The organism is Flavobacterium sp. GW823-FHT04A11, assembly GCF_058796535.1.
Genome location: NZ_CM179503.1, coordinates 2,191,516 through 2,249,186, shown reverse-complemented (window position 1 = coordinate 2,249,186; position 57,671 = coordinate 2,191,516). Strand labels below are relative to the sequence as shown.

Below are 57,671 nucleotides of genomic sequence, written 5' to 3'. Positions count from 1 at the left end.
ATTTTAACTTATAACCTTCTCTTTAAAAAGAGTAAAACCATCAAGTCACTACCACGGATTACTTCTCTAAACTTCAAACGTCAATTTTGAAGTGCTAATTACAAAACCTTAAGGTCTAAGTAAAAAATCGGAACGGTTTACGGGTATAAATCCTAAAAACTTATTTTTAATAAACAGCTTCAGTCTCAGCTTCAGTTGTTGAACTGAATTACTGAGACTGTAACTGAAAACTTTATTTATTCTTCTAAACGAATGTCAAGTCCAAGACCTTTCAATTCATGCATCAATACATTGAATGATTCAGGTAATCCTGGTTCTGGCATAGACTCACCCTTAACGATAGCCTCGTAAGTTTTAGCTCTACCAATAACGTCATCCGACTTAACTGTTAAGATTTCACGAAGAGTACTTGATGCTCCATAAGCTTCAAGTGCCCAAACCTCCATCTCTCCAAAACGCTGACCTCCAAATTGAGCTTTACCTCCAAGTGGTTGTTGAGTGATCAACGAGTATGGTCCAATAGAACGTGCGTGCATCTTATCATCAACCATGTGTCCTAATTTAAGCATGTAAATTACACCCACAGTTGCAGCTTGATGGAAACGTTCTCCAGTACCACCATCATAAAGATGTGTATGTCCAAAACGTGGTACTCCAGCTTCATCAGTTAATTCATTAATTTGATCCAAAGAAGCACCGTCAAAAATTGGAGTAGCAAATTTTCTACCCAAGTTCATACCAGCCCATCCAAGAACAGTTTCATAAATCTGTCCAATGTTCATACGTGAAGGTACCCCAAGTGGATTCAATACGATATCTACTGGTGTTCCGTCTTCAAGGAAAGGCATATCTTCATGACGAACGATTCTTGCAACAATACCTTTGTTACCGTGACGTCCTGCCATTTTATCCCCCACTTTCAGTTTACGTTTTTTAGCGATATAAATTTTCGCTAATTTCAAGATTCCAGATGGTAATTCATCCCCAACTGTAATAGTGAATTTTTCTCTTCTTAAAGATCCTTGTAAGTCGTTCAGCTTAATTTTATAGTTATGAATCAAATCATTTACCATTTTATTAGTAGCGTCATCAGCAACCCATTGACCTTTACTTAAGTGAGCAAAATCCTCTACTGCGTAAAGCATTTTTTGAGTATATTTTTTACCTTTTGGTAAAACTTCTTCACCCAAATCATTCATTACACCCTGAGATGTTTTTCCGTTTACGATCAGGAATAATTTTTCAACCAATCTGTCTTTTAATTCAACAAATTTAGTTTCAAACTCCATTTCTAAAGCGCCTAAAGCATCTTTATCCTGAGTACGTTTACGTTTATCTTTTACGGCTCTTGCAAATAATTTTTTGTCAAGAACTACGCCATGTAAAGATGGAGAAGCTTTTAATGAAGCATCTTTTACATCTCCTGCTTTATCCCCGAAGATTGCACGAAGCAATTTCTCTTCCGGAGTAGGATCTGATTCTCCTTTTGGTGTAATTTTTCCGATTAGAATGTCGCCAGGTTTAACCTCTGCTCCAATTCTGATCATACCGTTTTCATCTAAATCTTTAGTAGCTTCTTCAGAAACGTTAGGAATATCGTTTGTTAACTCTTCATTTCCTAACTTAGTATCTCTAACCTCTAATGAATAATCATCAACGTGGATAGAAGTAAAAATATCATCACGAACTACTTTCTCAGAAATTACAATCGCATCCTCAAAGTTATACCCTTTCCATGGCATGAACGCAACTTTTAAGTTTCTACCTAAAGCTAATTCACCATTTTGAGTAGCATATCCTTCTGATAATACTTGCCCAAGAACAACTCTGTCACCTTTTCTTACGATTGGTTTCAAGTTGATACTAGTTCCCTGATTGGTTTTTCTAAATTTAATTAAGTTGTATGTTTTTTCATCAGCATCAAAACTTACCATTCTTTCATCTTCAGTACGGTCGTATTTGATAGTAATGATGTTAGCATCAACATATTCTACAGTTCCATCCCCTTCAGCATTAATCAATACTCTGGAATCTGAAGCTACCTGACGCTCTAAACCTGTACCAACAATCGGCGCTTCCGGACGGATCAAAGGAACCGCCTGACGCATCATGTTTGATCCCATCAACGCACGGTTCGCATCATCATGTTCCAGGAAAGGAATTAATGAAGCCGAAATCGAAGCAATCTGGTTAGGCGCAACGTCTGTATAATGTACTGCTGATGGCTCAACAACCGGGAAGTCACCTTCCTCACGAGCAATTACATTGCTTGCTGTAATTTTACCAGAAGCATCCATTTCAATGTTTGCCTGAGCAATCATTTTTCCTTCTTCTTCTTCAGCACTTAAATAGATAGGAGTACTTTCTAAATCAACTACACCATCTGTAACTTTACGGTATGGAGTTTCGATGAAACCCATTCCGTTAACTTTTGCATAAACACCAAGAGATGAAATCAAACCAATGTTTGGTCCCTCTGGAGTTTCAATCGGACATAAACGACCATAGTGTGTATAGTGAACGTCACGAACCTCGAAACCAGCTCTCTCTCTCGAAAGTCCACCAGGTCCAAGTGCAGATAATCTTCTTTTGTGTGTAATCTCAGCTAATGGATTCGTTTGATCCATAAATTGAGATAATTGGTTAGTACCAAAGAAAGAGTTGATAACTGACGATAATGTTTTAGCATTAATCAAGTCAATTGGTGTAAACACCTCGTTATCTCTAACGTTCATTCTCTCACGAATAGTTCTAGCCATACGTGCTAAACCAACACCGAATTGTTGAGACAATTGTTCTCCAACTGTTCTAACACGACGGTTTGATAAGTGATCAATATCATCAATCTCTGCTTTAGAGTTGATCAATTCGATCAAATATTTTACAATGGTAATGATATCTTCTTTGGTAAGCACTTGCTTTTCCATAGGAATATCTAAACCAAGTTTTTTGTTCATTCTGTAACGACCAACTTCACCTAAGTTATAACGTTGATCAGAGAAGAACAATTTATCTATAATACCTCGAGCAGTTTCCTCATCAGGCGGTTCAGCGTTACGCAACTGACGGTAAATGTGCTCTACAGCTTCTTTTTCAGAGTTTGTTGGATCTTTTTGTAACGTGTTGTGGATAATAGCATAATCTGCTTGGTTATTATCCTCTTTATGTAACAAAATAGATTTAACGTTAGAATCGATGATTTCTTCAACATTATCTTTGTCGATAATAGTATCTCTATCAAGGATGATTTCGTTACGTTCGATAGAAACTACCTCTCCGGTATCTTCATCAACGAAATCCTCGTGCCAAGTGTTCAATACACGTGCAGCAAGTCTTCTTCCAATATATTTCTTAATACCTGTTTTAGAAACTTTAATTTCTTCAGCAAGATCAAAGATTTCAAGGATATCCTTGTCTCTTTCAAATCCAATTGCACGGAATAAAGTTGTAACCGGTAATTTTTTCTTTCTATCGATATAAGCATACATTACGCTGTTGATATCTGTAGAAAATTCTATCCAAGATCCTTTAAAAGGAATTACTCTCGCAGAATATAGTTTTGTTCCATTTGCGTGGAATGACTGTCCAAAGAAAACTCCAGGAGAACGGTGTAATTGAGATACTACTACACGCTCAGCACCATTGATTACAAAAGTACCGCTTGGAGTCATATAAGGGATTGTACCAAGATAAACATCTTGTACAATAGTTTCAAAATCTTCGTGTTCTGGATCAGTACAGTATAGTTTTAACCTGGCTTTTAAAGGCACACTATAAGTAAGACCTCTCTCTATACATTCTTGAATTGTATAACGTGGTGGATCAACAAAATAATCTAGGAACTCCAATACAAAGTTGTTTCTTGTATCTGTGATTGGAAAGTTTTCCATGAAGGTGTTGTATAACCCTTCGTTGCCTCTTTCGTCTGATTTAGTTTCTAATTGAAAAAAATCTTTAAAAGATTTAACCTGAACATCTAAGAAATCCGGATAGTCAGGAATATTTTTTGTAGAGGCAAAATTCAATCTTTCAGTCTGATTTGTTATCATCAATGGACAAAATTTTGATTAAAAAAAAGTAATTTTTTGTGTAAAAACACACCGTTTAATCTATACTTTCTTATTATAATCAATACATCTTTAAAAATGACCCGGAAAAGTAGGTTCAATTTTTTTTCTTCGTATTGATCAAAAACTTTTTCGTATTTTAAACTATTTGATAATAAAACTTGATATATTTTATTATACGAAAAATGGTTTAGGCCATTGAGCGTTAACTCAAGACCTAAACCTAGTTCTTAAAACTGAGTAAACTTATTTAAGTTCAACTACAGCTCCAGCTTCTTCTAATGATTTTTTAAGACCTTCAGCCTCTTCTTTAGAAACACCTTCTTTAACGTTACTTGGAGCACCGTCAACTACATCTTTAGCTTCTTTCAAACCTAAACCTGTAAGTTCTTTTACTAATTTCACAACTGCTAATTTAGAAGCACCAGCTTCTTTCAATACAACTGTAAATTCAGTTTGTGCTTCTTCAGCAGCACCTTCTCCACCACCAGCAGCAACTACTACAGCTGCAGCAGCAGGCTCGATACCATACTCGTCTTTTAATATTGTTGCTAATTCGTTAACTTCTTTAACTGTTAAGTTAACTAATTGTTCTGCGAATTGTTTCAAATCTGCCATTTTTTCTATCGTTTAAAATGATTTGTAAAATTATATTTTATTTATTGTGCGCTATTTAAGCTGTAAGGAAATTAAATCCCTTACAATAATTATTATGCTTCAGCCTCTTCTTCGCTACCTGCGAATTTGTTTTGTAAAGCAGAAATAATTCTTTGTGCTGGTGATTGCAATAATCCAATAAGTTCTCCAAGAAGTTCTTCTTTAGATTTAATAGTAGCTAATGCTTCTAATTGATTATCTCCAATATATACTTCAGAATTGATGTATGCTCCTTTTAAAACTGGTTTATCAGATTTCTTACGGAAATCTTTAATAATTTTTCCAGGTGCATTAGCTACATCAGAAATAAATATAGCACTGTTACCAGTTAATACTGTAGGTAAATCACCATAATCATTAGCAGAAGCTTCCATTGCTTTTGCAAGCAAAGTGTTCTTTACAACTTCTAATTTGATACCAGCTTTAAAACAAGCTCTACGTAAGTTTGAAGTTGTCTCTGCGTTTAATCCAGAAATATCAGATACATAAATGATATTTGTACCAGCTAACTGCGCAGTTAAATTTTCAATCGCGATTGATTTTTCTTCTCTAGTCATACTAAAAATTTTTAACTACCAATTATACTGCTTTTGGATCCAATGCAATTGCAGGACTCATAGTGCTTGTAAGGTGAATACCTTTAATGTAGGTACCTTTAGCAGCAGTTGGCTTAAGTTTTATTAATGTTTGAATAATTTCGTGTGCGTTGTCAACAATTTGCTCAGCTCCAAAAGAAACTTTACCAATTCCTGCGTGAACGATTCCAGTTTTATCAACTTTAAAGTCAATTTTACCAGCTTTAACCTCTTGAACAGCTTTTGCAACATCCATAGTTACAGTACCTGTTTTAGGGTTTGGCATTAAACCTCTAGGTCCTAAAATACGACCTAATGGACCTAATTTACCCATAACAGCCGGCATAGTGATGATAACATCAACATCTGTCCAACCATCTTTAATTTTTTGTAAATAATCGTCAAGACCTACATAATCAGCTCCAGCTTCTTTAGCTTCCGCTTCTTTATCTGGAGTAACCAATGCTAATACTTTAACGTCTTTACCTGTTCCGTGAGGTAATGTAACTACACCTCTAACCATTTGATTCGCTTTTCTTGGATCTACACCCAAACGAACTGCGATATCAACAGACTCATCAAATTTTGCAGAAGCAACTACTTTTAATAATGCCGCAGCATCTTTAAGAGAATATAGTTTGTTCTTTTCAATTTTTGAAGCAGCCTCTTTTTGCTTTTTTGTTAATTTTGCCATGTCTTTTTCTTAATTAAAAAGGAGCATCTCCTGATACGGTTATACCCATAGATCTAGCTGTTCCAGCAACCATACTCATTGCTTTTTCTACTGTAAAAGCATTTAAGTCTGGCATTTTGTCTTCAGCAATTGCTCTAATTTGTTCCCAAGTAACGCTAGCTACTTTTTTACGGTTAGGCTCACCTGAACCAGATTTTAGCTTTGCAGCTTCCATTAACTGAACCGCTGCTGGAGGAGTCTTAACAACAAAATCAAATGATTTGTCTTTATACACAGTGATTTGCACTGGGCATATTTTGCCAGGTTTATCTTGAGTTCTAGCATTAAATTGCTTACAAAACTCCATGATGTTTACCCCAGCAGCTCCTAAAGCAGGTCCAACCGGTGGCGACGGATTCGCAGCACCTCCCTTAACTTGTAGTTTAACTACCTTACTAATTTCTTTAGCCATTTTTAAAAAATTTAACACTGCAATCAATGGAAGCGATTACAATGGTTATTATATATGTAACAAAAAATTATACTTTTTCAACTTGCATAAAGCTCAATTCTAATGGAGTTTTTCTTCCGAAAATTTTAACCATTACTTCAAGTTTACGCTTTTCTTCATTGATTTTTTCAACTGTACCGTTAAATCCGTTAAACGGACCATCGATCACCTTAACAGTTTCACCTAAGTTGAAAGGAATAGCACGAGTATCTGTATTAACAGCTAATTCATCTACTTTACCTAACATTCTATTTACTTCAGAAAGCCTCAAAGGAACAGGTTCGCCACCTTTGATCTCGCCTAAAAATCCAATAACACTAGTAATAGACTTGATAATATGAGGTATCTCACCAACTAAATTGGCTTCGATCATAACATATCCAGGAAAATAAACCTTATCCTTAGACATTTTCTTTCCTTCTTTTACAGTAACTACTTTTTCTGTAGGCACTAAAACTTGGGAAACATAATCACCCATACCTAATCTGGCAATCTCAGTTTCGATGTAAGCTTTGACTTTATTTTCTTGTCCGCTTACAGCTCTAACTACATACCATTTTTTTACATTATTATCTGCCATCACAAAAAAATTATCCTTTTAACCAGTTAAAAAATCCAGCTAAAGCTTTTGCAAAAAATTCGTCTACTCCCCATGTTGCCAAAGCGAATAAAACCGAAAATACAGCCACAACAATTGTCAATTTTTGAACCTCAGCCCAAGCAGGCCAAGTAACATTTGACTTTAACTCTTCGAAAGCCTCTGATAAATAATTAGTAACTTTTGTCATTTGATATATTTTATATTGCACGGGCGGAGGGATTCGAACCCCCATCAACGGTTTTGGAGACCGCTATTCTACCCTTGAACTACGCCCGTAATTAAAAGCCAGTGATTTCGGTTAAGAAAATCAACTGGCTTTTTATAGTTTTTATAGGATTATCCTACGATTTCAGTCACCTGACCTGCTCCTACTGTTCTACCACCTTCACGGATAGCGAAACGTAAACCTACACTCATAGCGATTGGGCTTAATAAAGAAACATTAATTGTCAAGTTATCTCCTGGCATTACCATCTCTACTCCTTCTGGTAAAGTAATAACTCCTGTTACGTCAGTTGTACGTACGTAGAACTGTGGACGGTAGTTATTATGGAATGGAGTATGACGTCCACCTTCTTCTTTTTTCAAGATATAAACCTCAGCTTTGAAAGTAGCGTGTGGCTTTACTGATCCTGGCTTAATGATAACCATTCCTCTTTTGATAGATTCTTTATCAATACCTCTTAACAATAAACCTACGTTATCTCCAGCTTCACCTCTATCAAGGATTTTACGGAACATCTCAACTCCTGTAATAGTAGAAGTTAATTTATCAGCTCCCATACCAATGATTTCAACTGGATCTCCTGTATTAGCAATACCTGTTTCGATACGACCTGTAGCAACAGTTCCACGACCAGTAATTGTAAATACGTCTTCAACCGGCATCAAGAATGGTTTAGCAACGTCACGCACTGGCTCTTCGATCCAAGCATCAACAGCTTCCATTAATTCAATGATTTTTGGTACCCAAGCAGGATCATTATTCAATCCTCCTAAAGCAGAACCTTGAACTACAGGACCATTATCTCCATCATATTCGTAGAAAGATAATAAATCTCTAATTTCCATTTCAACAAGCTCTAACAATTCAGCATCATCAACCATATCCACTTTGTTCATGAAAACAACGATTCTTGGAATACCAACCTGACGACCTAAAAGGATGTGCTCACGAGTTTGTGGCATTGGACCATCTGTAGCAGCAACTACTAAGATAGCTCCGTCCATTTGAGCAGCTCCAGTAACCATGTTCTTTACGTAATCCGCGTGACCTGGACAGTCAACGTGAGCGTAGTGACGGTTAGCTGTTTCATACTCTACGTGTGATGTATTAATAGTAATACCTCTTTCTTTCTCCTCTGGAGCGTTATCGATTTGATCAAACGATTTTGCTTGACAGTAACCAGCATCAGACAATACTTTTGTAATTGCTGCAGTTAATGTAGTTTTTCCGTGATCCACGTGTCCAATTGTACCTATGTTTAAGTGCGGTTTGGAACGATTAAAATTCTCCTTTGCCATTTTACTTAATTTTTAATCTTAGTTATATATTAATTTCAATTTCCTACTTACTTGAGCCAATGTCGGGAATTGAACCCGAGACCTCTTCCTTACCAAGGAAGCACTCTACCCCTGAGCTACACCGGCAGAGAGTTCTGATTTTAGATTCTTGAATCCAGATTTCAGATTTTAATTCTAAAATCTTTAATCCAAAATCTAAACTTCTTTTTTTTGTGGGGAGAGCAGGATTCGAACCTGCGAAGTTCACACAGCAGATTTACAGTCTGCCCTCGTTGGCCGCTTGAGTATCTCCCCTTTTTTTTTATCAATAATTGTATGAACAATTTCAAATCGCATTTGAAATATTTAGAGCCGGCGGAGGGACTCGAACCCACGACCTGCTGATTACAAATCAGCTGCTCTAGCCAACTGAGCTACGCTGGCAATATCAATAAAAAAGTCCGCTATTTCTAACGGACTGCAAATGTAGCTATTTTATCTTTGTATCAAAACATTTTTTGAAAAAATTTTTCAATTATATGTGTGCTCTGATTTTTTCTTTCCTTTTTACCAGTAAACGCTCTAATGACTCTGCCGAAAGTTCAACTGCTTCTTCGAATGTTTTGCATTGTTTTTTAACCAAAAATTCATCCCCAGGAACATTAATCTTAATCTCTACCGCTTTATTCTCTTTGTCACTTGTTCTTTCAACTTTTAAAAAAACGTCGGCCGAGACAACTCGATCATAATATTTTTCTAATTTATCCATTCTCTCCTGAATAAAATCAACTAACTTTCTGTCAACAGTAAAGTTAACGGCATGAACATCTACCTTCATAATACTAATTTTAGGGTTAAACATTTAAGAATTACTATTTATTTCTCGGATGCGCATTAGTATATACCTTTTTAAGCTCTGCTAAACTATTATGAGTATAAACTTGCGTTGACGCTAAACTCGAATGTCCTAATAATTCCTTAACTGAATTTAAATCTGCCCCATTATTTAAAAGATGAGTAGCAAACGTATGACGAAGCACATGCGGACTTTTTTTCACCTTTTCAGAGACTTTACTAAAGTAAGAATTTATTAATCGATACACAAAAGATTCGCTCAATTTTAACCCTTTTTTTGAAATAAAAAAATAATCATCATCAACCATCTCATCAACCAAAGTTCGCTCCTTTATATATAACCTTAACTGATCAACAATAACAGGCAAAAGCGGAATAATACGTTCTTTATTTCTTTTTCCTAAAACCTTAATCACATTTGAAGACAGATCTACATTTCGCAACATTAAATGTATCAACTCTGCCCTTCGCATTCCGGTAGTATAAAACATTTCAACAATAAGTTTATCTCTTATTTCTTCAAATCCAACAGGATTATCTACTTCCTGAATTAAATCCGTAAGTTCTTTTTCAGAAAAAGGAATTTGAATAATCTTTGAAGTTTTTAATGCTTTATGTTTCAGCATTGGATTTACATCTATTTGTTTTGTTTTTAAAAGAAATTTATAAAACGCTTTCAAAGAAGCCATTTTTCGATTAACAGAAACATTTGAAATATCTGCATCCACAAGAGAAACAATCCAGCTTCTAATCTGACTATAATTTACGTTTTCGATATTTTCTTGTTCAAAATGAGTTTTATTGAACGTTTCAAAAAACAAAATATCGTTCAAATAAGCATTCACCGTATGCGCCGAATATTTTTTTTCGAGCTGAAGATAATCACGGAATGCATCTTTATTTGACTTCATAAAACAACATCTTATTAATTACAAAACAAACAATATCTATATATAGGTATTAGTTATTTCAAAATTAAGCATAAAAAAACCGTTAGCATCAAAAATTTGACAACTAACGGTAATTATTTTGAAAAGTCTAATACTAACTTTCTAAACTGTCTCTCAAGTTTTGAATGTAAGCCGCTTTTTGAATTTGAGCTCTTTTAATAACTGATGGCTTAATAAAAGCAGTACGTGCTCTTAGTTGACGAACAGTTCCTGTTTTATCAAATTTTCTTTTATAGCGCTTTAATGCTCTATCGATATTTTCTCCGTCTTTAATTGGTATAATTAACATAATATAGACACCTCCTCTCGTTAAGGTTGCAAAAGTAATTATTAATTCTGAATTATGAATTATAAATTATAAATTATTTTAAAAGAAAAAAGAACATAGAAAAAAGAGAATAGATTCTCTGAAACCGATTGTAAAAAAAGAGAGAATTAAGGACATTCTTTATTCTTTATTCTTTATTCTTTATTCTTTATTCTTTATTCTTTATTCTTTATTCTTTATTCTTTATTCTTTATTCTTTATTCTTTCAACAAATTTCTGGAGATTACTAATTTTTGAATTTCAGTAGTTCCTTCACCGATAGTACACAATTTTGAATCTCTGTAAAATTTCTCAACCGGAAAATCTTTTGTATAACCATACCCTCCATGAATCTGAACTGCTTCGTTTGCAATTTTCACGCATGCTTCAGAGGCATACATTTTTGCCATTGCTCCTAGTGTGGTAACTGGTTTATGCTGTTGTTTTAAGAAAGCTGCTTTATGCAACAACAATTCCGAAGCTTCAATTTCGGTTGCCATATCAGCTAATTTGAATGAAATTCCCTGAAAACTACTAATTGGCTGTCCAAACTGATGTCTTTCTTTCGAATATTTTAGTGCAGCTTCATATGCGCCTTTTGATATTCCAAGTGATAATGCACCAATTGAGATCCTGCCTCCATCCAAAATTTTCATTGCCTGAACAAATCCTTGTCCCACTTCACCTAATCTATTTGCATCAGGTATACGACAACCATCAAAAACCAATTCAGCAGTTTCACTGGCACGCATTCCTAATTTATTTTCTTTTTTTCCGGATGTAAACCCAGGCATTCCTTTTTCAAAAACAAAAGCGGTCATTCCTTTTGAATCTCCTTTTTCTCCAGTACGAACAATTACAACAGCAATATCTCCTGAAATTGCATGCGTAATAAAGTTCTTTGCTCCGTTTACAATCCAGAAATCACCATCTTTAACAGCAGTTGTATTCATTCCTCCTGCATCAGATCCTGTATTGTGTTCTGTCAAGCCCCAGGCACCAATATATTCGGCAGTTGCTAATTTCGGCAGCCATTTTTTCTTTTGTTCTTCATTTCCGAAAGTCAGAATATGATTGGTACATAAAGAATTATGAGCAGCAACAGAAAGTCCGATTGAGGGATCTACTTTAGAAATTTCTTCCACTACAGTAATATATTCGTGGTAACCTAATCCCGAACCACCATATTCTTCCGGCACTAAAACACCCATAAAACCCATTTCACCTAATTTTTTAAACAGATCAACAGGAAAAATTTGTGCTTCGTCCCAATCCATTATATAAGGTCTTATATTTTTTTCAGCAAAATCTTTAATCGACTGTGCAATCATTGACTGCATTTCATTATAATCAAAATTCATTTGTTATTCAGTTTTTAGAACTCCAAATATAAACTAATTATTTTTGCTTTATCAACAGGAAAATCTTTAATTTTTGCTAAATCTTCAATATTTTTAAAATTTCCGTTCATACTGCGATAAGTAATTATGTGTTTTGCCAAAGCATATCTGAAATATGGAAACTGTGCCAGCTCTTTTAAAGATGCATCATTTATTGCAATTTTTTTAAAATTTGGAACATCATAAATTTTAAAGTGTGTATTTAATTCGAAAAGCACTTCTGGAGAAAGTCCCCAAACATCCTTCATTTGTTCCATTGTAACAAAACCACCTAAAATTTCTTTTTGCTTTAGTATTCGAAGAGATAAAGCTTCACCAATACCAAATATCTTCATTAAGTCTTCCTGACTTGCTGCATTAATATCTAATAAAGTCGCTTTTTCTTTTTTAGGATATTCTTTGTGAACATATTCTACTCGGTCTGTTTTAAAAGATTTTTTATTCTGAGTCCAATCAGGAAATTTAAAAAGCGGTGAAATAACATTTAATAATGAATCTGAAATTTTAGTTACTTCCTGAAATTCTTTGGCTGAATTGACGTATTTGTTTTCTTTTCGAAAATCTAATAATCGATCAATTTCCTGAATAGACATTCCGAGTTTATATCCTTTATAATCTGAAATGAAATTTGGATTAAAAGTATAAACCTTAGGTACACTATTATATTTTGCTGTTTTAAGAGAATCTAATTGTGATTGTAAAGAAAGCCATTGCTGTTCCTGTGGAAAAGATTTTTCCGGAATTGAAAAATCAACAAAAAAATATGCCGCTTGTAATCCAATAATAATTACAAATAATAAAACTATACCTTTTCTTTGTTGGCTTGTAAACTTAAAATAATGTGAAGCGGCTCTAAAATTAATCATTTGATAACTTTTCAATTTTTAAAACTCTAAAATTAATTTAAAAAACCAATTAATTGTAAGAAAAATAATAAATTTTTATAATTTACAAAAATATGTATAATGTATTTTTTATCAAATTAAGTTGACAAAATAGAGTTGTTAGAACTGAATTTAGGATGATCTCATATTAATTTTAAACATTTTATAACTTAAACTTATATAATTGTTTTTATTTTTTATAAAAAACGATACATTTGGAGCTTAATAACAATAAACCACTATTATAGTATGTCAATTTGGAGAGTTAAACCAATATCTGCTTTTGAAGCCGATATGAAAAAAAGTGATTTAAAAAGAGTTCTTACGAGATGGGGTCTAACTTCGTTGGGGATTGGTGCAATTATAGGTGGAGGAATCTTCACTTTGACAGGTATCGCTGCTCACGATTTTGCTGGTCCTGCTTTAGCTTTATCATTCGTTATTGCGGGTATAGGCTGTTTATTTGCATCTTTGTGTTATGCTGAATTTGCTTCGGTATTACCGGTAGAAGGATCTGCTTATGCGTATGCATACGGAACTATAGGTGAAATTTTTGCCTGGTTCATTGGATGGAACCTTATCCTGGAATATATGATGGGCGCCACCACGGTCGCTGTCGCCTGGAGTGGTTATTTTGTAAAGCTTGTTCATTTATTCGGAATCGAAATTCCAATTTGGCTTTGCAATGATTTAGCTACGGCTACTGAAAAAATTAGAGAACACAATATTGCTTTTCCTAATGACTTAATTGACATTCCAACATTTGCTTTCAATCTACCTGCATTCTTGATTACATGGGTTGTAACTGCAATTCTTGTGAAAGGTATTAAAGAAGCGGCAAGTACAAATAATATTATTGTAATTGTAAAAATTGCTGTAGTTCTTTTTGTAATTATTTGCGGTGCTTTTTATATCAATGTTGATAACTGGCATCCATTTATTCCTGCTGAAGTTCCTGCAGTAGATCATCTTGGAAATTTAACCGGAAAAATGAATTTTGGTTTTGGAGGTGTTTTAACAGCTGCAACAATTGTATTCTTCGCTTATATTGGTTTTGATGCTGTATCAACTCAGGCTGGTGAAGCAATTAATCCTAAAAAAGATGTACCGTTTGCTATTATTGCTTCATTAATAATTTGTACAATTCTTTACATTTTAGTTTCATTAGTATTAACTGGAATGGTTCATTACGATCAATTAGACAAAGCAGCTCCGGTAGCTTCTGCATTTAGTGAAAACGGATTGACATGGGCTGTATTTATTATAACCATTGCTGCTACGGCTGGTTTAACTTCTGTAATGCTGGTTATGATGTTAGGTCAGACTCGTATATTCTTAGGAATGTCAAGAGATGGTTTATTACCTCCATTTTTCAGTAAATTACACCATAACTTCAAAACTCCATATAAAAGTACTTTCTTAGTTGGTACTATTATCTCTATCGTTGCAGCACTTACTCCAATCGAGAAAGTGAGTGAAATGTGTAGTATGGGAACATTATTGGCTTTTGGAATGGTGTGTGTTGCGGTAATGATTTTACGTTACAAAAAACCTGAATTAGAAAGACATTACAGAACTCCTGCAGTTTATTTAGTTGGAACTCTTGGAGTTTGTTTTAACCTATTCTTAATGACTCAGGTTAGACACGAAACATGGATTGCATTTTTGATCTGGGGAACTTTAGGTATCGTTGTATATTTTGCTTACAGTAAAAAGAGAGCAAAACTAAATGGCCCACAAGAAATAGAAGAATAAAAAAATAGAAAAAGAAAAGCCCCTTATTTTAAAATAAGGGGCTTTTCTTTATATCAAATTTTTAATTTACAAGTCAAAAACGGATGTTCGTTTGGCACGAATCAAATCTTTCAGGCGAATCCAAAAGGCCAAAGTCAGATAAATACCAAAACCTAAACCTGCAGTTACAAACGAAATGTAAATAAAAAACAATCGCACACTTGTAACACGCATTCCCAGTTTATCTGCTAATCGTGAAGAAACATGAAACCCGTATTTTTCAAAGAAAAATTTAAGCCTTAAAATTGCTGACATATTTTTAATTTAGATTTATCCTTCGAATTCACTCAGAATTAGAATGCAAAAATACAAAATTATCCTATTGCAACATTTTCTAATTATCTTAATTATTCTTCAGTAATTCCATTCCTATTGCGCATCTTAAACAGGCATTTTGATTGCAGTATTCGTTTTTAAGCTGAAGCAACGTTTGTGTATCGAAAGCACTTTTAGACGAAACGCCAAAAGATTCGAACTTGTCAATAATTGAATTCTTTTCTGGCAAAACTCCATTTAATAATGCAATTAAATCTTCTTCAATTGATTCTCCCATAATATTCGCATAAGCAAACTGAATGGAGATTATTGTATTTATAATCAGTAAATCAATAAAAGATTTGGATAATGGTTTTGATTTCTTCGGACTTTCTTTATCAAACTGATAATGATTATGCCAGTATAAACTCGCTGAAACATTCAACAATTCATAACTATTTTTAACTGATTTTAAAGCAATAATTTTAGAAAAAAGATTTTGATGTTTGTTATATAAACTTGCCAATTGCGATAATCGAATTGTTGGGAAATTATCCGGACGATGTTTAAAAAACTCAACCGGATCTACATAAACTTTATCCAATTGATATTTATGCAAAAGGTAAAAATATCTGATTTTTAAATCTTTGAAATAGACATCTTCTTTCTCAAAATCCAATAAACCGGATCTTCCCAAAAGTAATGCTTCAAGATTTTCTATTTCAAAACTTTCTTTTCGAATAATTGAAAACGGAATCGATCTGGCAATTTGCAAAAAGGAATTTCCATTTGTATTAAGTCCAAAATTCCTGACAAATAAGCAAAACAAAACCGCTTCCCAATCCTGATTTGTCTCTTCTAGTAAATCGTAAATAAATTTTGATTTGCGTTCTAATCGTTCGAAAAATAATCGTTCCTGCCAATTTTTAAAAACAAATTCATCAATTTGAGCAATTTGTTTTTCGCAGGCTATCCATGACTTTGGACTTATCAAGGAATGATAATTATTTACTGTTTCTGCAGAAACATAATCTCTTAAAACCAAAACAGGAATTACAATATTATTCTTCCGGAAAATTTCAGTATCGTGTTCCCAAACTACATGCAGAATAACATTTTCATAAGCAATATCTTTTTCATGTCCATGAACATACCAATCAGATGATTTTATATGAATTTCAATATTTCCTGCCCATTTTTGATTGTCAATTATAATTTGAGCATTAAAAAAGTCAGGTCCCGAAAGTTCTAAATAATCTCCGGTTTTAATAATAGTAATTTGTTCTTTTTGGGTAGTTCTCAAATTCAATGTATCAAACTTCTTGAATTTCCAGAGATAATGAAGAAAATCTTCTTTCATTTATTGGCTTTTATATTAGATTTAGAAAAGCCTAAAATTAAATAAAAATAATACTAATCTTACAAATATAGTTAATTATCGCAACATAAATAATTTTGCACAAGCACGTGCATCAGATAATGCTTCGTGATGATTTAACTGAATCTTCATTTCGCGACAGCAATCGCTTAATTTAGTTGGCTTTAAGCCTTTTGCTTTATAAATTTTAACGGTACATTCCCATTTTGCAGCAATGTTTAAATCTTCATATTGCAAACCATAAAGTGTCATAGATTTCATTAAAACATTTCGGTCAAAACTTTCATTATGGGCAACTACTATTCTATTTTTTAAACGTTTTTCGATTTCAGGATAAACTTGTTGAAATGTTCTTGCATTTACCGTATCACGAGGATAAATACCATGAACCTGAATTGTAAACGGATTATATTCATTGTTCGGCGGCTTAATCAAAGTAACAAATTCATCTGTAATTATTCCGTTTTCAACAGTAACAATGCCGACAGAACAAGGATGATGTCCGGTTGCTGTTTCAAAATCTATAGCGGTAAAATTCATTCCTAAATATATTAAAGATAAAATCCATAAACCTAATTATCAAACTAGATTTATGGATTTATAACGTTATTAAAATTGTCTTATTTTATCGATCCGATAATATCATACTTTGTAATAATATGATGTTTTCCATTTCCAAGTTCTACTAATACGGCATCATTTTCCTTAGTAAATAACTTAGAAACTTCTTCGATTGTAGTTCCTAATTTTACAATTGGGAAAGGTTTGCCCATTACTTCTTTAATTGGTTTTTCGGCAACATTTTTATCGGCAACATAACTTCTAAATAAATCTGTTTCATCAACAGAACCAACAAATCCGTTAATATCTACAACCGGAATCTGCGAAATTTTATATTTACGCATACGCTCAATTGCGTGTGAAACCAATTCTTCTGTACGAACAACAATTAATTCTTTATCAATATGATCTTTGATAACATCTTCTGCCTTGGTTATGTTTTCTTCTAAGAATCCACGTTCACGCATCCAGTCGTCATTAAACATTTTACCTACGTAACGGCTTCCAGAATCATGAAAAAGCACTACAACAACATCTTCCGGCTTGAAATGTTCTTTCAACTGTAATAAACCTTTAATACAAGCTCCGGCAGAGTTTCCAACAAAGATAGCTTCTTCCAGAGCAATTTTTCTGGTATAAACGGCAGCATCTTTATCGGTTACTTTTGTAAATCCGTCAATTAAAGAAAAGTCAACATTTTTAGGTAAAATATCTTCTCCAATTCCTTCTGTGATATAAGAATAGATTTCGTTTTCATCAAAAATTCCGGTTTCATGGTATTTTTTAAAAACAGAACCATACGTGTCAATTCCCCAAATTTTAATATTCGGGTTTTTCTCTTTTAGATATTTTCCAACTCCTGAAATAGTTCCTCCGGTTCCTACTCCAACAACAAAATGAGTAATTTTTCCATCTGTTTGTTTCCAGATTTCAGGTCCGGTTTGTTCATAATGTGCCAATGAATTCGACATATTATCATATTGGTTTACATACCAGGAATTAGGAGTTTCTTCTGCCAATCGCTTTGAAACTGAATAATAAGAACGTGGATCCGTAGGTTCAACATCTGTAGGACAAACGACTACTTTGGCACCAACAGCACGCAAAATATCCATTTTTTCTTTCGATTGTTTATCAGATATTACACAAATCAATTTATATCCTTTGATGATGGCTACAAGTGCCAATCCCATTCCTGTATTTCCAGAAGTTCCTTCTATAATAGTTCCTCCTGGTTTTAGTCGGCCATCTGCCTCAGCATCTTCAATCATTTTTACGGCCATTCTGTCTTTTACAGAATTTCCCGGATTAAAAGTTTCGACTTTTGCCAATACTAACGCATCAATTTCAGCAACAATTTTGTTGAGTCTTACTAATGGTGTATTACCAATTGTTTCTAAAATATTATTTGAAAAGTCCATTTTGTATGAATTTAATTTATTTGGTTTAAGATAGTAAAGAACCTGATTTTATTGGAAGAAATTCCAAACTAAACCAAATCTGATCGTAAAATCGCGATATGGATTATTCGGTGCTGAATAGTAATTATTTCCTGAAAAAGAGGCATTAAAATGCTCTGCTTTAAAGTAAAATCTTGTTTGTCTGATTCTGAAATTTATATAATAATCAAAGTTAGCATATCCTCCGATTTTCTTGTCAGTCTGAACAAAAAATTCACTAACAACAGGATTATAAGCATTACCATAATATTCGGTAAAGTAATTAAAAGTTAATCCTGTCTGCATAAACAGTGCTTTTTTGAAAAAATAACCTGAATAATAAAGTGTATTTCTGGTTACAAAATCAGGAACATTTAAGATTAAATCTGACTGATCTACTTTTTGATATAAAAAGGTATTGTCGAATCCAAAAGGTCCAAATTTAAACTCTTTGTTTGCTTTTATAGACAAGTAATTAATGGCATTTCCGTATTGTGCCGGATTTACAATTTGAGTTTGAGCCGCAATTTCAGCATCTGTAGAAATATCTTCAAAATATAAATGATCTTTTAAAACTGTATATTGAACTTCAGCATTTAGCCAGGGCGTATATACATTTGCACTAAGCGAATTAATTTTTTCGTTTTTAAAATTGTTAGACCAGTTATATTTTATAAAACTACTTTGATATAAATTGTAGTTATTATTTGGTAATTTGTTGATGTTTCTATATCTGAAATCAAACTGTATTTTATCATTTAAACTGTATCGTAATTTTGCATCTAAATTAGAAAGTGACTGATTTGTAACTGATCTTGAATATAAAAATCGACCGTTCCATTTATTTTTCTGATATTCATATTGCCCTCCAACATTATTAAACTGAAGATATAAATTGTCCGGAATCCTAGAACCGTCCTCTTTAAATATGATTCTGTTATAGTCATAATTTGACCTGTAATCATCGACAAAGAAATTAAACTTACCTAAAAGTGAATTTTCATACGCAAGACCAACTTTATTGTATAATTTTTCAAAACGGGTCTGATCATTTATAGAACTTGCCATGTAAGACTCTCCAAATCTTAATACCAAAGCACCATCAACAGTAGAAGCAACTGTTGGCTGGTTGTATTCGAAAAATTTGTTTTCGTAATTAAACTGATGTGTTACATATAAATTGTTATTTCCTTCCGTTGGATTTACTCTAAAGGCATGATCAAAAAACAATCTTCTTCCTTTTAGAAATGATTTTGCATCGGTTAAATAAACCTGTAATCTCTGACGGTTTTTAAAATCGGGATCTCCGCTTTCAAAATCTTCCGGTGTTGTTATACCTCCATTTTCCTCATTTGAAATATCCTGAAAAGTAACATGAGCATTTAAAATATATCTTTTATCAGTTGTAAAATAACTGGTTGTAAAACGGAAATTTCCGGTACTTACCAATTGATTTATATAATTCCCTTCAGAACGTAAACCTCTGTAACCAATAGAAAAATTAAGATTTTTTGAAGTATTAAGAGTAATAAAAGAATCTACGTTTTGCCCTTTATTGATAGTTGTATTAAAAAACAACTCGGTAAAAGGTGTTGCTACTGAATAATAACGAATATCACTTACTTCCTGATAACTGAAATGTTTTCCCTTAAAACCAATTTCCGGATATGGTGAAAAATCAGTCAGACTATATTGCAGTGTATTGTAAGTTTGCCCAATATTAGGAAAATCCAAAAGTCCGAAATTGTCTCTACGAAGATAATTTTGTCTATAAGCACTTTTTAGCGTTAAAGAAGTATCTGCATAAGTGGTGTCGTGTTCTAAAGTATAAATCTGATATTGCTCGATTTTAGCAATCTTCGCTTGTTTCTTTTTCACTGTATCCGTAATACTTGTGTATTTGGTATTCATATCTAAATTGCTTTTAGACGCATTTTTTTCTTGAGAAAACAATAAAGTGGGTACGACTAATAGATATAGAAAAAAGAATATTCTCATTTGATGGCTTTATATGTAATTGTTTCGACAAAAATTGTCAAGCAAAGGTAAAAGATAAAAACGTATAAAAAAATACTTCGAATGAACAAAAGAAAACCCTCGACTACAAAAAAGTAATCGAGGGTTTTTCAAAAAAAATCAAAATATTTATTTTCTATATTATTTAGCTTTAATTTATTTTGAATTACAGCTGAACTGCTATTCAAATTATAAATTAGAACTTATCCCAGAATATTTTAGTTTCTAGTAAGTCACCTCCAATATCGCTGGCTGCTTTTTTATAGTTAGTACCATTTATTGATTGTTCAACTCCTGGGTAAGTATATCTTACAGGAACAGTCATAATACCTTTGTTTTTAGCAGAAGTTGGTGATAATAAAACTGGGAAATCTAATCTTCTGTAAGATGTCCATGCCTCATATCCTCTGTTATAAAGCGCAAACCAAGCTTGCATACCAATTTTTTCTTTCCAAGTTGCTCCACTAAGTACATTGTTATAATCTACTTTAGGATTTGCAAGGTAAGCTGTAGCATTAGCAGCAGTTAATCCCCAATCTAAGAAAGAAGCAGTAATACCTGCATCATAATAAACTTTAGCCTGAGCAGATCCACCTGGAATTAAATTTTTCTCAGCAGCTTCTGCTAATAAAAATTGTAATTCAGCATAATCAAATATTACACCCGGAACAGCAGGATTATTTAATGTAGCAGTAATGTGAGAGTAAGTTGCAAATACGTTTGCTTCTCCATATGTACCTCCTACGTAAGTTCTTCCTGCAGGAATAGTTGGTGCTGCTGGTGCCGGAGCATTAACGAAATATTTAGCCATTCTTGGATCTCCTCCAGGAGCAACAAATTCCATTGCAGCAACAAAAGGCTCAGCAGGAATAAAGTCATTTCTGTTACTTGTTACTAAATCAGCATACAATGGATTTTGATTTCCTGATGTAGTTAAATAAGTCAATTTTGTATTATCAGCGTTACTTGCCAATGGTCCAGAAGCAAGAGCTGTCTGAACGCTAGTAGCAGCAAAAGCTGGCTCTACATCTGAAATATTTACTGCTAATCTAATAACTAATGAGTTAGCAAACTTTGCCCATTTTGCATTACTTGCAGCAGTTCCTGCGTAAATGATATCTGCACTACCAAAGTTAACATCTGCAGAATTTGTTTTTAATGTTGCAGCATCTGCAGCTAATCTTGTAATAAGATCTTTGTAAATAGTTTTAGCATCATCGTATGCTGGCAAAGGATATTTTTCAATATCTATAGCCTGAGAGTAAGGTACGTTTCCAAAACTATCAACTAATACGCTATAAGTATACGCTTCTAAAATATCGATAAGTGCTATTTTATTTTGCTTAACAGCAATATCAGAAGCTGTTACTGCAGATCCACTCTGAATCAAAACTTTTGCATCGTGAAGATCTGCCAGGACATCTCTATACATTACTAAGAAATGCGTATCAGGAATTTTTCTGTTTGAAATATTATACTGGCTTTCGTCAGGATAAGTTGTTTCTGCCCACTGTTGTGCAAATAATCTAAAAACATTATTATTCACACTAGTACTTACCATTTGATCAACTAATTTCTTTTCAGCATTAGTAAACAAATATTCCGATCTAGTAGTAGTTGGCTTTTTAGGATCAACATTCATATCTGTAATATCTGTGCTGCATGAAAAAGCTATGCTGGCAAAAGATATTAATAAAAGTATTTTTTTCATGATTTAAAATTTTAATGTTAGGTTACAACCAATGTTTCTTGTTGTAGGTAGTGAACCTCCTGAATAACCTGCTGCAAGGTTACCTGAACCAAGTCCGCTTTCTGGATCTGCATCTGGAAGATTTTTATGGATGATCCATAAATTAGAACCTACTAAAGAAAGGCGTAAATCTGTCAAATTCAATTTTGATACAAGACTTGATGGGAAGCTATACGTAATGTTTACTTCTCTTAATTTGATAAAACTTGCATCATAGATGAATGCTTTTTGTGGATTTTTAGTATATCCATAAATACCTCCTGCAACTTCTGGAGCTGGCGTTCTTGTTGTATTTGGTGTTCCGTCTGCATTTACACCAGGAAGAATAACTCCACCACCATTAGCAAGTGTGTTTCTTACCGGATTTCCTAACTCATTAATTCCAGCAGTTGATTCATACAAACCTGAATTTTGTCCGTAGTATTGGTCAAGAGAGAAAATATCTCCTCCTTTTTGCATATCAATCAAGAAACCTAACGAAAGTTGTTTGTATGTAAATTTATTACGAATACCACCAATCCAATCAGGTGTAACATTACCAATAACGTTATTAGTTGTTGCAGTCATTAAGTAAACACCATTTTGTGTTACTTTTTGTCCATCTTTATAAATATAATCTTTACCAATGATATCTCCATAAGGGTGACCAACAGATCCAATGATACTAACACCTCCCTGAAGAGTACCTAATGTAAGAGTTTCGATACCTTGTGTTAAGGCCACAACTTCGTTTTCATTTTTAGACCAGTTTACAAAAACATCCCATTGAAAATCTTTAAACTTTAATGGTGTCAAATTTAATTGTACCTCTATACCTTTATTTTCTACAGAACCTGCATTAACATATCTAGAAGAATAACCAGTTGTTGTAGAATAATCTACAGGAAAGATCTGATCAGAACTTAAACTTTGGTAAACACTTACCTCAAATCCTACTCTTCTATTAAACATTTGTGCTTCCAAACCAATCTCTTTAGATGTAGTTTTTACAGGACGTAATTCTGGGTTGTTCGCTATATTCGGTCTTGAATAAAGTTGGTTTGAACCAAAAGGATTAAATTTAGTAAAAACGTCATCTAATATATATGGATCAATACTTCCTTGTGGATTCTCAGCATAACTTGCTCTTAATTTTCCAAAAGTTAACCAATCTGCATTAACATGTTTTGTAAAAACATAACTTGCAGATGTAGAGAACGTGTATAAGTCATTATTCCCTTTTGGTAATACAGAGAAAGCATCATTACGAACTGTTCCGTCTAAATATAAGAAATCTCTATATCCAAAAGAAGCAGATGCAAACATACTATTTACCGCAGTGTTATTTTCAACTTCTGCAGGAAATGGTGAAGGGTTTACTGAATTTGACAATGCATAGATATCTGGTATAATTAAACCTCCATCTGTAGAAGCAATTGTTGAATTACGTTTCGTTCTTAAAGCATTCGTTCCAAGCAAACCAGTTAAAGAAATATCTTCTGTTAACTTTTTATTGAAATTTAAAGTAAACTGATAGTTTTGCTCAGAGAACATACCAGTATATTTTTGGTATCCTGAACCAACAGCTAATCTGTTTAATCCAAATGTTGCATTCAAAGATCCAACTGCTTTTCTTTCTTCTCTTAATTCAGCATAACTATCATTAGTTAATTTTCCAGTTGCTGTAAGCCAGTCTGTAATTTTATAATCTAACTGTACGTAACCAATAAAACGGTTTCTTTCGTCTGACTGAAAGTTTTTGTATCTTGTAAAATATGGATTATCCCAATATTTAGCACTAGTATCTCCACCAGCAGGATTTGCCATATTCCATGAAATATTTTGACCTCCTGAATTTTCAAAAACTTCTTTTTGCGCTTTAATGTCTACGTTTGTTCCCCACCATTGACGGAATAATCCCGCAACGTTGTCTCCACCGTATCCTGTTGTATTTCTACCAACTGTAGTTTGTGCTACATAATTTGCAAATATATTCGTAGAAAACTTATCGTTAAACTTGTGGTTGAATTTAACACTTGCATTGTTTTTTCTTAATTCACTATTTGGAAGTATTCCAGTTTCTTTATAATTGTTATAATTGAAAACAAAATTAGTTTTTTCATCACCATCTTCTAAAGAGATTGAGTTACTCAATGTAGTTGCTTTCTGGAAAAAAGTAATAGGTCCATTGTCAGCAGCTTTCCATTGTGTTTTCTTTCCATAATTTGGAGAGTATTTAGAATAAGCATCCCATTGAAGAACATAAAGATTTGGGTCAAAAGCAACACCGTAAGATGCATCATCAACTGTAGTTGCAACTTGGTTACCATTACTATCGATAGTAAAAAACGCACCTGTTGGTCCTACCGGAACACCTTTAGGGTTACCTGCTGCATCATAAGTTGGTCCGTAACCTTGTCCGTATTTGTTTTGGTAAACAGGGAAAGTTTTTTTGTCAACACTACCTGTAGTAAACTCACTTGAAATAGTTACTCCCAGTCCTTTTCTTGATTTTCCTTTTTTAGTAGTAATCATGATTACACCATTACCAGCCTGAAATCCGTATAAAGCAGCTGCAGCAGCTCCTTTTAGTATGTTTACAGACTCGATATCATCAGGATTGATGTCCATACCTGCATTACCGTAATCATAAGTATTACGAGCACCCGCAGCTTGACTTGCACCATTTCCTTGAGATACACTTGCATTTGTATTACTGTTATTAATTGGCATACCATCAATAACAATAAGCATTTGATTATCTCCTGTTAAGTTTTTAACACCTCTTGAAACTACGTTTGTAGAACCTCCAAAGTTTGTATTTTTTCTAACATAAACCCCGGCCGCTTTTCCAGAAAGGTCGTTAAGAAAGTTATTGCTGGCAGCTCCTGCAGATAAATCAGCACCTTTAACCTCTTGTGAAGCATAACCTAAAGATTTTTTCTCTCTTTTAATACCTAATGCTGTTGTTACAACAACATTTTCTAATTCTGTAGTATTGCTGCCTAATTTAGCATTTACTGTTGTAGAACTAGCAACTACTTCCTGAGATTTCATCCCAATATAGTTGAATACCAAGATTTGGCTTGGTGCCGCTTTGACAGAGTATTTTCCATCAAAATCTGTTTGCGCTCCGGTTTGTGTCCCTTTAACCTGCACACTAACACCTGGTAAAGGCATTCCTGCATAATCGGTAACAATACCCGAAACAGTTCTTTCTTGCGCAAAGGTTAATTGCGCCATAAGTACCACGAAGAGTACTAAGAATCCATTAAACTTAAGTTTCATTTTTGAAAATTTTGAATTAGTATCCGGCAAACATCATAATAATTTCTTAAAATAGCAAGGAATTTTAAATTTACTCCAACTTTTTTTTAATAAATCTTTAACACAAAGCCAAAATTAAACAACTTATTCACTGCAAAACAGCATTATTCCTAATGTTTTTTACAAAAAACTGTTTTTTTATCAAGTCATTTTTTTATAAAATTTTAACATTTCAAATTGTACTAAAATCAGAAAAAACACGTTTGTGCACATAATAATTTAAAAAAATCTACTTCTAAATTTCTCCTAATTCGAGATTTTTAGCGACGGTTTGGTTAGAAATGAATTATAATTTGAATTTTATTTTAAATAATTCATCTGTATTGAATTCATTTTTGTAGGTTTCCAGAAAAAATATAATATTTGCTATTCACAATAAAGAATTATGCTTGCCAAAAATTTCTCCGGATTTGTTTTTGAAACTGGTACTGACGAAGCCGGCCGTGGTTGCCTCGCCGGACCGGTTACAGCTGCGGCAGTAATTTTGCCTGCGCATTTTGAACATGAAATTTTAAACGACAGTAAACAATTGTCTGAAAAAACAAGAGCATTTTTAAAACCTATAATTGAGGAACATGCTGTTTGTTTCGCCGTTACGCATTTGTTTCCCGATGAAATTGATCAAATCAATATATTAAATGCTTCCATGAAAGGAATGCAGGAATGTATCCTGAAATTAAATCAGGTTCCTGAATTTATTATTGTAGACGGAAATCGTTCCTTGAATGCCAAATTAGGTTTAAAAAATACTTTTGGAAAACAGTTTTCGAAAACAGAAATTGAATTATTAAAGTCAATTCCGAACCAAAGTATTATAAAAGGAGATTCTAAATTTTTAAGTATTGCCGCCGCTTCTATATTGGCCAAAACGTATCGCGATGAATTTATGGATAAACTTCATGAAGAATTCCCGATGTATAACTGGAAACAAAATAAAGGATATCCAACTAAAGAACACCGCGATGCCATTCGGGAATTTGGCACAACAAAATACCACCGAATGAGTTTTAGACTTTTGCCGGAACAATTGGAATTGGAGTTTTAAATTTTCTCTTCTATTTTATTTCCCTTTAAAGCAGAAATTAACTGATGCTCCCATTCTGAAATATTTTCCGAAGAAGCTCTGTCAGCTTGATCAAAATAAAAATGATGTTTGATTTCTAGTCCGCAATAATTAAAAATTCCGGTATCTGAAGTTAACGCAAGCGCTTTATCCATTCCTGTTGCTTCATATTCTGCATTAGATTTTCCGTGTGAATTAACAATGATGGTTTGTTTTCCTGTTAAAAGCCCTTTTTGAATTCCCTGATCGTATCGATAAGCAAATCCGTAGCTAAAAACACGATCAATAAAACCTTTCATTATAGCTGGCATTCCTGTCCACCAAATTGGATATACAAAAATAATCTGATCTGCCCAGGTTATAAATTCCTGCTCTCTTTTGACATCTTCTGCAACCTGCCCCATTCTTTGTCCGCTCATATCATCTAAGGAAAGAACCGGATTAAAATTGATTTCGTTTAAATCCCGAAGAATAACTTCTTGTCCTGATTCTTCTAAGTTTTCGACAATAGTTTGTTTAAAAAAATGATTTAAACTCGCAGGATTTGGATGTGCGTAAATAACTAAATTTTTCATGTTTTCTGTTTTTTAAGATTGAACATGACAAATGTAAAACTCAACATTTACTGCCAATTGTAAGAAAACGAAAAGAGAAATTAATCAGTCTTTTGAACTGCAGATATCGCTTTGAAATTTTAAGAATTTTGTCGGTGAAATATTCATATAATATTTAAAATCGTGTATCAATTGGCTTTGATCATAATAACCACATTGATCTACAACAGAAAGCCAGTCTGTTTTTGAATCGTTTGCAATATCCTTTTGAATTTGTTCCACTGCTTTTAAAAATCGTTCGTACCGATTTATTTCTTTTACGGTATAACCAAAAAACTTTTTTTGATTAAGTTGAATATTTCTTTCTGTCTGATTTATTTGTGAAGCAATAGCTTTTATCGGATTCAAAGATTCTTCTTTAAAGTCCGCCAAAAGAGTTGTTATCGTATTTTGTTCTCTTAAATAAGGAGTACAGAATTCTAAAATATAATCGACACGTTTTTGATTATCAGATATGTTTTTTAATTCTTCCCATAAAGCTGTGAAACAATTTTCGGGAATTAAAGCATCCGGATGAATTGGAAGTGAATGCGTTAAAAGTGCATTTCCGAAGAATCTGTAAAAAGCATCCTCTTTAAAATTAGCCACTAAAATCTCTGAAGTGGATTCTAAAGTATAATCAAACGCTTGTTTTATCGGACCTAAAACAATGCATTTTTCCATTTCCAGAATTGTATTTTGCTGCGATTTTAAAAAAGCTTTTGCCCCAAAATTAAAAACAAGAATAGTCTGAAAACTAGGTAATAATGTTTTCGTTACAGGAAAATTGGTTTTATTTTCTGCGAAGTAAAAATGAGAAAAAACAGTTGAAAATGCTGAAGGAACAGCAATTCTATAATTGTTATTTTCTTCAGCATTTTCCATATTATTAGCTATTTTACAAATTCAGCTTCAAATAATTTAGTCAAATGTTTTATGATTTTGGCTTTTACTTCTTCTTCGTCCACTTTTTCTACACCAAGTTCTACGTTTAATGAAGTAACACCTTTTCCGCGAATTCCACACGGAATAATATTATCAAAGTAACCCAAATCTACGTTTACGTTCAAAGCAAATCCGTGCATTGTAACCCAGCGTGAAGCACGTACGCCAAGTGCACAAATTTTACGTGCAAACGGAGTTCCAACGTCTAACCAAACTCCGGTTTCGCCATCGCTTCTTCCGCATTTTAAACCGTATTCTTCTAATGTCAGAATAATCGATTCTTCCAGAAGGCGCAAATATTTATGAATATCTGTAAAGAAATTTTCTAAATCCAAGATCGGATAACCTACAATTTGTCCCGGTCCATGATACGTAATATCACCGCCGCGATTTATTTTGTAAAAAGTAGCGCCTTTTGCTTCAAGCTGTTTTTCGTTTAATAAAAGGTTTTCGAGATCACCGCTTTTTCCTAAAGTGTAGACATGAGGATGTTCTACAAATAGTAAATAATTGGGTGTTTCTAATTCGAGTTCTTCCCTTCTGTTTTTGATTTTTAAGTCGACTATATCTTTAAAAAGTTCTTCCTGATATTCCCAGGTCGATTTATAATCTCTACTTCCTAAATCCTGAAGTTGAATTTTTTTATTCATTTTAATTATTTTTCAAACTCTACATCAAAGTTGAGTTTGTCAGGATTCTCCATATAATCCGTGAAAGAGTATTGTAATGTAATTGATTTTCTATCGTCGCTAAACAAAGCATTCGGGTTTGAAACCTTTTTAATTCGTTTAGGAAAATGATATTTTAAAACGTAATTCGATGATGCAAAAACCATGTTTGACATATCTGCTGTACTGTCTTTAACTTTTTCGGTTGCTTTTTGTTTATCGATTATAGCTTTACGTGCAAATTTTTTCCCGTCATAAATATAACTTACCGTACTGTTATTTTTTCCGAAACCACTTGCAAAAGGGTTTGAAGCGCTTGATCCGCCCTCTAATTTTTGAACCGTATTCATAGATTGCAAAACATCCTGAACTTCATTTACGTTTTTAAAATCCTTTGAAAATGCCATGAAAAATTCTTTTTTCTCTGCATTCATTTTTAGATTAACCACAAGATCTTCAAGCTTTTTAATCTCTTGTTGCGCTTCTGGTGATAATTTTGCGATACTGTCTTTTTTGTCTGCCAATAATTGTTTGAAAGTAAAAGTAGAATCGATATTCTTTTTAGCATCGGCGCCCATTTGACTTCCCAATTGGTCTCCGGCCATTTCCATCAAAGCCGAACCGTCCATATCTAAAGAAAACTTTCCGGTTCCGTTATCACTTACATAAATGTTTTCGGTAAAAGTGCAGCTTGTTAATGTTGCTATTAAAAAAGAAAAACTAAGTAATTTATATAATTTCATATCGCTAATTTTTATCAAAGATACGAAGACTATTTCAAAATGTTTAATTGTTGATTTGTTTAATCGTTTATACGAAAATTACCCGAAAAATTCACTCTAAAACTACTTCTATACTTGTCATTTCCGGATTTTGCAAGCTATCTAAAAGTGGAAATTCGACAGTTACAGTTTTTTTATCCGGACTAATAATGGCTTTTTTATTTGAAACCGATTTTATTTTCCCCGGAAAATAATAGCGAAGCGTATACGTTTGTGTCAGTTTTAGAGAAGTATATTTAGAACCCGTTTTCTTAAACTCCTCTTTTGTTTTTTGAAGTTCAACGGGATCTGTGATAGAAACCAGACGCTTAAAAACTTTTCCATCAAAAGCATACGCTACCTTATAATAATGATTTTCGGCAGTCAAAGCATAATTATACTTTATATCACCTGCATAATTTTCTGTTTTATATAAATCCGGAATTTCAGAAACTTTACCAAAATCAAACGAAAAAACATTTTTAAATTCTTTTTCGAAAGAACTTTCTTTAATATGCACTTTTACATTAGAATATTGCTGAAATAGCTTTTGTTCTTCGGGCGTATATTTTAAAAAATTCTCTTTGTAATTTTCAATATATTCTTTAAAAATATAGGTCGTGTCCTTAAAAGCTTCTTCATGAGAATAACTTTCGCCTGCTAATTGCATATAACTATTTTCATCACGAAGTTGCACTACTTCAATATTTCCGCTTCCGTCCGGATTAATTGTGATGGTTTCTGTGACCTGGCAACTAGTTACCAGAAATAGAATTATGAAGGCTTTTACGAATTTCATTTTTGGAAGGTTCTGCGGTTTTGAGATGCTAAGATACTGAGGTTTTTGTTTGGTTCTATTTTTTCTTTAAGTGCTGTCTTTGCGAGGAACGAAGCAATCTCACTTGCTGTATCCGCAAAGTGTCTTTTAGTAGTAAGATTGCTTCGTTCCTCGCAAAGACAAAACACACTTCAATCAAAAAGTCTAATAAAAACTAAAATTTCTAATCTAGCCCCGATAGCAGCGGTATCCTTTTTTGCTTTTTCTGCAAAAAAGATACAAGCGAATAGCGGGACAAAAGGTGATTGAAATGCCGAAAATTACTGCTTCAAAAAATCTAAAAACTGCATTCTAAAATCTACATTCTTTTCTTTATCTTTGCACACTTAAAAAAGAGCACAAAATGGCATTATCAGAACAAGAAATCATCCGAAGAGAAAAACTTCAAAACTTACGCAACTTAGGAATCAATCCTTATCCGGCTAATCTTTTTCCTGTAAATCATACTTCAAAGCAAATAAAGGAGTCGTTTGAAGAAGGTAAGAAAGTGGTCGTTGCCGGACGTTTGATGAGCGTGAGAGATCAGGGAAAAGCTTGTTTTGCTGAATTGCAGGATAGCGAAGGACGTTTGCAATTGTACGTGAATCGCGATGTTTTGTGTGAAGGTGATGATAAAACTTTATACAACACCGTATTTAAAAAATTAACTGATTTAGGTGACTTTATTGGTATTGAAGGTGAATTGTTTACTACAAAAGTTGGCGCGCAATGTATTCGTGTTGACGGATTTACTTTTTTGAGTAAGACTTTACGTCCGCTTCCTTTGCCAAAAACGGATGAAGACGGAAACGTACACGATGCGTTTAACGATCCCGAATTGCGTTACAGAATGCGTTACGTGGATTTAACGGTAAACCAACAGGTTAAAGATACTTTTATAAAACGTACAAAGTTGTTTACTGCGATGCGTGGCTACTTTAACGATGCCGGTTATTTGGAAGTTGAAACTCCGGTTTTACAGCCAATTCCGGGTGGAGCTGCAGCGCGTCCGTTTATTACGCATCATAATTCGCTTGATATTCCGCTTTACATGCGTATTGCAAACGAATTGTATTTAAAAAGATTAATTGTTGGTGGTTTTGAAGGTGTTTATGAATTCTCGAAAAACTTCAGAAATGAAGGTATGGACAGAACGCATAATCCTGAATTTACCGCAATGGAAATATATGTAGCTTACAAAGACTACAACTGGATGATGGAATTTGCAGAAGGTTTATTAGAACATTGTGCAATTGCTGTTAACGGAACGAGCGAGGTTACTTTTGGGGAACATCAAATTAACTTTAAAGCGCCTTACGCTCGTGTAACGATGACAGATTCTATCAAACATTTTACTGGTTTTGATATCTCTGGTAAAACAGAAGAAGAATTGTTTGAAGCGGCAAGAGGAATGGGAATTGACGTTGATAAAACAATGGGGAAAGGAAAATTGATTGATGAAATTTTCGGTGCTAAATGCGAAGGAAATTATATTCAGCCAACTTTCATCACGGATTATCCTAAAGAAATGTCGCCTCTTTGTAAAGAACACCGCGACAATCCTGAACTTACTGAGCGTTTTGAATTAATGGTTTGTGGTAAAGAAATTGCAAACGCTTATTCTGAATTGAATGACCCAATTGATCAACGCGAACGTTTTGAAGACCAAATGCGTTTGGCTGAAAAAGGTGATGATGAAGCTAACGGAGTTATCGATGAAGATTTCTTAAGAGCATTAGAATACGGAATGCCTCCAACATCCGGAATGGGAATTGGTATGGATCGTTTGATTATGTACTTAACAAACAACGCATCGATTCAGGAAGTTTTATTGTTCCCGCAAATGCGTCCGGAGAAAAAACTAGCTCAGGTTGAATTATCTGATGAAGAGAAATTTATCCTAGATTTATTGAAAGGAAATGAAAATAAAATGGATCTTCAGCAATTAAAAATTACTGCAAATTTAAGCGGTAAAAAATGGGATGCGTCTATGAAAAATTTATCTAAACACGGTTTGACTAAAGTAGCTGTTGAAGGTGAGTTTAAATTTGTGGAATTGGTGGGATAGTTTATCCTTTGGAAAATTCCAATTTTAGAAGTTACAAATTCCAAAATGGTATTTATAATATTCAAACCCGACAGGTTTTAAAAACTTGTCGGGTTTTGTGTTTTAAAACGAATACTTATCTAATTTCTTCCCATCAATATCCAAAACCTTTGTGCTTTCTCTTGAGGCTTCTTCTTTGACAACTTCCTGAACAGATGGATTTGAAGGATATTTTCCGTTTTTCAATTTTAGAAGATGAAATTTCCCTCCACTTACAGCTATTAGATCGTAAAATTTATCTGTTGAAGAAGCCGTTACATAAATTGGAAAATCAGTTACAGTAAACTTATTGATTACACTTCCGTCATTATTCAAAATATAACCGGAACAGCCTCCGCTTCCGCAGAAATAAGGATTCGAGAAACCTACAAAATATTCATTTTTCTTATCGTTATTTAAATCAAAAGCTTCGTAATAAAAGAATCGATCTTCTTTTGTCATTGCAGGCAAATCTTTTTTAAGCAAAACCAAAAGTTGTTTTCGAATCAATTCAATTGCTCTATCTTCTTTTACAGGAGCATCACTTACGTCTGCAGTTCCGGCAGCTGTTTTTGACAAAGTATCTTCAGCAATTGTTTTAATGATACTTTTTGATTCGGTTTTATTTTTATTCTGGCATGAAATCATTCCTAAAATCATAAATGCCATTACTATTTTATTTTTCATAATTTGTCTTTTAAATTAAGTTTGCTAAACCCGACAGGTTTTTAAAACCTGTTGGGTTTGCCAATCCTTCGTATAAATTTTTAAACCAACAAAGCGGCTTTATTTTCTATATCATTTTTCGTCAACAATGACTTTATATTATTAAAAGTAACCACGGCAATCTGCGTTAAAGCTTCATTAGTAAAAAATGCCTGATGAGCGGTTACCAAAACATTTGGAAAACTCATTAAACGCTGAATCGCATCGTCCTGAATAATATCTGCCGATAAATCTCTGAAGAATAACTTCTCTTCCTGCTCATACACATCAATTCCTAAATAACCAATTTTACCTTCTTTTAAACCTTCAATTACACAAGCCGTTTCTATCAATCCGCCGCGGCTTGTATTAATAATCATTACGCTGTCTTTCATAGAATCAATGGAGTTTTTATTGATGACATGCTTGGTTTGCTCATTCAAAGGGCAATGCAGCGAAATAATATCACTCGTTTTGAAAATTTCTTCGAGCGAAACAAATTTCACTCCGTCTTTTATCATTTCCTCATTCGTAACAATATCATACGCCAAAACTTTACATCCAAAACCTAAAGCAATTTTAGCAAAAGCTTTTCCGATATTTCCTGTGCCAATGATTCCGATCGTTTTTCCGAATAAGTCAAAACCTAATAATCCGTTTAGAGAAAAATTTTGTTCACGAACTCTATTATACGCTTTATGTGTTTTTCTGTTTAAAGTCAAAATCATAGCCATTGCGTGTTCCGCCACTGCTTGTGGAGAATAAGCCGGAACACGACAAACTTTTAAATTGTATTTTTTAGCAGCTTCAAGATCTACATTGTTAAATCCGGCGCAGCGTAATGCAATAATTTTTACATTTTTTTCTGCCAATTGTTTGATTACAGCTTCGTTGACAATATCATTTACAAAGACACAAACAATTGAAGCGTTTTCAATTAAAAGAACAGTTTGAGGATTTAGCTGAGTTTCAAAAAAATCTAATTCAAAACCAAAATCAGTATTGTGTTTATTAAAGAAAGTCTTATCGTATGGCTGTGTCGAAAAAAAGGCGATCTTATTATTTGATTCCGTATTTAAATCCATTTTGATTTTATTTTAAGTTCTTAATTCCTGCTATTAAAAATAAGAAAATTATTCTGTATTTCCCGGCAACAAGAACTATTTAATGAAATAACTTACAATTTGTTAAATTATTTATAAATATCAATATTATATTAAACCTATTCAATCTGATAAAGTCTAAATGCTATAACCTTAAAAAAACAAATCATGAAAAAATTATTTATCGCAGCTTTGTTATTCGTTGGAGTAGCAAGTTTTGCACAAGATGCTGATCAAAAACCTGAACGTGAACAAAGAGAAAGACTAACTCCGGAACAGCGTAATGAAAAGCAATTACAAAAATTAACTTCTGAATTAAGTTTAGATGCAAACCAACAAGCACAGGTAAAACAATTACTGGCAGAAAGAAGTGCTAAAACTGAAAAATTCAGAGAAGCCAGAAAAGAAAAAAAAGACAGTGATGTAAAACCAACGGCTGCAGAAAGACAAGCTTTTATGAATGAATTGAAAGCAGAAAAAGAAGCTAACGATGCAAAAATGAAAGCAATTTTGACCGCTGATCAATACACAAAATGGCATACTTTGCAAGAAAAAAACAAAGATAAGGCCAAAGAGAAAATGAAAGAATATAAAAAGGAAAACAACTAATTATAATTTATACAAAGAGGCCGCAGGGCCTCTTTTTTATTCCTCAGAAGAATTTGTATTTTAATTAATAGTTTCTGTTAAATAAAAGATAAACCTGGCAATTCAATTAAACTTAGCAAACTCTTTGAAGTCTAAATGGTATAATCTTAAAAAAAACGAATTATGAAAAAATTATTTATTGCGGCTTTATTATTCGTTGGAGTAGTAAGTTTTGCGCAAGACATCAATCAGAAATCAGGACGTGATCAACGAGAAAATTTAACTCCGGAACAACGTAAAGAAAAACATTTACAAAAACTGACTTCTGAGTTGAGTTTAGATAAAAAACAGCAAGAACAGGTAAAACAGCTTTTGGCTGAAAAAAGTGCGAAAGCAGAAAAGTTTAAAGCAGCCAGAAAGGACAATAAAACAAAACCGACCGATGCAGAAAAAGAAGCTTTCAAAAAACAAATGACAGCTGAAAAAGAAGCTACAGATGCAAAAATGAAATCGATTCTAAATGCTGATCAATACACAAAATGGACGGCTCTTAAAAAAGATCACAAAGGTCATAAAGGAAGAGGAGATCACAAAACATCAAAAGAACGCGATCAGGCACATTTGCAAAAATTAACGACTGAGTTAAACTTAAATGCTGATCAGCAAAAACAAGTTGGCCAACTTTTATCTGACAGAAGTACTAAAATGGAAATGCTTAAAAAAAGCCGAAAAGATTCTGATGCAAAACCAACTGATGCTGAAAAAGCAGCTATGAAAAAACAAATGGAAGAGGATCACAAAGCGACTGATGCTAAAATGAAATCTATTTTGAATGCCGATCAATATAAAAAATGGACAGCAATTCAAAAAGAGCACAAAGATAAAATGAAAGATCACCGAAAAGATAAAATGTAATTGAGATCAAAAAAAAGAGGCTAATTTAGCCTCTTTTTGGTTTTTATACTTTAAAATGTTTTTGAAACTTTATCAATTGCATTTATTGTAAAATCTAAATCTTCATACGTCAGTGCATCTGTAATAAACCAGGTTTCGTATGCAGAAGGCGCAATATAAACTCCTTCGTTTAATAAACCGTGAAAGAATTTTTTAAACGTTTCATTATCTCCTTTTGCAGCAGTTTGAAAATCAACAACCGGATTTTCATCAAAGTGAACAGAAATCATAGATCCTACTCTATTGATGGTAAATACAACATTATTTGCTTTTAAAACTCTATCTATTCCTGCTTCTAAATAAGCTGTTTTTTCTTCTAAACGGGTAAAAATCTCGCGATCATTATCAAGCGATTGCAACATCGCCAACCCTGCCGCCATTGCTAACGGATTTCCGGACAATGTTCCTGCCTGATAAACCGGACCAAGCGGTGCTAAATAATTCATGATTTCTTCGCGCGCAGCAAAAGCCCCAACCGGTAATCCACCGCCAATAACTTTTCCGAAAGTAACAATATCAGCGTTGATATTATACAATTCCTGAACACCTCCTCGAGCCAAGCGGAAACCTGTCATTACCTCATCAAAAATTAGTAGAATTCCGTTTGCTGTACACAATTCTCTTAATCCTTCTAAGAAACCTTTTTGAGGTGGAATACATCCCATATTTCCGGCAACGGGTTCAATAATAATAGCTGCTATTTCGTTTTTATTGGCTTCGATTAAAGTTTTTACATTCTCTAAATCATTGTATTTTGCCAATAATGTATCTTTTGCAGTTCCTTCTGTAACTCCAGGACTATTTGGCGAACCAAAAGTTACGGCTCCACTTCCAGCCTGAATCAAAAATGAATCTGAATGTCCGTGGTAGCAGCCTGCAAATTTGATTATTTTATCTCTCTTTGTAAATCCGCGAGCCAGACGAATCGCACTCATACACGCTTCTGTTCCTGAATTTACAAATCGTATTTTATCAATATTCGGAACCATAGAAACCGCCAAAGCAGCGATTTGAGTTTCTAATTCTGTCGGCATTCCAAAAGAAGTTCCCAGTTTTGCTTTTTCAATTACAGCATCAACTACAGGCTGATACGCGTGACCCAAAACCATTGGTCCCCATGAATTGATGTAATCTATTAATTTATTTCCGTCTTCATCATACAAATACGCACCTTTGGCACTTTTTACAAAAATCGGAGTTCCTCCCACCGCTTTAAAGGCTCTTACTGGTGAATTTACGCCTCCCGGAATTACTTTTTCTGCTTCAGCAAAAAGCTGACTACTTCTTTTATAGATCATTTGTTATTTTAGATTTTAGAGTTCTGATTTTAGATATTAAACTGAGAACTTTATTTTAAAATTTGATTTTTATATTTTAGATTGATTTCAAAACTGAAAACTGCCACTGAAAACTGAGACTAAAAAATTTACTTCACTTTCAATTTCTGTCCAATAGCAATAGCATTATCTGAAAGATTATTTTTCCGTTTTAAATCATCAACCAATACGTTGAATTTTTTTGAAATAGAATACAATGTATCTCCCTGTTGCACTTCATATAAATTCGGATCGTTTGAATTAGAATTGGATGGATTTTTAACCGAAGTCGAAGAATTTTTAACTGAGACTGATTTATCAAAAGGCTTATAATCTTTTCCGGTAACCTGACAATCATACTGATGCAGATTATAACGCTCAATATAACTTATTAATTTGTCCGGATAATTAGGATCTGTGGCGTAACCCGCTGCTCTTAAACCTTTTGCCCAGGCTTTGTAATCGTCTTTTTCGTAAGTAAATAAAGTAGCATATCTGTTTTTTCCAACCAAAAACAAAGCATGATCTCTATAAGATTCTGCAGCTTCATTGTATTTTCTAAAGCATTCCTGCGAAGAATCATCATCATGGCGAACACTTTCTCCCAGCCAGTCTTTATGGCATTTTATTCCGAAATGATTATTGGCTTCCATCGCTAAATCGCCTTTTCCAGCGCCAGATTCTAAGATTCCCTGAGCAAGAATAATACTTGCCGGAATGCCGTATTTCTGCATATTTCCCATTGCAATATCTTTATATTGCAAAACATAATCTGTAATGACATTGCTGGTTACAACAGTTTTTGAAGTCGATTGAATAACTTCTGTTGTAACATTTGTAGAAGGATATTTTTTTACAGTTGGTCTTGAATCGGTCGTTTTTTTAGTCGTCGCTACTCTCGGTTTCTGTACTGCCACAGCTTTTTTAGTTGTTGCAATAGCCGGTTTACTGGAAGAACAACTCGCTAAAGTTGCTATTATAAAGAGTATTATAATTTTTTTAAACATTCGTTTTGAGTATTGGTAATTTCTTCTGCTTCAATTTTAAATTCATACCGTCAATTCCCTGCAATCCGCCTGTGTGAATGAGTAAAATTTTTGAATGCGCAGGAAAATAATTTTTGTGGATTAAATCTATAACGCCAAAAACCATCTTTCCTGTATAAATTGGATCTAAGGGCACTTTATTTTCTTCAAAAAAAGCATTAATAAATTCAATTAATTCTAAATTTATCTTGCCATAACCTCCAAAATGATAGTCAGAAATTAAATCCCAGTTATCTTTTTTGGCAAAAATACGAATTTCATCGTTTAAAAAGTCACCTTTTAGCGCCGGAAAACCTAAAATTTTCTGATTTGGCAATGCGCTATTTATTAATCCTGAAATTGTTCCGCCAGTTCCTACAGCGCAACAAACATAATTAAATACGGCATCTTCAGTTGTCAAAATTTCTTCGCAGCCTTTTACGGCAAGTTCATTTGTTCCGCCTTCGGGAACCAGATAAAAATCTCCAAACTGGTCTTTTAGCTTTTCTAAAAACGAATTTTCATTTTTATTTCGATAATCTTCTCTCGAAACAAACTCAAATTTCATTCCGTTTTCCTGAGCAAATTTCAAGGTTGGATTTTCATTGATTTTGTCAAAAAGTTCATCGCCCCGAATAATCCCGATAGTTTTAAAACCCTGTTCTTTTCCTGCATATGCCACTGCTGCAATATGGTTCGAAAAAGCGCCTCCAAAAGTCAGTAAAGTAGTTTTGTTTTCGGCTTTCGCCTGAAGTAAATTGTATTTTAATTTTCTTAATTTGTTTCCTGAAATAAACGGATGATTCAGATCTTCACGTTTTATTGTCAAAGAAATTTCGTTTGGAAAATGGATATTAAGTTCCTGCTTCAAAATTGGTTTTATTTTAATGTAATGTATTTTAGAAATTGAAAAAAAGGTCGGTTTTTCAAATATTCAAAATCACTTTCTTTTGCATAAGCTTCTCTTTCAAAACTAATATTTCGATACGCTAAATCCTTATTTTTATATTGAATCAAACGAACTAAATATTCTAAAAAGTACCAAATAAAAAAAGGCAGAATCAGCATTTCTTTTTGCTGTTTTAAATGAATTTTTTCATGATTCACAAAAGTTGAATTCGTTTTATCAAAATCATATTTTATTAACACAAACGGAAAAACAGCCATTCCCCGATATCCTTTCGGAATTAAATATTTGGCAACAATCAGAAACATTGGCTGTAAAATTTATAAATTTGTAGCTATAAAATTGTTCGATTTCTATAAAATGACAATCAAATATCTTTATTTTTGATTTTAAGTTTATCAGAAACGAACGCGAAGCAGATTTATGAAAGAGCAAAGTAATGAAAATAAATTAATTGAAGGCGAAGATTTTTACTATACGCCCGAAGGTTATAAATGCTTTACCGAAAAACACCATTTAAAAAGAGGTTATTGCTGCAAAAGCGGCTGCCGTCATTGTCCGTATGGATTTGATAAACGAACTGGTGAAATCAGAAAAAAAACCAATTAGTCAATTTGAAAATGTGGCAATTTGATAATTTTGTTATCTGAGCAAAGTCGAAGGATAAGTCTAAAATCAACAATCTAAAATATTTACATGGATATTCGCTCAAGAAAATTTAGGATTAAAATCCACAAATCCTATCACAGGTCGGATATTCGTTATCCCTAGTTTTAATTAGAAAATGTGTCAATTTGAAAATGAGATAATTTCTTTTCAAAGTGAATTTAAAATTTAAGCTTCAATTGATTAGATGTTTGATTATTCGGATTCAAAAAATCTGAAATCAACAATCTAAAATCTAAAATTAAAAAAATGACTTTTCAAGAACAAATACAACAAGGAATTCCATCGATATTACCTCCAAAGGCAGCATACGATTTAGCTATTAATCATGCTCCAAAGCGAAAAGAAATTCTTTCGCCAGAAGAAAAAAAACTGGCTTTAAAAAATGCATTACGCTATTTCGATGCCAAACATCACGCTGAATTAATTCAGGAATTTTCAGAAGAATTAGAAAAATACGGTCGTATATATATGTATCGCCTGCGTCCGGATTACAGAATGTACGCAAGACCAATTGATGAATATCCGGGAAAATCTTTGCAGGCAAAAGCGATTATGCACATGATTCAGAATAATTTGGATTATGCCGTGGCACAACATCCGCATGAATTGATTACGTATGGCGGAAACGGTGCGGTTTTCCAGAACTGGGCACAATATTTATTAACGATGCAATATTTGTCTGAAATGACAGATGAGCAGACTTTAACGATGTATTCAGGACATCCGATGGGATTATTTCCTTCGCATTCTGAAGCGCCAAGAGTTGTGGTTACAAACGGAATGGTAATCCCAAATTATTCTAAACCGGACGATTGGGAGAAAATGAATGCTTTGGGCGTTTCACAATACGGACAAATGACCGCAGGAAGTTATATGTATATTGGCCCGCAAGGAATTGTACACGGAACGACAATTACGGTTCTGAACGGTTTCAGAAAAATAAAACTAAATCCAGAAGGAAATCTTTTTGTTACTTCTGGACTTGGCGGAATGTCCGGCGCACAGCCAAAAGCGGGAAATATAGCAGGTTGTATTACGGTCTGCGCCGAAGTAAATCCTAAAATCACTAAAATTCGTCACGAACAAGGATGGATTAATGAAATCGTAACTTCGACAGAAGAATTGGTTAAGAGAGTCAATTCGGCGAAAGCCAATAAAGAAGTCGTTTCGATTGCTTATTTAGGAAATGTGGTTGATGTTTGGGAATGTTTCGACAAAGAAAACATCAAAATTGATTTAGGTTCTGACCAGACTTCATTGCATAATCCTTGGGCGGGCGGTTATTATCCTGTTGGAATTTCGTTTGAAGAAGCCAACGAAATGATGGCAAATAATCCAGATTTATTCAAAGAAAAAGTTCAGGAATCTTTACGCCGTCAAGCGAAAGCAATTAACAAACATACCGCAAAAGGAACTTACTTTTTTGATTATGGAAACGCCTTTTTATTAGAAGCTTCCCGTGCCGGAGCAGATGTTATGGCCGAAAATAATATCGATTTTAAATATCCGAGTTATGTTCAGGATATTATGGGACCAATGTGTTTTGATTACGGTTTTGGTCCTTTTAGATGGGTTTGTACTTCGGGTAAACCGGAAGATTTACAAAAAACAGATACGATTGCAAGTCAGGTTTTAGAAGAATTGGCAAAAACGTCTCCAAATGAAATTCAGCAGCAAATGCAGGATAACATTAAATGGATCAAAGGCGCACAGGAAAACAAACTGGTTGTAGGTTCTCAAGCCAGAATTTTATATGCTGATGCAGAAGGCCGAATTAAAATTGCAGAAGCGTTTAATCAGGCAATTGCTAAAGGCGAAATTGGAACGGTTGTTTTGGGTCGCGATCATCATGATGTTTCCGGAACTGATTCTCCTTACCGAGAGACTTCTAACATCTATGACGGATCTCGTTTTACGGCCGATATGGCGATTCAAAACGTGATTGGAGACAGTTTTAGAGGTGCAACCTGGGTATCAATTCATAACGGTGGCGGAGTTGGCTGGGGGGAGGTTATAAACGGCGGATTTGGTATGGTTCTTGATGGTTCTAAAGAGGCTTCAAAGCGTTTAGCGTCAATGCTTTTCTGGGATGTTAATAACGGAATTTCAAGAAGAAGCTGGGCCAGAAATGACGAAGCTATTTTTGCTATAAAAAGAGCAATGGAAGTTCAGCCTTTATTAAAAGTAACTTTACCTAATATTGTAGACGAAAGTTTATTTTAGTAGAAAATTGTCACCCTGAGCGACGTCAAAGGAATGTCACCCTGAGCGAAGTCGAAGGGGGCGCTTAGCCTGACCGGAAAAATAAAGAACATTAAATTTAATTATATGAAAACATTCAAATTAGTACCCGTTTTTTTGCTTTTAATATTAGCCTCCTGCAGCACCGTTAGTGTTTATTCTGATTACGACAAAAACGTAGATTTTGCACCTTATAAAACCTATGCTTTTTTTAAGCCGGGAATTGACAAGGTTGAAATTTCTGATTTGGATAAAAGAAGAATTCTTCACGCCATAGATACTGAATTACAGGCAAAAGGTTTTACCAAAAGCGAAAATCCTGATTTATTAGTAAACATTTTTACTAAATCAAGAGAACAAGTAAATGTCAACCAATTTAGTGCCGGATGGGGCTACGGTTGGGGTTGGGGATGGAATCCTTACATGATGTACGGAAACCAGACAACAGTTTCAACTTCAACAGAAGGAACTTTATTCATCGATTTAATCGATGCTAAAAAGAAAGAAATGATCTGGCAAGGCGAAGGTGTTGGAACTTTAACCAAAAACGTTGACAAAAAAGATGCAAGAGTGCAGGAAATTGTAAGCAAAGTTTTAGCTCAGTATCCGCCGGTTAAGAAATAAGTTTTTTAGTCGCAGTTTTCAGTCTCAGTTTTCAGTTTTAAAAAAAAACTAAATAAACCTGATGAATACTTCGCAAAATAATTAATACATTTGTTATTCAGACAACAAAAAATGACAAACTTTAGTAACATTATTATCGCTATTATTAGCATTATTGCAATTGAGCAATGATGGCGAGGTGTTATATAAATAAGTAAACAAATACAATTTATGAAACCTCCCAAACCGGGAGGTTTTTTTATTCTAAATAGCCACGAATTACACGAATTAACACGAATTGTTTTTTTACATCAAAGAATAAAAATTAGTGCTAATTCGTGTAATTCGTGGCAAAAAAACAAACCATTATGGATTTATTTAACGAAGTACTCGCCGCAAAAAGACAACTCGAAAATGTAGTTGCCGCTACTCCACTGACTCAAAATTTAAACCTTTCAGAAGAATTTAAAGCTACTATTTTATTAAAAAGAGAAGATTTACAAATTGTCCGGTCGTATAAAATTAGAGGCGCTTATAATAAAATTTCTTCGTTAAGTGAAAAAGAAAAAGCAACCGGAATTGTTTGTGCAAGCGCAGGAAATCATGCGCAGGGTGTCGCTTATTCCTGTCATTTATTGCAGATAAAAGGCAAAATCTATATGCCAAAAACTACTCCGAAACAAAAAGTAAAACAAGTTCAGTTGTTTGGGAAATCGTTTGTAGAAATCGTACTTACGGGCGATACTTTTGATGATGCTTATGCTTCGGCAACTGCAGATGCCATTAAAAATCATAAAACGTTTATTCATCCTTTTGATGATGCTAAAGTTATTGCGGGTCAGGGAACTGTGGGATTAGAAATTCTGGAAAGCTATAAAGAACCAATTGATTATGTTTTTGTACCCATCGGCGGCGGCGGACTAGCATCCGGTTTGTCTGAAGTTTTTAGACATTTAAGTCCAAATACAAAAATTATTGGTGTCGAACCAAAAGGCGCTCCTTCAATGAAAACTTCCATTGCAGAAAATAAAAATACGACCTTAAAAACAATCGACAAATTTGTTGACGGCGCGGCTGTAAAACAAGTTGGAGATTTAACTTTTGATATTTGCCGAAATAATTTAGAAGACATTATTCTGGTTCCCGAAGGAAAAGTCTGCACGACAATTTTACGTTTGTATAACGAAGAAGCTATGGTTGTAGAACCTGCGGGCGCTTTGACAATTGCAGCTTTAGATTTTTATAAAGATAAAATAAAAGGCAAAAATGTAGTTTGCGTGGTTAGCGGAAGCAATAATGATATTGAAAGAACAGCCGAAATAAAAGAACGTTCTTTGTTATATGAAGGTTTAATGCATTATTTTCTGATTCAGTTTCCGCAGCGTCCCGGCGCTTTAAAAGAATTTGTCAATAATATTTTAGGACCTGATGATGACATTACATATTTTCAATTTCATAAAAAAAACAATCGCGAAGTAGGTTCTGTAGTTGTTGGTTTAGAATTGAAAAATAAAAAAGACATTATGAATATTAAACTGAATATGACTAAAAACGGATTCGAATTTCACTATTTAAATGACAATCAGGAATTGTTTACGCAGTTAATTGGATAAAACAAAAGGCTGCCTGAAATAATATCAGACAGCCTTTGCACTCAATATAAAATTACTAATTGAATTCGGAAATTATTGTTTTATAACTTTTTTGAAATAAGAACCTTTACTATCCGTAACTTTTACAATATAAAGTCCTTTTGGCAATTTTGAAATTTCAACTTCTGCTTCATTTCCGTTTGCAAAATCAACCGTTCTTTTTAAAAGATTTTGTCCCGTAGCCGAATAAATTTCAACCTGACCGGAACCTGAATTTGGTGTATTTATTTTTAAATAATCATTTGTAGAATTTACATAAATAGTAAGATCAGATGAAGAATCAACTTCTTCAACGGCCACTTTTTTAGCTGTAGATTCAACCTGAACCAATTGCCATTGCTGGTTTAAGCCTCCTGTATAACTCCAAACCTGAATATTAGCGCCGTTTGCCGTAGAAACATTTTCAACATCCAATGATTTTCCACTATTCACATTAATGATTTTATAGTAACCTCCGCCAAGACTCGTAACCGTCCATTTAAATTCGTTAGAAGCTGAGAACGTTTTTTGCTGCACTTTTAATCCGTCTGCAGTTCCATTGTTTTCAACTGCAAGATACATTCCTGTAGATTTTACGATGATGTAATAATTACCGCTTCCGTCAGAAACAAATTTCCAGCGCTGATTATTTCCTCCTCCGTTTGTGATATCATATTGCTGAATTCTTCCTCCGCTTACGGTTGAATTATCTGCAACATCCAAACCTTTATTACTATTTCTTGAAATAATATTGTAATAACCTGGAAATCCTGTAACTGGAGGCGTTCCCGCTCCCCAATTAAATGTAACTGCTGATGAAGCCGGAACTGTATAATTAAACGCAGATGATCCTGAAACGACTTTAATCGTATTTGATCCGCCTGAATTATAGACTACCAGTGAAACAGAACCATCAGGATTTTTAAATCCGGCAGAAACAATACTTCCATTTGTACTTGACGAACTAATTCGTACAGCGCCCGGTTTTACAAATTTTGAAATTTGACCAATAATATAATACGCCACATTTTTGGTATAACTTGTACTATTGTTAACCGTAATTGCTCCTAAGCAAGTGTTACATCCGCCAGGAGTACGCGGTCCTAAACCTGAATTGTTTGCTGCGTTCCATTCCAGAACTGTTTTTGCCCAGTTATTTGTACTTCCAATAACGACATTTTGCATGTGCCAGCCAAAATCTCCGCTAAAACTTCCGCCTGATCCGGTATATTGTTCTGTAAAATAAACATTTTTATTTGTTGCATTTCGAACTGTTGACATGGCAGAAATATTTCCTAAATACAAATGAAACGCCGCGCCATCAACATAACTGCTGTTATTTAAAACATCAATAGGATAAGCCGTATTATCACAGTTATGATCAAAAGCTATGATTTTTATATTTCCATAACCTGCCGCAGCCATTTGAGGGCCAAGCTGTTGATTAATGAAATTTTTCTGCTCGGTAGAATTCATCAGCATACTTGGTTCATTATTTGGATTTTCGGGTTCATTTTGAGGCGTGATTCCCCAAATTGAAATTCCCTGCGCCTGCATTGCTGTAAAGTATTTTACAAAATATCGGGCATAAGCTGCATAATATTGTGTTTGCAAACTTCCGCCAACCCAGGAATTATTGGTTTTCATCCAGCGTGGCGCTGACCACGGAGTTGCTAATATTTTTATGTTCGGATTAATTAACTGAATCTTTTTAATAATCGGAATCAAATATGTCAAGTCCGGTCCGTTAAGACTAAAATTATTCATATTAACATCGCCCGAAGTTTCGTTGTAACTATAAGAAGAACTGCTTAAATCTGAAGCTCCTATACTAATACGAACAACACTCGCGTTTAATCCTGTAGTTGGATTATACAAATCATTCAGTAATTGATTTTGCTGTGTCGCTGCCATTCCGCTAATAACTTCGCAGCTTCCTTCTGTAAGTGTGTATCCAAAACCATCCATAGTTTGATAGGTTGTAGACGGATTCACGGTAACTGTGGAAGGATTTGATCCTGAATTTGTTCCGAAACTAACAGTCGATTGTTGCTGCAATAATTTCGTCTGATCGCCGGCTGTGATCCACGGCGTAACAGTTTGTGCATTTGTTTTAATTAAGGAAATCACGATAAAGCAAAACAGCATTATCAATTTCATTTGATTTTGTGGTTTTTGGGTAATTTTGTTCATAGTTTTGAGGTTTTAGATAATTAAATTTTTCTCGTTTTTTAAGATTAATTTTATTAATTCACTTCAATATTATACTAAATTTAATTAAAATGATATTTTTCTTACATTACAAATACACATCATTTTAAAATTTGAACCTTACAAAAACTTATCTGCATTTTTTATAATTAATTAAAATACAGTGTTTTAAGTTAGTAAAAAAGAATAAAAATCTTACTTTTAAAATCGAAATAATCATAAAATGCTAAAAACCGAATAAGAAAACTTTTGTTTCCTTGTTTAAAGATAATTTCATAAACTCAATTTGATAAATAAATAATCACCAAATGATAAATATCAGAATTTATGAATCATGATATGTCGTAATTTTGCAAATCATTTTGATATAGAAATTATGGCAGCTCTTAAAGACATTTCAAACATACAAGACATACAATTAATGGTCGATACTTTTTATGATAACGTTAGAAAAGATGATCTTCTTGGACCCATTTTCAACGACAAACTGCAGGATCGCTGGCCAATGCATTTGCAGAAAATGTATGGTTTTTGGCAAACAATTTTGTTTGATGTTCGTGCTTATTCGGGAACTCCTTTTCCGCCACACAAACAATTACCGGTAGATAAAACACATTTCGATCGCTGGATTCAACTTTTTAATTCTTCTATCGACAATCTTTTTTCGGGACCAATTACAGAAGAAGCCAAAATGAGAGCTACGAATATGGCCTTTATGTTTAACCACAAAATTGAATATTTTAGAAATTTAGAAAATCAATAAAAAAAGTCGCAAATTCAAGAGGTTTTTCTTTTAAATAATTCGTGAATTCGTGGCAAAAATATATTGGTATTTTAAAAACCCATACAATTGCAGATCTTCAAGAAAACTGTAACAGAAGATTATATTAAACTAAAATATTTTAATTAATCGCAGGAAAAAGCCATTCAAATTCGTAATTTTACATTCTTAATCTACAACGTTTTCGAAAATGAATGCATCTATAGAAACAAATCCGTTATTAGAAAGATTGCCAAAACATTTACAGCAATTCATCAAACCTCAGGATTATAGCGATTACACACCTATAAACCAAGCAGTTTGGCGTTATGTAATGCGTAAAAATGTAGATTATTTATCAAAAGTTGCACATCACTCTTATTTGGATGGTTTGAAAAAAACCGGAATCGAAATTGATTCTATTCCAAGTATGTATGGAATGAACAGAATTCTAACCGAAATTGGCTGGGCTGCCGTTGCAGTTGACGGATTTATTCCGCCAAATGCTTTTATGGAGTTTCAGGCTTATAACGTTTTGGTTATTGCTTCAGATATTCGTCAGTTAGAACATATTGAATATACACCTGCACCGGATATTATTCACGAAGGTGCCGGCCACGCTCCTATTATTGCAAACCCTGAATATGCAGAATATTTGCGTCGTTTTGGTGAAATTGGATGCAAAGCCATTTCATCTCACAAAGATTATCAAATGTATGAAGCGATTCGTTTACTTTCAATTTTGAAAGAAGCCGAAGACACGCCACAGGAAAAAATAGACGAAGCCGAAAAAGCAGTTGCCGATTTGCAAAACAATATGGGCGAATTGTCTGAAATGGCTCAGATTCGTAATTTACACTGGTGGACAGTTGAATACGGTTTAATTGGAACTGTGGAAAACCCAAAAATATATGGTGCCGGATTGCTTTCTTCTATTGGAGAAAGTGCCTGGTGCATGACCGATAATGTAAAGAAAATCCCTTATGATATTTCTGCTGCGAATCAAAATTTTGATATTACGCAGTTACAACCTCAACTTTATGTTACGCCGAATTTCTCTTATTTAAGTTTGATTCTGGAAGAATTTGCTAATAAAATGGCGTTAAGAACAGGAGGACTTTCGGGAATTAAAAAACTAATTCATTCAAATGCTTTAGGAACAATTGAATTAAGTACAGGATTACAGATTTCGGGAGTTTTTACCAATGTTCTGGAAGAGGAAGGAAAACCAGTTTACATTCAGACAACAGGAAAAACAGCTTTATCTTACCGTGAAAAAGAATTGGTGGGTCACGGAACTTTAACACATCCACACGGTTTTGGTAGTCCGATTGGGAAACTGAAAGGCTTTAATTTAGCGATTGAAGACATGAGTCCGAAGGATTTACAGGCTTATAGCATTGTTGAAAATGAAACTGTAAAACTGGAGTTTGAAGGCAACATTATTGTTGAAGGCGAAATCATTACGGGTTCAAGAAACTTGCACGGTGAAATTATCCTGATCAGTTTTAGAAATTGCACGGTAACACAGGGCGAAACTATTTTGTTTCAGCCTGACTGGGGAAATTACGATATGGCAATTGGTAAAAAAGTGGTTTCTGCTTTTTCCGGTCCAGCCGATGTGAACAGTTTTGATTTGATTAATTCTGTTCCAAAAACGACTACAATTAAAGCAAAACATACTGATGAACGTGATGATTTAGAAGTTCTATATCAGACAGTTCGCATGATTCGAGAAAATAAAGATCCAAAATCTGACTTAAAACCTGTTTTTGAGAAGTTGAAAAATAATCATCCTAATGATTGGCTGCTTTCTGTTGAAATTGCAGAACTTTTGAAAGATTCTGAAGAGAAACAACTTTTACAGGAAGTCTTGGTTCATTTAGATCAATTGAAGGTGAAACGTCCTGAAGTGGCGCATTTAATTGCCGGAGGTTTGGATTTGATTTTTGATAAAGAAGTTGTTTGAGGTTTGCCACGAAGACACTAAGACGCTAAGTTTTTTTTGAATGTGGTGAATTTATTTCTCGCAGATTTGGTAGATTGAGCAGATTTTTTCTATTAGGAAATTCGTTAAGACTTTTTCTTATTTTATTTCATTTCGACGAAAGAGAAATCTCCCCTAGTAACTCCGCAACGAAAATCAATCTTTGTCGAGCTTCTCGTGGAGATTTCTCCTCCGTCGAAATGACAAGATTGCGAAAAAACCTTTGAACCTTTGCCCCTATGAACCTCTGAACCTTCTACTTACAATTTTAGTTCCTCATTAAAATCTTTATCAGATTCAATTGTTTTGCCATCATATTGAAGTTTCCATCCCATTGAATTAGTCAGGATTAAAATCTTGGATAATTCACTGATTAATCTGTTTTGAGCGTTTGTTTTTAAAGAAGATTTATCGATTTTCTTTTGCAGATTTATTTTTACTGATTTGTTGATTTTATTGTAATCATCACCCGTAAATGGATTTAGTTTGCTTTGCTCAACATCATAAAACTGAATATCAGGATTGATTGTGATTTCTTCTTTCGGAATATTTAAAATCGTAATGGTTTTATTTTTTTCGTCGATGTCGTATTTCATTTTATGCAAATCATACGCTACCGTGACATTTGCATTTACGACAATAAGCGCTTTTTTCTCAAAGGAAAGCATATTCATCAAATATTTCTGCTGATTTTTATAGGTAATAACTTCTGAGAAATGGCCTTCTGTGACAACCAATTTTCCAACATTCAGGATTTGCTGCTGAATAAGATTGGTGTTATAATCGATTGTAGAATCGTCTCCTTTTTTGAATTCGCAATACTTGAAAGCCAAGACTATCACGAGCACAACTCCAGCTAAAACTATTATTCTTTTTATTAAATTTTGCATTCCGTTTATTTATTAGACCAATTTACAAAATGCGGATTAAAGTCTGCCACGAATTGCACTAATTTTCACTAATTCATAATTTGTGCATTAGATCATTCTAAAAATTAAATTCTTGAAGTTTGCCATGAATTACACTAATTATTCACTAATTATAGTTTGCGTATATATAAGTAAGATTGTGAAATTGAATTAGCAAATATTAATTCGTGCAATTCGTGGTGAAAAAAAACTTTTTTAAAATGGATAACCTATCGCAATATTCAAAATTAGATTATCTTTTCTCCATGGTCCGCTTCCAAAATCAATATCTTTAATTACCCATCTGTCGCCTTCAGGCAAATATGGTTTTCGTAACGGAAATGCCAAATCGGTTCTTAAAATCAGGAAAGACAAATCAAAACGTAATCCAGCTCCCGCTCCAACGGCAATTTCTTTCATAAAATCTTTAGAAATTTCAGCTCCGGGTTTATTCGGATCAGCGTTCATCAGCCAAATATTTCCGGCATCTACAAACAATGCGCCCCGAACAACGCTAAAAAGTTTCGCTCGATATTCCGTACTAAATTCTAATTTTAAATCCCCCGATTGATCCGGCAGATAATTATTAACTGTTTCGGTATTCATGTAACTTCCCGGTCCAAGCGATCTTGCCCTAAACGCACGAATACTATTTGTTCCGCCCACTACAAACTGTTTTGATGTTGGCAATGAAAGTGAATTACCGTATGGAATTCCGGCACCAACAATAATTCTGCTCGCCAATTCGCTTTCCTTGCTTAATTTCAAATAATGCCTGAAATCGGCTTTAACTTTTACATATTGACTAAACGGAACATCAAATATATTTTTCTGATTACCTTCTTTCACATTGGCTCCTGTTACTAAACCTGTTACGTTTCCTGCAAGATCTAACTCTCCATTAAAATAGAACGTATTTTTTTTACGCTTTTGCATTGTATTGGTGTAAGTAAACTGATATGTGGGTCCAAAAATCAATTGTTTTTCAATGACTTTTCCCAATGCAGGATCATCCAAAATATCTTGTTGATACTCTTCTGTTACGTTATTCGGACTCACATACGTTACGTCTAACACATTCAGTTGATGTTCTTTTCGAATATTTTCCTTCCATAAATATCCAAAAGAGGCGTTGAAAGAATTTAGCGCATAAAGCTGTGTTCTGTTTTGAAATTCGTATCGAAGTGTCGCTTTGGTTCTGGGTACGAATTCACTCGAACCCTGAATATTTTTAAAAGGTGTAATAAATCTTGGCCAGGTTAAACTTGTTTCTGCTCCGAGTTTATAAATGTTTTTTCCGTTGTTTGCTCCCGAAAGCTGAAAATCGGCACCGCCAAAAACAGAAACGGTAAGCAATTCAGCACCACGAAATAAATTTCTGTTATTCCAGTTTACATTTACTTCTGTTCCGGTATAACTGGCTGAATTTGTTTTTCCTAAAACCTCAACACGAATAAATTTTTTCGGTAAAAGTGTTAGATAATAATAGGCATCCAATGTTTTTGGTAAACTATCTGAGAGTCTAAATTCGTTTTTCACAAAATTAAAAGTTCCCAGATTTACGAATCGGTTTAAAGTCAGATTATGATCTTTTCTGTTATAAAGATCTCCTTTTTTAAAATATATGGTTCTGTCAAAAACCCTCGGATTAAAGGTATTTGCCGTGTCTATAATCGTAAAATCATTATACTGAACGACATCTTTTTTAGTGTATTTTACACTGTCTTTTGAAATCGAAAAATTCGGGTACACCACAATTTTATCAATCTTATAAGCCGTAAGTGCTTTTGGTGGAGCATCATCTTTTATTACCAGTCTCACTTTTACCTCGTGATCACCTTTACTGCTGTCTATCTTCGCTAAAATATAATCCGGATTAAAATAATAATATCCTTTTTCTTTAAGTCTTGCATCAATACGTTCGCGTTCGGCTTTGATGACATCCAAATCATAAGGTTTGCCCACTTTTAATAAACTTCTTCGGCTTGATCTTGCTATTATTTTGGACATTGCCAAAGAATCATCCGGAAAAGTCACACTTTTGATGATATATTGTTTTTTGGGCGTAACGGTATATTCTGCCGTAACCCTTTTATTTTTCGCAGTGGAATCGGCACTGACGCGGGTTTTAAAATAACCTCTGTTTTCTGTAAAATTTCTTAAAAGTGCTGAATTATAATCCAAATCAACCTGGCTAAAAAGTACCGGCGCTTCACCCACTTTATTTCTAAGCCAGTATCTGATTCCTTTTTCCTTTTTAGGTTCTCCGGCGATATTATAAATCCACAATTTAGGACGCAATCCTAATATTTGTTTGGTTGGTTTTGGTCGTAATAAACCTTCCAGTTCTTTTTCAAGAGCTTTTCTGTCTTTCTTTTTAATTATAGAATCCTTCACGGTTACAGATGCTCCCGTGTATAATAAATCGCCTTCTGGTAAATATTTTGTATTGCTGCATCCAAAAACAAAAAACAAGGATAAAAGCAGGACAAAATATTTTATATATCTGGTTTTCATATTACTATGTTTTTTGCTCATTTCCTTCAATTTGGTCATCCTCTTTGTTTTCTTCTTTTTCCTTTTCTTCTTTTTCTTTCTGTTTTCTTTTTTCCTTACGCAGTTTTTCTTCCTTAATCATTTCTTTTTCCTCTGCAGAACGATGAAACAGTTCTCTGAATTTATTGTAACTCATCGTGATAATAAAAGCAACTCCGGTTTCTACAACCTGTCCTTCTACTGCAACCTGATATTCATTTTTTCGATAGGCACGAACCATGTATCGACCATCTTTTGTCAGCTGATAATCTAAGGCAACGTCGCCGGCGATATTGGTACTTTCTTCATTGGCGCGTTCCTGGCCTTCAACTCCAAAACTGCTTCCTACGGTCACTTTTAATCTGTCATCCAAAAGTTTTTTAGAAACACCAACATTCAAATCAGTTCTGTTTTCTCTGTTTCCGGAAGTATAATCATCGGTCGATTCTAAATCAAATTCTAACTGAACTCCTGTAATTAATTCGCCGGCCAAATCGTTTAATTGCTGCGAAAGAATTTTGCTCACACTTTGTCTTGCCAAAGATTCAGCACTTGTTCCGCCGCTTTCGCTCGCAAACGGATTTTCACCAATAAATCTGTTCAATAATAAAAGGGCAAAAACCTGTTTGTTTAATTCTGCTGGTTCTTGTCGCAATTGTTCCAGTTTTGCCTGCGAAGCCGAAACGATATCGGATGAAACATCATAATTTCCGTCTGGTAAAATAATATCAAAACTAATTTCAGGTTTCAATAATTCACCTTTCATTTTTAATAAAGTCTGAAACGGAATTTTCTGTTTGTATGTGTTTTTAACTGTCGAACTAACTGATCCTAACTGATTTCCTAATAAATCAATCGGCGCAGCTTCTACTTTATAAATTGCCGTAATATTTAAAGTCGCCATGGTTGGCTCGCCATTCCAGGTGATCGAACTTCCTTTTTGGATATTGAATTTTCTGCGGATCATATTAAAATTCATCTCATAAGCTCCATCCGAAAATTCATAGGTACCTGTTAAAGTCGTTTTTCCGGAAGGATCGATTCCGCCAGTAAGCTGTGCTTCTCCTTTTAGATTTAAGTAATCTCCGTTTCCTTTATCAATTACCAGCGTAAGTTCAGCTTCTTTATCGATAGCTATTTCTACGCTCACATCCATACCAATTAATTGAGATTGGTTAAGTTTTTCCTGCATCGCGGCAGTTTGTTTCAGATACAAATTATCTTCATCTACAAACTCCACAATTCCTTCTCTATCAGCAATTGAAGGATCTGATTGCGGCAAAACAACAGAGAATTTAGTTTCTTTATTTATTTTAAGATTTCCGCCAATAACAGGATTTTCAAGTGTTCCTTTTATGTTTAATTTGGTATCTAAAAATAAATCTCCGTAAAACAAATCATTGTCTGCGGCTTTTGAGTGAATCGCTCTAAAATCGTTGGCAACAACGGTTAAACCAAAATTATAGGTTTTAAAATCCGGAGATTGAATTGTTCCGTCTACAGATAATTCATTGTCATTTTCGTCTATCAAAGTAAATTTATCAAACGAAATCACGTCATTTGAAAAAGTGATTTTTTCCTGATCTGTCTTAAAATAAGAGTTCAGTTGCGTAACTCTGAATCCTGTATCGTTAAAGTTCAGTTCTCCGCCCACTTTAGGAGCAGAAGCATTTCCGGTAATTTTAAAATTTCCTGATAAATAACCTGTCCCTTCGGTAATATTTCCCATCGTAAAGCCCTGAATACTTTTCATATTCAGCTTATTAATGTCAACATTAAAGTCAAGATTTCCACCCTTTATAGTGTAATTCCCAGTCACTTTTACATCATTATCCTGCCCGCTTAAACTGACATTTGCAGCCAGAATATTGTTAGTTTTATTATCTACTTTTATGTCAATATCACCAACGGGTTCTGCTCTAAAGGCAAAATCCGTAATTTTTATATCTGATGTAAAAGTCGGGCTTGCCATTACATTTTCAACAACGGCATTTCCGTTTATTAAACCTTGCATCAACAACTTGTCTTTTTTGACCATATTTAAAATAGTCTCAATTTTAAAGTTTACAAAATCGACTTGCAATGGCGCATTATCCTCATTTCCCTGAGATTGAATTTTTAATTCATTTCCGGCATTATCCAGATAAAATTTATTGATGTAAAGTCTTTTTCCGCCAAATTCAACTGCATTTTCAGGATCGATATTCCATTTGTCATAGTTAAGAACAAAGTTTTCCGCATCAATTTTAAAGATGTTTTTACTATCGTCTCTATTTAAATTTCCGGCAATAAAATACTGTTGTTTGTCTTTTGTGTCTTTTACTTCAAGCGCATAAGTCAAAGTATTATTCTGCACATTTCCGGATAAACTGGTAAACGGAATTTTCATGGAACCACTTTCAATTGTAGCTACAGAAATTTGATATTCTAAAGCATTTTCTTTGGCTTCAATATTTATTTTTCCATCTGCAATGGTATTATTTGCGTAGACAATTCTCGGAATCGTTCCTTTAACTTCCAAGGAATCCGTTACATTGTTGTATTTTCCTGTAATTTTAATTGGCTCTAAACCAGTTAATTTTGGAACTAATTTAAAAAGCAGCGGATCGTTATCTATAGTTAATGTAAAAGCCAGTCTTTGTTCGTCTGCTTCTCCGTTTACTTTCGGATTTTGTAAATCAAGATACTTAGACAATGATTTTTTTATTGCCGCTGTCAAAGTTGTCAGTTTGTATTTTCCGTCAACTTCGGCTTTCAAAAACTGAGATGAAATTTTGATATTGTTTCTGTTTTCGTCTGAAAAAGCAATAACACGAACAGAATCCAAAACAATTGGTTCTGCTGCCTGCAAAATCTGAACGTTCGAAAGAAACACTTTTCCGTTTAAAAAATCCGGATTACTGTTTGCAATATCTGCATCGACATTTCCTCGCAATTTCATTGGTCCGGCGTGAAGATTCAGCTTTTCAAGATCGGCAATATCCAGGTTTAATTTTAATTGAATCGAAGGATATTTGTCTTTTGTACTTCCGCTTGCGGCCAAATCAAAATTCAGATTCGGGTCTTTCATTCCCGATTTTACATTAAAAAAACCGTTTTTAATATTCCCTTTTAAAGCTAAATCCTTGTACGTATATTTATTAAAAACTGCTTTCTGAACCAAGCCGTCTAATTCTGCCTGCGCTGTTTTTGGGTCTAAACCTTTGCCTTTTACTTTCGCTTTAAGCGTAATTTTTCCAATCGAGTCATTTTTGATTAATCGGCCTAAATCAAAATCTAATAAATAAACGGTCGCATCGTATTTCTCTTGTTTTTTAATACGCTGATCAAATAAAGCATCGACTTTTGCATTTCCGAAACTACTGTTTAAAGCCAGATTTGTTTTGAAATTCTGAACCGAACCTTTAAATTTTCCCTGCAAATTAAATTGAGAAGGCAATTGAATATTTTTTGGAATTGTTCCCGCCGGTATAAAAGAATAAACGTCTTTTGAAGTGCTTGATAACTTTTTGATATTCAAATCATAATATGCTTTTTGAGCATTTGGCAAACCGGTAATTTTCCCCGAAAGGGCAACTTTTGTAGTTCCGATTCCGCTCATTTCAAACTGTGGAATATTTAGGTCTTTTACTTTTCCGCTCACGCGTGTATTCAAATACAAAACAGCATTTGGATTGCTTTTAAATGGATTTGTTTTGTATAAATCAGGCGCAAAAAGCAAAATATCCTTAAATCCAATTTTCGACTGATATAAATTGGCATCTAAACCTAAGTTTCCGAAATCTTTTTTTAATGCGTCAAGCGAAGCATAAGTTACTTTGATTTTATTCTGTAAAAGTGTTTGCGGCGTTCTAACATATAAATTCTCTAGAGACGCATTTTTTGGTCCGTAAAAGAAATTGGTTTTTAGAGACTGAATCTGCAATCCACTTTTTTCATTGGCAGCAAGAGATTTTATATTTCCCGAAATTTTGTTGTTCCCGTATGATAATTTTTCTGCTTTAAGATTGAATTTACTCAGATCCAAATGGCTGTAATCAATTCCTCTTTGAACAGGTTTTGACTGCATATCATCAAATTTGAAAGCAATATCCTGTATGTCGACATCATTTAGTTTTACCTTCCAGCCGGTTTGTTTAATCGCCGTAGAATCTAAACTTGGTGCTTTAATTTGTTTGTCTTTTGTGCCGAGTCTTAAATTCCCTTTCAGGTTTTTTAACTGGAAAGAATCAAAATCTAAAAGCTGTTTGTTCAGGTCAATTTCGTTAACCGTTAAATCCAGATTTCCAAGCTTTATTCCAGAATCTAATTTGGAATCTTTATTGTCGTAAGCAAGATCAATTTTAGACAAACTGATTTTGTCTAATTTAAGTTTAAAGTCTTTTCTTTTAGAAATTGTATCGACAGTTTCAACAGAAACCTCCGCAATTTTTTCGACAGCGTCCTGATCTAAGATTAATTTTAATCCGTTTAAATTAATATTCGGAATATCAAAATTCATTTTATCCAATTCAAATTTATTGAATTTAGTGTCGAAATGTGTCAATTTTACCTTTACATCATTCTTGGCAAAATCATCTTTAAAATTGAAATTGATATTATCCAGATTTACTTTTACAACCGAGATCTTAAAAGGTTTACTGTCCGGATCTTCCTTTTTTGGTTCTTTTGATTCGAATGCTTTTATGATATAGTCGAAATTAAAAACACCTTCTTTATTTCTTGAAATATTGGCAGTTGTATTTTCCAATGAAACAGAATTGATTTCTAATTCACTGCTAATCAATTTAAATAAATCAACATCAACTTCTAAACGTTTTCCTGCAAGTAAAACTTTCTTTTTTTGATCTTCAAAATAAAAACCTTCGAGAACTACATCTTTGGGGAATTTGATTAAAATCTTGTCTAATGAAACTTTGGTTTTTATTTTATCCTGAAGGTACGTTATGGCTTTATCCTTAGCATAATTCTGGATTGACGGGAGCTGAATTAAAATAGTAAGAAGTAATAATAGTGCAACTATAGAACCTACGCACCAGAGAAGGACACGTAGTGTTTTTTTAAGAAAATGAATTGGTTTCTTATTCATACGTCAGAAAACACGATTAGATTA

The 57,671-nt window shown here is 33.8% G+C and carries 46 protein-coding genes and 4 tRNA genes; 11 read left to right on the top strand and 39 right to left on the bottom strand.

All coding sequences use genetic code 11. The features are described from left to right. Positions 1 to 236: 236 nt before the first annotated feature. From rpoB to AC3QL1_RS09660, 17 genes are all read right to left on the bottom strand, one after another. On the bottom strand, positions 237 to 4,049 hold the full coding sequence (gene rpoB / locus AC3QL1_RS09740) for a DNA-directed RNA polymerase subunit beta (protein ID WP_492497557.1): 3,813 nt from the start codon (positions 4,047 to 4,049) through the stop codon (positions 237 to 239). A 264-nt stretch (positions 4,050 to 4,313) separates the two neighbouring features. Then, entirely contained in the window at positions 4,314 to 4,685 is a 372-nt protein-coding gene (gene rplL / locus AC3QL1_RS09735) for a 50S ribosomal protein L7/L12 (protein WP_007807437.1), read from the bottom strand. Between the two features lie 92 nt (positions 4,686 to 4,777). After that, complete coding sequence (gene rplJ / locus AC3QL1_RS09730; RefSeq protein ID WP_029273446.1) at positions 4,778 to 5,281, bottom strand: 50S ribosomal protein L10; 504 nt, start codon at positions 5,279 to 5,281, stop codon at positions 4,778 to 4,780. A 22-nt stretch (positions 5,282 to 5,303) separates the two neighbouring features. Next, the gene (gene rplA, locus AC3QL1_RS09725) at positions 5,304 to 5,993 is read right to left on the bottom strand and encodes a 50S ribosomal protein L1 (RefSeq protein WP_035619180.1); all 690 of its coding nucleotides are present in this window, start codon (positions 5,991 to 5,993) and stop codon (positions 5,304 to 5,306) included. A gap of 13 nt (positions 5,994 to 6,006) precedes the next feature. Beyond that, positions 6,007 to 6,444 carry a 50S ribosomal protein L11 gene (rplK, locus tag AC3QL1_RS09720; protein ID WP_026713295.1) on the bottom strand — a complete coding sequence of 146 codons (438 nt, stop codon included), beginning with the start codon at positions 6,442 to 6,444 and terminating at the stop codon, positions 6,007 to 6,009. A gap of 67 nt (positions 6,445 to 6,511) precedes the next feature. Then, positions 6,512 to 7,063 carry a transcription termination/antitermination protein NusG gene (nusG, locus tag AC3QL1_RS09715; RefSeq protein WP_029273444.1) on the bottom strand — a complete coding sequence of 184 codons (552 nt, stop codon included), beginning with the start codon at positions 7,061 to 7,063 and terminating at the stop codon, positions 6,512 to 6,514. A gap of 10 nt (positions 7,064 to 7,073) precedes the next feature. Beyond that, positions 7,074 to 7,271, bottom strand: a complete 198-nt coding sequence (secE, locus tag AC3QL1_RS09710; protein ID WP_041517377.1) for a preprotein translocase subunit SecE — start codon at positions 7,269 to 7,271, stop codon at positions 7,074 to 7,076. Positions 7,272 to 7,289: 18 nt separating this feature from the next. Then, positions 7,290 to 7,360, bottom strand: a tRNA-Trp gene (locus tag AC3QL1_RS09705). A gap of 60 nt (positions 7,361 to 7,420) precedes the next feature. Next, a complete protein-coding gene (gene tuf, locus AC3QL1_RS09700; protein WP_007807448.1) occupies positions 7,421 to 8,608 on the bottom strand; it encodes an elongation factor Tu in 1,188 nt (395 codons plus the stop codon). A 54-nt stretch (positions 8,609 to 8,662) separates the two neighbouring features. After that, positions 8,663 to 8,734 (bottom strand) — tRNA-Thr (locus AC3QL1_RS09695). 87 nt (positions 8,735 to 8,821) lie between these two features. Continuing rightward, positions 8,822 to 8,902, bottom strand: a tRNA-Tyr gene (locus tag AC3QL1_RS09690). 55 nt (positions 8,903 to 8,957) lie between these two features. Beyond that, positions 8,958 to 9,031 (bottom strand) — tRNA-Thr (locus tag AC3QL1_RS09685). 91 nt (positions 9,032 to 9,122) lie between these two features. Then, positions 9,123 to 9,425 (bottom strand): ribosome hibernation-promoting factor, HPF/YfiA family, encoded by a 303-nt coding sequence (gene hpf / locus AC3QL1_RS09680; protein ID WP_042564006.1) that lies wholly within the window; start codon positions 9,423 to 9,425, stop codon positions 9,123 to 9,125. Positions 9,426 to 9,459: 34 nt separating this feature from the next. Next, positions 9,460 to 10,353, bottom strand: a complete 894-nt coding sequence (locus AC3QL1_RS09675) for a tyrosine-type recombinase/integrase (protein WP_492497131.1) — start codon at positions 10,351 to 10,353, stop codon at positions 9,460 to 9,462. Between the two features lie 133 nt (positions 10,354 to 10,486). Beyond that, positions 10,487 to 10,681 (bottom strand): 30S ribosomal protein S21, encoded by a 195-nt coding sequence (rpsU, locus tag AC3QL1_RS09670; protein ID WP_035684969.1) that lies wholly within the window; start codon positions 10,679 to 10,681, stop codon positions 10,487 to 10,489. A gap of 236 nt (positions 10,682 to 10,917) precedes the next feature. Continuing rightward, complete coding sequence (locus AC3QL1_RS09665; protein WP_492497128.1) at positions 10,918 to 12,060, bottom strand: acyl-CoA dehydrogenase family protein; 1,143 nt, start codon at positions 12,058 to 12,060, stop codon at positions 10,918 to 10,920. A 14-nt stretch (positions 12,061 to 12,074) separates the two neighbouring features. Next, positions 12,075 to 12,965, bottom strand: a complete 891-nt coding sequence (locus tag AC3QL1_RS09660) for a ComEA family DNA-binding protein (RefSeq protein ID WP_492497127.1) — start codon at positions 12,963 to 12,965, stop codon at positions 12,075 to 12,077. A 267-nt stretch (positions 12,966 to 13,232) separates the two neighbouring features. Here AC3QL1_RS09660 and AC3QL1_RS09655 point away from each other — a divergent pair, with 267 nt between their 5' ends. Then, entirely contained in the window at positions 13,233 to 14,738 is a 1,506-nt protein-coding gene (locus AC3QL1_RS09655) for an amino acid permease (RefSeq protein ID WP_492497125.1), read from the top strand. Positions 14,739 to 14,804: 66 nt separating this feature from the next. Here AC3QL1_RS09655 and AC3QL1_RS09650 read toward each other — a convergent pair whose 3' ends face one another. The 7 genes from AC3QL1_RS09650 to AC3QL1_RS09620 all read right to left on the bottom strand — a co-directional run bounded on the left by AC3QL1_RS09650 (position 14,805) and on the right by AC3QL1_RS09620 (position 25,443). After that, entirely contained in the window at positions 14,805 to 15,032 is a 228-nt protein-coding gene (locus tag AC3QL1_RS09650; protein WP_042564002.1) for a PspC family transcriptional regulator, read from the bottom strand. A gap of 88 nt (positions 15,033 to 15,120) precedes the next feature. Continuing rightward, positions 15,121 to 16,392 (bottom strand): DUF2851 family protein, encoded by a 1,272-nt coding sequence (locus tag AC3QL1_RS09645; protein ID WP_492497122.1) that lies wholly within the window; start codon positions 16,390 to 16,392, stop codon positions 15,121 to 15,123. Positions 16,393 to 16,467: 75 nt separating this feature from the next. Then, positions 16,468 to 16,950: a 3'-5' exonuclease gene (locus AC3QL1_RS09640; protein ID WP_492497121.1), complete on the bottom strand. Its 483-nt coding sequence runs from the start codon at positions 16,948 to 16,950 to the stop codon at positions 16,468 to 16,470. A gap of 80 nt (positions 16,951 to 17,030) precedes the next feature. Beyond that, positions 17,031 to 18,392: a pyridoxal-phosphate dependent enzyme gene (locus tag AC3QL1_RS09635; protein WP_492497119.1), complete on the bottom strand. Its 1,362-nt coding sequence runs from the start codon at positions 18,390 to 18,392 to the stop codon at positions 17,031 to 17,033. 48 nt (positions 18,393 to 18,440) lie between these two features. Continuing rightward, on the bottom strand, positions 18,441 to 20,408 hold the full coding sequence (locus AC3QL1_RS09630) for a putative porin (protein WP_492497117.1): 1,968 nt from the start codon (positions 20,406 to 20,408) through the stop codon (positions 18,441 to 18,443). Positions 20,409 to 20,622: 214 nt separating this feature from the next. Then, positions 20,623 to 22,137 (bottom strand): SusD/RagB family nutrient-binding outer membrane lipoprotein, encoded by a 1,515-nt coding sequence (locus tag AC3QL1_RS09625; protein ID WP_492497115.1) that lies wholly within the window; start codon positions 22,135 to 22,137, stop codon positions 20,623 to 20,625. Between the two features lie 3 nt (positions 22,138 to 22,140). Next, positions 22,141 to 25,443, bottom strand: coding sequence for a SusC/RagA family TonB-linked outer membrane protein (locus tag AC3QL1_RS09620; RefSeq protein ID WP_492497113.1), 3,303 nt, complete (start codon positions 25,441 to 25,443; stop codon positions 22,141 to 22,143). Positions 25,444 to 25,867: 424 nt separating this feature from the next. Between AC3QL1_RS09620 and rnhB the strand changes: the two genes are divergently transcribed. Continuing rightward, complete coding sequence (rnhB, locus tag AC3QL1_RS09615) at positions 25,868 to 26,527, top strand: ribonuclease HII (protein WP_492497111.1); 660 nt, start codon at positions 25,868 to 25,870, stop codon at positions 26,525 to 26,527. Here the strand turns inward: rnhB and AC3QL1_RS09610 are convergent. The 5 genes from AC3QL1_RS09610 to AC3QL1_RS09590 form a co-directional block, all read right to left on the bottom strand. Next, positions 26,524 to 27,120 (bottom strand): NAD(P)H-dependent oxidoreductase, encoded by a 597-nt coding sequence (locus tag AC3QL1_RS09610; protein WP_492497110.1) that lies wholly within the window; start codon positions 27,118 to 27,120, stop codon positions 26,524 to 26,526. The two genes, rnhB and AC3QL1_RS09610, sit on opposite strands and share 4 nt — an antisense overlap. Positions 27,121 to 27,204: 84 nt before the next feature. After that, a complete protein-coding gene (locus tag AC3QL1_RS09605) occupies positions 27,205 to 28,023 on the bottom strand; it encodes an AraC family transcriptional regulator (RefSeq protein WP_492497108.1) in 819 nt (272 codons plus the stop codon). A gap of 8 nt (positions 28,024 to 28,031) precedes the next feature. Further along, positions 28,032 to 28,733, bottom strand: coding sequence for a lipoyl(octanoyl) transferase LipB (gene lipB, locus AC3QL1_RS09600; protein WP_492497106.1), 702 nt, complete (start codon positions 28,731 to 28,733; stop codon positions 28,032 to 28,034). Between the two features lie 5 nt (positions 28,734 to 28,738). Then, positions 28,739 to 29,494 carry a hypothetical protein gene (locus tag AC3QL1_RS09595; protein WP_492497104.1) on the bottom strand — a complete coding sequence of 252 codons (756 nt, stop codon included), beginning with the start codon at positions 29,492 to 29,494 and terminating at the stop codon, positions 28,739 to 28,741. 91 nt (positions 29,495 to 29,585) lie between these two features. Continuing rightward, a complete protein-coding gene (locus AC3QL1_RS09590; RefSeq protein WP_492497102.1) occupies positions 29,586 to 30,311 on the bottom strand; it encodes a hypothetical protein in 726 nt (241 codons plus the stop codon). Positions 30,312 to 30,693: 382 nt separating this feature from the next. Here AC3QL1_RS09590 and lysS point away from each other — a divergent pair, with 382 nt between their 5' ends. Continuing rightward, positions 30,694 to 32,397, top strand: coding sequence for a lysine--tRNA ligase (gene lysS, locus AC3QL1_RS09585; RefSeq protein ID WP_492497100.1), 1,704 nt, complete (start codon positions 30,694 to 30,696; stop codon positions 32,395 to 32,397). 102 nt (positions 32,398 to 32,499) lie between these two features. Here lysS and AC3QL1_RS09580 read toward each other — a convergent pair whose 3' ends face one another. Both AC3QL1_RS09580 and AC3QL1_RS09575 read right to left on the bottom strand, forming a co-directional pair. Next, on the bottom strand, positions 32,500 to 33,102 hold the full coding sequence (locus AC3QL1_RS09580; protein ID WP_492497098.1) for a hypothetical protein: 603 nt from the start codon (positions 33,100 to 33,102) through the stop codon (positions 32,500 to 32,502). Between the two features lie 80 nt (positions 33,103 to 33,182). Beyond that, a complete protein-coding gene (locus AC3QL1_RS09575; RefSeq protein WP_492497097.1) occupies positions 33,183 to 34,205 on the bottom strand; it encodes a 2-hydroxyacid dehydrogenase in 1,023 nt (340 codons plus the stop codon). A 186-nt stretch (positions 34,206 to 34,391) separates the two neighbouring features. Here AC3QL1_RS09575 and AC3QL1_RS09570 point away from each other — a divergent pair, with 186 nt between their 5' ends. After that, complete coding sequence (locus tag AC3QL1_RS09570; RefSeq protein ID WP_492497095.1) at positions 34,392 to 34,832, top strand: DUF4890 domain-containing protein; 441 nt, start codon at positions 34,392 to 34,394, stop codon at positions 34,830 to 34,832. A gap of 162 nt (positions 34,833 to 34,994) precedes the next feature. After that, positions 34,995 to 35,726, top strand: coding sequence for a DUF4890 domain-containing protein (locus tag AC3QL1_RS09565; protein WP_492497093.1), 732 nt, complete (start codon positions 34,995 to 34,997; stop codon positions 35,724 to 35,726). 50 nt (positions 35,727 to 35,776) lie between these two features. Here AC3QL1_RS09565 and hemL read toward each other — a convergent pair whose 3' ends face one another. The 4 genes from hemL to AC3QL1_RS09545 form a co-directional block, all read right to left on the bottom strand. Beyond that, positions 35,777 to 37,063 (bottom strand): glutamate-1-semialdehyde 2,1-aminomutase, encoded by a 1,287-nt coding sequence (gene hemL, locus AC3QL1_RS09560; protein ID WP_492497091.1) that lies wholly within the window; start codon positions 37,061 to 37,063, stop codon positions 35,777 to 35,779. A 128-nt stretch (positions 37,064 to 37,191) separates the two neighbouring features. Continuing rightward, positions 37,192 to 38,088: a glucosaminidase domain-containing protein gene (locus AC3QL1_RS09555; RefSeq protein WP_492497089.1), complete on the bottom strand. Its 897-nt coding sequence runs from the start codon at positions 38,086 to 38,088 to the stop codon at positions 37,192 to 37,194. Then, positions 38,081 to 38,977, bottom strand: a complete 897-nt coding sequence (locus tag AC3QL1_RS09550) for a 1-aminocyclopropane-1-carboxylate deaminase/D-cysteine desulfhydrase (protein ID WP_492497087.1) — start codon at positions 38,975 to 38,977, stop codon at positions 38,081 to 38,083. The genes AC3QL1_RS09555 and AC3QL1_RS09550 overlap by 8 nt, the downstream gene beginning before the upstream one ends. A gap of 8 nt (positions 38,978 to 38,985) precedes the next feature. Beyond that, a complete protein-coding gene (locus tag AC3QL1_RS09545) occupies positions 38,986 to 39,321 on the bottom strand; it encodes a hypothetical protein (RefSeq protein ID WP_492497085.1) in 336 nt (111 codons plus the stop codon). A gap of 115 nt (positions 39,322 to 39,436) precedes the next feature. Here AC3QL1_RS09545 and AC3QL1_RS09540 point away from each other — a divergent pair, with 115 nt between their 5' ends. The 4 genes from AC3QL1_RS09540 to ilvA all read left to right on the top strand — a co-directional run bounded on the left by AC3QL1_RS09540 (position 39,437) and on the right by ilvA (position 44,139). Then, complete coding sequence (locus AC3QL1_RS09540; protein WP_071636586.1) at positions 39,437 to 39,622, top strand: C1orf53 family protein; 186 nt, start codon at positions 39,437 to 39,439, stop codon at positions 39,620 to 39,622. Positions 39,623 to 39,928: 306 nt separating this feature from the next. After that, entirely contained in the window at positions 39,929 to 41,905 is a 1,977-nt protein-coding gene (gene hutU / locus AC3QL1_RS09535) for a urocanate hydratase (protein WP_492497083.1), read from the top strand. A 105-nt stretch (positions 41,906 to 42,010) separates the two neighbouring features. Next, complete coding sequence (locus tag AC3QL1_RS09530; RefSeq protein ID WP_492497081.1) at positions 42,011 to 42,547, top strand: DUF4136 domain-containing protein; 537 nt, start codon at positions 42,011 to 42,013, stop codon at positions 42,545 to 42,547. Between the two features lie 347 nt (positions 42,548 to 42,894). Next, on the top strand, positions 42,895 to 44,139 hold the full coding sequence (gene ilvA / locus AC3QL1_RS09525) for a threonine ammonia-lyase IlvA (RefSeq protein WP_492497079.1): 1,245 nt from the start codon (positions 42,895 to 42,897) through the stop codon (positions 44,137 to 44,139). A 72-nt stretch (positions 44,140 to 44,211) separates the two neighbouring features. Here the strand turns inward: ilvA and AC3QL1_RS09520 are convergent, their stop codons facing one another. Then, positions 44,212 to 46,350, bottom strand: a complete 2,139-nt coding sequence (locus tag AC3QL1_RS09520) for an RICIN domain-containing protein (RefSeq protein WP_492497077.1) — start codon at positions 46,348 to 46,350, stop codon at positions 44,212 to 44,214. Between the two features lie 394 nt (positions 46,351 to 46,744). Here AC3QL1_RS09520 and AC3QL1_RS09515 point away from each other — a divergent pair, with 394 nt between their 5' ends. Both AC3QL1_RS09515 and AC3QL1_RS09510 read left to right on the top strand, forming a co-directional pair. Then, entirely contained in the window at positions 46,745 to 47,131 is a 387-nt protein-coding gene (locus tag AC3QL1_RS09515; protein WP_492497556.1) for a group III truncated hemoglobin, read from the top strand. 208 nt (positions 47,132 to 47,339) lie between these two features. Further along, positions 47,340 to 49,097, top strand: coding sequence for an aromatic amino acid hydroxylase (locus tag AC3QL1_RS09510; RefSeq protein ID WP_492497075.1), 1,758 nt, complete (start codon positions 47,340 to 47,342; stop codon positions 49,095 to 49,097). Positions 49,098 to 49,375: 278 nt separating this feature from the next. On the opposite strand, the gene AC3QL1_RS09505 is transcribed toward AC3QL1_RS09510, so the two are convergent. The 3 genes from AC3QL1_RS09505 to AC3QL1_RS09495 form a co-directional block, all read right to left on the bottom strand. Continuing rightward, the gene (locus AC3QL1_RS09505) at positions 49,376 to 50,005 is read right to left on the bottom strand and encodes a DUF4230 domain-containing protein (protein WP_492497073.1); all 630 of its coding nucleotides are present in this window, start codon (positions 50,003 to 50,005) and stop codon (positions 49,376 to 49,378) included. Positions 50,006 to 50,239: 234 nt separating this feature from the next. Further along, positions 50,240 to 52,561, bottom strand: coding sequence for a translocation and assembly module lipoprotein TamL (tamL, locus tag AC3QL1_RS09500; RefSeq protein WP_492497072.1), 2,322 nt, complete (start codon positions 52,559 to 52,561; stop codon positions 50,240 to 50,242). Next, the gene (locus AC3QL1_RS09495) at positions 52,545 to 57,647 is read right to left on the bottom strand and encodes a translocation/assembly module TamB domain-containing protein (RefSeq protein ID WP_492497071.1); all 5,103 of its coding nucleotides are present in this window, start codon (positions 57,645 to 57,647) and stop codon (positions 52,545 to 52,547) included. Before AC3QL1_RS09495 ends, tamL begins: the two co-directional genes overlap by 17 nt. Positions 57,648 to 57,671 lie beyond the last annotated feature (24 nt).

Coding starts and splice junctions, on each gene's coding strand:
- AC3QL1_RS09630 (WP_492497117.1), bottom strand. CDS start 20,408: ATGAGAATATTCTTTTTTCTATATCTATTAGTCGTACCCACTTTATTG.
- AC3QL1_RS09570 (WP_492497095.1), top strand. CDS start 34,392: ATGAAAAAATTATTTATCGCAGCTTTGTTATTCGTTGGAGTAGCAAGT.
- AC3QL1_RS09565 (WP_492497093.1), top strand. CDS start 34,995: ATGAAAAAATTATTTATTGCGGCTTTATTATTCGTTGGAGTAGTAAGT.
- AC3QL1_RS09530 (WP_492497081.1), top strand. CDS start 42,011: ATGAAAACATTCAAATTAGTACCCGTTTTTTTGCTTTTAATATTAGCC.
- rnhB (WP_492497111.1), top strand. CDS start 25,868: ATGCTTGCCAAAAATTTCTCCGGATTTGTTTTTGAAACTGGTACTGAC.
- AC3QL1_RS09660 (WP_492497127.1), bottom strand. CDS start 12,965: ATGATTAATTTTAGAGCCGCTTCACATTATTTTAAGTTTACAAGCCAA.
- AC3QL1_RS09655 (WP_492497125.1), top strand. CDS start 13,233: ATGTCAATTTGGAGAGTTAAACCAATATCTGCTTTTGAAGCCGATATG.
- hutU (WP_492497083.1), top strand. CDS start 39,929: ATGACTTTTCAAGAACAAATACAACAAGGAATTCCATCGATATTACCT.
- AC3QL1_RS09645 (WP_492497122.1), bottom strand. CDS start 16,392: ATGAAAGAAGATTTTCTTCATTATCTCTGGAAATTCAAGAAGTTTGAT.
- AC3QL1_RS09650 (WP_042564002.1), bottom strand. CDS start 15,032: ATGTCAGCAATTTTAAGGCTTAAATTTTTCTTTGAAAAATACGGGTTT.
- AC3QL1_RS09590 (WP_492497102.1), bottom strand. CDS start 30,311: ATGAAATTCGTAAAAGCCTTCATAATTCTATTTCTGGTAACTAGTTGC.
- AC3QL1_RS09665 (WP_492497128.1), bottom strand. CDS start 12,060: ATGAATTTTGATTATAATGAAATGCAGTCAATGATTGCACAGTCGATT.
- AC3QL1_RS09555 (WP_492497089.1), bottom strand. CDS start 38,088: ATGTTTAAAAAAATTATAATACTCTTTATAATAGCAACTTTAGCGAGT.
- AC3QL1_RS09635 (WP_492497119.1), bottom strand. CDS start 18,392: ATGGACTTTTCAAATAATATTTTAGAAACAATTGGTAATACACCATTA.
- secE (WP_041517377.1), bottom strand. CDS start 7,271: ATGACAAAAGTTACTAATTATTTATCAGAGGCTTTCGAAGAGTTAAAG.
- AC3QL1_RS09540 (WP_071636586.1), top strand. CDS start 39,437: ATGAAAGAGCAAAGTAATGAAAATAAATTAATTGAAGGCGAAGATTTT.
- AC3QL1_RS09595 (WP_492497104.1), bottom strand. CDS start 29,494: ATGAAATTATATAAATTACTTAGTTTTTCTTTTTTAATAGCAACATTA.
- AC3QL1_RS09580 (WP_492497098.1), bottom strand. CDS start 33,102: ATGAAAAATAAAATAGTAATGGCATTTATGATTTTAGGAATGATTTCA.
- tuf (WP_007807448.1), bottom strand. CDS start 8,608: ATGGCAAAGGAGAATTTTAATCGTTCCAAACCGCACTTAAACATAGGT.
- ilvA (WP_492497079.1), top strand. CDS start 42,895: ATGGATTTATTTAACGAAGTACTCGCCGCAAAAAGACAACTCGAAAAT.
- lipB (WP_492497106.1), bottom strand. CDS start 28,733: ATGAATAAAAAAATTCAACTTCAGGATTTAGGAAGTAGAGATTATAAA.
- AC3QL1_RS09620 (WP_492497113.1), bottom strand. CDS start 25,443: ATGAAACTTAAGTTTAATGGATTCTTAGTACTCTTCGTGGTACTTATG.
- nusG (WP_029273444.1), bottom strand. CDS start 7,063: ATGGCAGATAATAATGTAAAAAAATGGTATGTAGTTAGAGCTGTAAGC.
- AC3QL1_RS09495 (WP_492497071.1), bottom strand. CDS start 57,647: ATGAATAAGAAACCAATTCATTTTCTTAAAAAAACACTACGTGTCCTT.
- AC3QL1_RS09520 (WP_492497077.1), bottom strand. CDS start 46,350: ATGAACAAAATTACCCAAAAACCACAAAATCAAATGAAATTGATAATG.
- rplA (WP_035619180.1), bottom strand. CDS start 5,993: ATGGCAAAATTAACAAAAAAGCAAAAAGAGGCTGCTTCAAAAATTGAA.
- AC3QL1_RS09575 (WP_492497097.1), bottom strand. CDS start 34,205: ATGGATTTAAATACGGAATCAAATAATAAGATCGCCTTTTTTTCGACA.
- rplJ (WP_029273446.1), bottom strand. CDS start 5,281: ATGACTAGAGAAGAAAAATCAATCGCGATTGAAAATTTAACTGCGCAG.
- rplL (WP_007807437.1), bottom strand. CDS start 4,685: ATGGCAGATTTGAAACAATTCGCAGAACAATTAGTTAACTTAACAGTT.
- AC3QL1_RS09675 (WP_492497131.1), bottom strand. CDS start 10,353: ATGAAGTCAAATAAAGATGCATTCCGTGATTATCTTCAGCTCGAAAAA.
- rplK (WP_026713295.1), bottom strand. CDS start 6,444: ATGGCTAAAGAAATTAGTAAGGTAGTTAAACTACAAGTTAAGGGAGGT.
- AC3QL1_RS09610 (WP_492497110.1), bottom strand. CDS start 27,120: ATGAAAAATTTAGTTATTTACGCACATCCAAATCCTGCGAGTTTAAAT.
- AC3QL1_RS09510 (WP_492497075.1), top strand. CDS start 47,340: ATGAATGCATCTATAGAAACAAATCCGTTATTAGAAAGATTGCCAAAA.
- AC3QL1_RS09545 (WP_492497085.1), bottom strand. CDS start 39,321: ATGTTTCTGATTGTTGCCAAATATTTAATTCCGAAAGGATATCGGGGA.
- AC3QL1_RS09605 (WP_492497108.1), bottom strand. CDS start 28,023: ATGGAAAATGCTGAAGAAAATAACAATTATAGAATTGCTGTTCCTTCA.
- lysS (WP_492497100.1), top strand. CDS start 30,694: ATGGCATTATCAGAACAAGAAATCATCCGAAGAGAAAAACTTCAAAAC.
- tamL (WP_492497072.1), bottom strand. CDS start 52,561: ATGAGCAAAAAACATAGTAATATGAAAACCAGATATATAAAATATTTT.
- rpoB (WP_492497557.1), bottom strand. CDS start 4,049: ATGATAACAAATCAGACTGAAAGATTGAATTTTGCCTCTACAAAAAAT.
- AC3QL1_RS09625 (WP_492497115.1), bottom strand. CDS start 22,137: ATGAAAAAAATACTTTTATTAATATCTTTTGCCAGCATAGCTTTTTCA.
- rpsU (WP_035684969.1), bottom strand. CDS start 10,681: ATGTTAATTATACCAATTAAAGACGGAGAAAATATCGATAGAGCATTA.
- AC3QL1_RS09505 (WP_492497073.1), bottom strand. CDS start 50,005: ATGCAAAATTTAATAAAAAGAATAATAGTTTTAGCTGGAGTTGTGCTC.
- hpf (WP_042564006.1), bottom strand. CDS start 9,425: ATGAAGGTAGATGTTCATGCCGTTAACTTTACTGTTGACAGAAAGTTA.
- hemL (WP_492497091.1), bottom strand. CDS start 37,063: ATGATCTATAAAAGAAGTAGTCAGCTTTTTGCTGAAGCAGAAAAAGTA.
- AC3QL1_RS09640 (WP_492497121.1), bottom strand. CDS start 16,950: ATGAATTTTACCGCTATAGATTTTGAAACAGCAACCGGACATCATCCT.
- AC3QL1_RS09515 (WP_492497556.1), top strand. CDS start 46,745: ATGGCAGCTCTTAAAGACATTTCAAACATACAAGACATACAATTAATG.